Genomic DNA, 55,129 nt, shown 5'->3' on the forward strand with positions numbered 1-55,129 from the left:
CCTCAAAACCCTGGTGTTAACAGCCCAGTGTCCGACACTTTTCGGGATTCGCTGCATGCAATCCGGCGCGTCCGGGTATGTATGCAAACAGGAAGACCTTAGTGAACTGGTGAGCGCAATTAAAGCGGTACTATCAGGTTACAACTATTTCCCCAGCCAGGCCTTGAATCCTGTCCGTGCTGACGATGAGCGATATGCCGACCTCGAACTGTTCAAGTCAGTCAATGACAGAGAGCTGATGGTATTGCAACTTTTTGCCCAAGGCCGCACTAACAAGGAAATTGCCAAGGGCATGTTCTTGAGTAACAAGACTGTCAGCACTTACAAAAAACGCCTCATGCAAAAACTCAAGGCCAAATCACTCGTTGAACTCATTGATATGGCAAAACGCAACGCGTTAGTGTGAGAAACAGGATGCCCAGTCGCTTAATGGATTATCTGATACCGCTGACCGCGGGTTTATGCCTGAGCACCTCAGCGCACGCGGCACCGACGGCGAGCGAGCATTACACCCTGCTCAGTCGCTCAATGACCGGACACATGGAAGTCCAACTGGATAAATCGCAACAACAATGGCTTAACAATAAGCGTGAACTGATTCTGGGCACCTCTGCCCCCGACTACCCTCCTTTCGACCTGACCATCAGCGGCCGCGACTACGAAGGTTTCACTGCTGATTATGCGGGCATCCTGGGCAAGGTCACCGGCCTGCCAGTCAAGGTCCAGCGCTACGTTTCCCGGGGAGACGCGATCGAGGCCCTGGAAAAAGGCGAGGTCGACATGCTCGGCAGCGCCAATGGTTTTGAAGCCCGCAATGCCGACATCGTGCTGTCCTTGCCCTATGCCGTGGATCAACCGGTTCTGGTGACACGGGAAGGCGAAGCCAGATCCCTGAGCGACGGCCTCGCCGGGCTGCGCCTGAGCATGGTGTATCACTACTTGCCGCTGGACGAAGTCAAAGCCCTGTACCCGAAAGCGATCATTACTTCCTACCCCTCCTACCAGAATGCAATCAATGCGGTGGCTTTCGACCAGGCTGATGTTTTTCTGGGCGATACCATTTCAACCCATTACATAATCAACAAGGGGTATCTGAACAACATCCGCATGGCCAACTTCGGTAAACACGAGGCCCACGGTTTCAGCTTTGCCGTACATAAGGGCAACCCGGCTCTACTCGGGATCATCAACGCCATCCTCAAAGCGACCCCTGGCAGCGAGCGAGAAAACATCGCCAAACGCTGGAGTGCGGGCAGTGACATTCTTCTCACCGATCAGAAACTGCAACTCACCGACCGTGAACAACGCTGGCTGGCGCAACATCCTGTCGTGCGCGTCGTGGTCAACGAAGCGTTGGCGCCGCTGACTTTTTTCGACAGCGAAGGTAACTTTCGGGGCGTATCTGCCGACCTGCTCGAGCTGATCAGATTGCGCACCGGTTTGCGCTTCGAGATCCATCGCAGCCGCAACGATGACGAGATGATCGAGCAGGTCAACAGCCATCAGGCCGACCTGATTGCTGCCCTGCTCCCCAGCACCCAACGTGAAACGATGCTGAACTTCAGCCGTCCTTATCTGGAAAACTCCGTTGTCCTGCTCACTCGCAAAGCTGCGGACAGCCCATCAAATCTGACGCAACTCACGGACAAGCGCCTGGCCATCGCCCAAGGTAATCCAATAGCGGATTACCTGCGCCGCGAGTTCCCGCGAGTCCATCTGATCGAAACGCCGGATACCTTCAGTGCCGTGGAATTGCTCGCCGAGGGTCAGGCTGAAGGGGCGGTGAGTTCATTGGTGATTGCCAACTATTTCATCTCATCGCGAATCTTCGAGCACACACTTCAAATAAGCACCACCATCGGCACCCGGCAAGCCGCGTTCTCCCTGGCGACCGGGCGCGACGCCAAAGAGCTGGGTTCGATCCTCGACAAGGCACTGCTGAGCATCGCGCCGGAAGAACTGGGCATTATCAACAGCCGCTGGCGAGGCTACTCGTCGGCCTCGCAAAGTACCTGGCGCAACTATCACCGGGTGTTCTATCAGATCGTTCTGGGGGTTGGCGTGCTGCTGCTGATTTCCATGACCTGGAACGCTTACATGCGTCGCCAGATCAATCAGCGCCTGGCCGCCGAGCTCGCCCTGAACGACCAACTCGAGTTCATGGGATCGCTGGTCAACGGCACGCCTCATCCCATCTACGTGCGTGATCGCCAAGGCTTGCTGCAAAGCTGTAACGACAGTTACCTGGAGGCCTTCTGCGCCAAACGCGAAGACGTCATTGGTAAAAACGTCATGCAGGGCAGCTTGAGTAACTCATTTGAAGCCCAGGAATATCAGGCGGATTACCAACGCGTCGTGGCCGAAGGAACTCCGCTGATTCTCGACAGGCCATTGCATATCGGTGGCCGCACACTGACGATTTATCACTGGATACTTCCCTACCGGGACTCCAGCGGTGAAGTCCAAGGCGTCATTGGCGGCTGGATCGACATCAGCGAGCGCCGACAACTGTTCGATGACCTGCGTGCCGCGAAAGAGCGTGCGGATGAAGCCAACCGTGCCAAAAGCACCTTTCTGGCGACCATGAGCCATGAAATCCGCACGCCGATGAACGCCATCATCGGCATGCTCGAACTGACCCTCAAGCGTATCGATCACAGCCACCCGGATCGCCCGGCCATTGACGTGGCCTACCACTCGGCGAAAGACCTGCTGAACCTGATTGGCGACATTCTTGATATTGCGCGAATTGAATCCGGACGACTGAGCCTAAGCCCGGAGCGGGTCAACCTGAGAGAAACCGTATCGTCGGTGGTACGGATCTTCGACGGACTGGCCCGCCAGAAAAATCTGGGCCTGCGGCTGGACTTCAACCCGGCAGAACCACCCTCCGATGTCCTGCTGGACCCGATGCGCTTCAAGCAGGTGCTGTCCAACCTCGTCAGCAACGCCATCAAGTTTACCGAACAGGGTCAGGTCCGGGTTGTGGTCGAGCTGCATCCAACCGACGAACCCGACCGGGTGCTGTTGCAGTTGCAGGTTCAGGACAGCGGGGTCGGGATCAGCGAACAGGATCAACGGCGTTTGTTCGAGCCTTTCGCCCAGGCCGATCATTCCGGGCAGGCGGCCAGAGGCGGCGCGGGGCTTGGCCTGGTCATCAGCCGCAATCTGTGCGAGATGATGGGCGGCAATCTGCAATTGAGCAGCCAGGCCGGTATCGGCACTCAGGTCCGGATCTCGCTGAACCTTGCAACACTGCCGGCCGAGCGGGTGTCGAAAACCGCTGAACCGTCCCTCCACACGACCTCGGCTGTATTGAACGTCCTGGTGGTCGACGACCATCCCGCCAATCGCTTGCTCATGTGTCAGCAACTGGAGTTCCTGGGACATCGTTCCAGCGCCGCACCGGATGGCGAAGCGGGGTTGAAGGCTTGGAAGGACGAGGTGTTCGATCTGGTGATCGTCGATTGCAACATGCCGATCATGGATGGATACGAACTGGCTCGCTCCATTCGCCAACATGAACAGCAAACGCAGAGCCGGCCTTGTACCGTATTGGGCTTCACCGCCAACGCACAACCGGAAGAAATACAACGTTGCAAACAAGCCGGAATGGACGACTGCCTGTTCAAGCCCCTGAGCCTGACAGCCTTGAGTCAATGGGTTAAAGGCGTTGCGCCGACGGTCCGCGCCCCGGCCTTCAGCCTTGAAGGTCTGCATCTGCTTACGGGTGGCAGCCCGACACTGGACCAGCGCCTGTTGTCCGAACTGCTGAACAGCAACCGTCTGGATCGGCAAGAGTTGCTGACCTTATCTCCCACAGAAGATCGGCAGGCTTTCATCGAGGTGGCCCACAAAATCAAGGGTGCTGCGCGAATCGTCCAGGCTTGCCGATTGATCGACAGCTGCGAGGCGCTGGAAAACGCCTGTCATGAAGTGTTCCACCCTGACGTTGTCGTCAATTGCACCAAGGCCATGGACCGCGCGATGGTCGAACTTGAGCAGGCATTGGAGCAACAGATAGGCCACAACGAGAAAAGCAGAATGATGGAGCCTTAACTATGCTTGGACGCTGAGCAGTGTGTTAAACATCATGGAGTGAACCGCAATGCCCAGCCCACTGCGCCCGGATCAACGCCGGTTTCCCCTGCACATCCATATCAGTGTGATGTTCACCTTCCTGTTATTGCTGACCGGCGTGGTGCTGGGCATATTCAACTACGGGCAAACCACGCAGATCATTCTTTCGAGCAGTGAGAAGCTCTTCAATCGCATCGAGCAAGATGTCCGCCTGGACCTGCAAGGTACGTATGAGCCGATTCGCCATCTGCTGAGCCTGCTGGCGGACTACCCGGCGACCCGGGCACCGAATCTGGAACAGCGAATGGCGTTGCTCCAGCCGTTCAGCCAATCGCTCAAGGACAATCCCAACCTGGCATCGTTGTATCTGGGCTACGGCAACGGTGACTTCTTCATGGTTCGCCCCCTGCGGACCACTGCCCTGAGAACCGAGCTGAAAGCCCCTGACACCGCGGCATTTCAAGTCTGGAGCATCGAGCACAGCAGCAGTGGTCAGATTCGCTCTCAATCGCTGTTTTTTGATCAATCCCTGACACTCATCAACCGTCAGGACAATCCCGACGAAACCTACGATCCCCGCACCCGCGCCTGGTTCTCCAGCGCGCGCGGCGATGTGGATCAGATCACCACCGATCCCTACGTTTTTTTCTCCACCCACAACGTCGGCACCACCCTGGCCCGGCGCAGTGGTGAAAACGCGGTGATGGGTGCCGACCTGACCCTGGCCGAATTGTCGGCCACCCTGGCCAAACACGTGGTGACGCCCCATACCGAAATCGTGCTATTCGATGACCAGGGCAATGCCATCGCCTACCCCGACAGCAACAAGCTGATCATCGATGACCAGACCGCTCGGCTGAACAAGGCTGTCGACCTCAGCCCCGGCCTCGGCGCCCTGCTCTCCAATCCTCCTACCGGCAATCGGCTGGACGCCGCCGGGCGTCAATGGATCGTGGCGCGCAGCAGCATGACGGAGGGAGGCCCCCAGGGACTGCAACTGGCGTTGCTGGTGCCGGAGGACGAATTGCTCGCCGATGCCTACCGCATGCGTTGGCAAGGCGCGCTGATTACCCTGGCGACCTTGCTGCTGTGCCTGCCGGTGGGATGGTTGACCTCCAGAGTTCTGGTCAAGCCCCTGCGCGCGCTGGTGCAGGAAGCCGATGCGGTGCGCAGTTTCAATTTCAACTTTCCGATCGGCCGCAGTTCGCCGGTGCTTGAAATTGACCAACTGAGCGTATCGATGGCGCGGATGAAGGACACCCTCGGCAGTTTTTTCCAGATCACCGACAGCTTGAGCGCCGAGACCCGTTTCGCGCCGTTGCTGCAGCGGGTGCTGTTTGAAACCGTGAAAATCGGGCAAGCCCAGGCCGGTCTGATTTACCTGCGCGAACGTGACAGCGATCGCATGGAGCCCCAGGGCCTGGTCATCAATGGCACCTCACAGGCATTGCCCTCGTTCGGTGTTCAGGGACATGAACTCCAGGATCCGCAGAGTCCACAGTGGCTTCAGCAGTTGTCGAAGGTTGACAATATCGTGACCAATCTGGGTTTCGAACAAGCGGGGGATTTGCAGAAGGTGATGCTCGCGCTGGAATGCCCCCGGGTGCACCTGATCGGCATCCGTTTGCACAATCGGCACAACGAAACCGTGGGCCTGCTGATCCTGCTTTTGACCGACAGCGGCACACAAAGCGACCTGGAAAAACTGCGCCCGGACCGCATCGCGTTTCTCCAGGCTGTGTCCGGCGCCGCGGCCGTGAGCATTGAGAGCCAGCGCCTGCAAGCCAAACAGAAACAACTGCTGGACGCCTTCATTCAACTGCTGGCCGGCGCGATCGATGCCAAGAGCCCTTATACTGGAGGCCACTGCCAGCGAGTGCCGGAGCTGACCCTGATGCTTGCCCATGCGGCTGCCGCCAGTCAGGCCCCGGCCTTCAGCGACTACCAACCCACCGAAGATGAGTGGGAAGCCCTGCACATTGCGGCCTGGCTGCACGACTGCGGAAAGGTCACGACGCCTGAATACGTGGTCGACAAAGCCACCAAGCTGGAGACCCTGAACGACCGCATCCATGAAATTCGCACCCGTTTCGAAGTCCTCAAGCGCGATGCCTGGATCAACTATTGGCAGGCTATTGCCTTGGGCGGTGACGAGCAGCACCTGGCCGAATTGCGCAATGCCAACCTGGCCGGGCTGGATGATGATTTCGCCTTCGTCGCCCACTGCAATCTGGGTGCAGAGGCCATGGCCGAGGCCGATCTGCAGCGGCTGCGCAGCATTGCCCAGCGCAACTGGACCCGAACCCTGGACGATCGAATCGGCGTGTCCTGGGAAGAAAACCGCCGCCAGGCACGAACCCCGGCACCGACCTTGCCGGTCAGCGAGCCGCTGTTGGCGGATAAACCCGAGCACGTGTTCGAGCGCGCCGAAAGCGAGCTGATTCCGGAAGACAACCCTTGGGGTTTCAAGCTCGATGTGCCGCGCTACAAATACAACCGGGGTGAGCTCTACAACCTGAGCATCGCCCGAGGCACGCTGACCCGCGAGGAGCGTTACATCATCAATCACCACATGGTGCAGACGATCCTGATGCTCAGCCACTTGCCCTTCCCCGGCCACCTCAACAACGTCGCGGAAATTGCCGGCGGCCACCACGAGAAAATGGACGGCACCGGTTACCCCAAACAGTTGAAGCGCGAAGAAATGAGCCTGCCGGCACGGATGATGGCGATTGCCGATATTTTCGAGGCGCTGACCGCCGCCGATCGCCCTTACAAGAAGGCCAAAACCTTGAGCGAGGCGCTGGGCATCATGGCCACCATGTGCCGTGACGCCCATATCGATCCGGAGTTGTTCGGCTTGTTCATCAACGCCGGCGTCTATCTGCAATACGCCGACCGATTCCTCGACCCACGACAGATCGATGCGGTCGACCCGTCAAGCCTGCTGGTCAAGGCCGGCTTGGGGGCGTGATCAGCAATCGGTCAGACGCAGGAAAATCGCCGCCAGTTGCTCGATACCTGCCTGGTCGTCAGCGGTAAACCGCGCCAGGCTCGGGCTGTCGAGGTCCAGCACGCCGATCAGGCGACCGTCCTTGACCAGCGGCACGACCAGCTCGCTGTTCGAGGCACTGTCGCAGGCAATGTGCCCGGGGAACGCGTGAACATCTTCAACCAGTTGGGTCTGCAAGGTCGCCGCCGCTGTCCCGCACACGCCGCGACCGAACGGAATCCGCACACAGGCGATCTGCCCCTGAAACGGGCCAAGCACCAATTCTTCGTTGCGATTGAGGTAGAAACCGGCCCAGTTCAAGTCGTCGAGCTGGCTGTACAGGAACGCCGAAAACTGCGCGGCGTTGGCGATAAAGTCACGCTCGTCCGCCAGTAACGACTCCAGCTGCGCCCATAACATGCCGTAACCGTCCAGGCCTTGGCCGCTCTTCTGTAAATCGATCATGCTTTGTGCTCCAACAGCTTAAGCCCCACCCAATAGCGGGCAAATTGATACGCGCAACGTCCATTGCGGTTGCCTCGGCCCGTAGCCCAGCGCACGGCGAGGATGTCCAGCTCTTCGTTACGCTGCCACTCAAGGCCGGATTTTCCGGCCAATTGCCCGATCCAGTGCTCGACGACGTCAAGGAAGTGCTCTTGAGTAAACGGATAGAACGACAGCCACAATCCAAAACGGTCCGACAGCGCGATCTTGTCTTCCACCGCCTCGCTGGGATGCAGTTCGCCATCAACCCGTTTCCAGTTTTCGTTATCGCTTTCCTTCTCCGGCACCAAGTGGCGACGGTTGGAGGTGGCGTACAGCAAAACGTTATCCGGCGCCTGTTCGAGCGAGCCGTCGAGCACGCTCTTGAGCACGCGGTAGTCGCCTTCGCCCGACTCAAACGACAGGTCATCGCAGAACAGCACGAAACGCTGAGGCAGCCTGGCGATCTGTTCGACCACGCGCGGCAGGTCTGCAAGGTGATCGCGCTCGATCTCGATCAACCGCAGGCCGGCCTTGGCGTGCTCGGCCAGCAAGGCGCGCACCAGCGACGATTTGCCGGTGCCGCGCGAGCCCCAGAGCAGTGCGTGGTTGGCGGGCATGCCGTCGAGGAACTGCTGGGTGTTGCGCCCCAGTTGCTCCACTTGGCGGTCGACACCGATCAGGTCGGACAACCGTGTGTCGAGGCTGACATGCAGCGGCAGCAGAAACCCGCTGCGGCCCTCGCGTTGCCAGCGCGCGGCCAGGCATTGCGTCCAGTCGATGGCTTGCCGAGGTGCAGGCAAGAGGGGTTCGATACGGGCCAGAACAGCATCGGCGCGTTCAAGAAAAGCATTCAATCGGGAATCCACGTCTTCTCCTCGGGCACGTTCACAGTGATGATGGCACTACAGCGACGCAACACGGCATTCGGCACCCGGTTCATCCCTTGTTGCACAAGGGCTCGCGAGAACATCGGTATCCATGCATGATCGACTATGCTTGAGCAGCGAAGGGAAACGGAAGTGGTTCAACACCCCATGGATATCAAGTTCACCCACCGGCTGTCATACAAACAAGCCAGGCTTACCGTGCTTGTCGGTTTCATTCTGGGCACGCTGCTCAGTTTGCTGCAAATAGGCATCGATTATGCCAGCGAAGACGCCTCCATCAACCGCGAAATACTGTCTTTGCTGGAAATCAGCCATAACCCCGCGTCCCGTATCGCCTACAACATCGACGCCGAACTCTCCCAGGAACTGACCATGGGCCTGTTGCGCTCACCGGCGATCGTCGGTGCGCAATTGACTGACAACAACGGCACCGTCCTGGCCAGCGTCAAACGCCCGACCCTGCAAAGCAACTATCGGATGATCAGCGACTTCCTGTTCGGCGCCAGCCGCCAGTTTGAAGACCGCCTCTACCTCGACCACTTGCCGAACGAATCCCTCGGCACCTTGCGACTGGATGTCGATACCTACGCCTTCGGCAGTCGTTTCCTGCGCCGGGCCGAGGTGACGCTGCTCAACGGCTTCGCCCGCAGCCTGATCCTGACCGGCATCCTGTTGGCGCTGTTCTACGTGATGCTGACCAAACCGCTGGTGCGGGTCATCCGCGAACTCAGCGGGCGCGATCCGCGTAGTGCGGAACCGACCTGGCTGGAATACCCGAGCGGGCATAAAAACGATGAAATCGGTGTGCTGGTCAAAGTGGCCAACCAGCAGTTCGAAAACATCGCTACCGAAATCCAGCAGCGGCGCAACGCCGAAAACCGCCTGACCGACTACCTTGGGCAACTGGAAAACATCGTCTCGGCCCGCACCGCGGAGCTCAAGGCGATCAATGCCCGGCTCAGCCAATCCAATCAGGAGCTGGAAGTCGCACGAAGTACCGCCCTCGATATGGCCGAAGCACGTTCGGTGTTTCTCGCCAATATGAGCCATGAAATCCGCACACCGCTCAACGGCCTGCTGGGCATGATCGCGCTCTCGCTGGATGGCCCACTCAATGCCGAACAACAGCAACAGCTGTCCATCGCCCATGACTCGGGCAAAGTGCTGGTGGAACTGCTCAACGATATTCTCGACCTGTCGAAATTCGATGCCGGCCAGCTCGAACTCGAACACATTCCGTTCGACCTCGGGTCGCTGATCGAAGACACCGCGAACCTGCTGTCGCAGAACGCCGCGCCCAGCGTCGAGTTGACCTGCCTGATCGATCCGCACTTTCCGGCGTTGGTCCTGGGGGATCCGACCCGCGTCCGGCAGATCGTCAGCAACCTGTTGTCCAACGCCCTCAAATTCACCCGTTTCGGTCGGGTCGACGTGCGCCTTTCAACCTTTGAAGACGGCGTCAGAATCGAAGTCTGCGACACCGGAATCGGGATTGCCCAGGATGCTCAGGTCAAAATCTTCCAGCCTTTCACGCAGGCCGGCGCCGGCATTACCCGCCAATTTGGCGGCACCGGACTGGGCCTGGCGCTGACCTATAACCTCTGCGAAGCCATGCAGGGGCGGCTGACCATTAGCTCGGAAGCGGGTTTCGGCAGCCAGTTCTGCGCCGACCTGCCGTTGCCCTGCCACACCCGGGCCATCCCCCCGCAGCCGCTACCGGGCAAGGTCATTGCCATCACCGCGGCCAACAGCGGCCTGGCGGAACTGTTGAAAAACCTGTTGCCCGGCTGGGGGCTCGACTATCAGCAACGGTCCATCGATGACTCGTTCATCGGCCTCGACCCGGACGTGCTGATCACCGACTGCCCCGAATGCCTGTTTGGCCTGCGCCCGACCCTCGACGCGCCTATCTTGCTGGTGACCGCCTATGGCAGCTTCATGCCGAGCGAAGAAGCGAGCGCCCTGGCGCCCCTGCAACAACAGGCACGTCCTTTGGCGCGCAATGCGCTTTACCAGACATTGCGCCGGGTGCTGCTACCTGAAAGCAACCTGATCAACGGTGCCCGGGTCGAAGCCCTTACCCCCCAACGGCGCGGACGTGTCCTGCTGGTCGAGGACAACCCGGTCAATCAACTGGTGGCCAAGGGCATGCTCGGCAAACTCGGTTGCGAGGTGATCGTCGCCGCTCACGGTGCCGAAGCCCTGGATCAGCTTGAGCACAGCGAATTCGATCTGGTGCTGATGGACTGCAACATGCCGGTGATGGATGGCTATGAAGCCAGCCGACAAATCCGTCGCAGCGGGCGCTGGCCACAATTGCCCATCGTGGCCTTGACTGCCAACGCCATGTCCGAGGAACGCGAACGCTGCCGTGTGGCGGGCATGAGCGATTACCTGGCCAAGCCCTTTCGCCGAGAAGAACTGGCCGCCCTGCTCGACCTGTGGATACCGACTACGACAGCGCTTTGATTTGCCCCAGCAGGTGATCGAGACCGTCGCGCAGATCATGCAGGCGATCCAGATCGACGCCGCTGTCGCACAACAACCGGGCCTTGAGCGGCCCGACCTGATCACGCAAGGCCTTGCCGGTTGGCGAAAGACTCAGGTGCACTTCTCGCTCATCGCGCGCCGAACGCTGGCGCTGCACCAGTTGCAGCTGCTCAAGGCGCTTGAGCAAGGGCGTCAGGGTGCCGGAATCCAGCGCCAGGCGTTCGCCCAGCGCCTTGACCGTCGGCTGCTCTGGCGCCGTCTCCTGCCATTCCCACAACACCAGCATCGCCAGGTATTGCGGATAGGTCAGGCCCAGTTGATCAAGCATCGGCTTGTAGGCGCGGATCACCGCCCGAGAAGCGGCGTACAGCTTGAAGCAGAGCTGGTTATCGAGCTGCAGCGAATCGACGGACAGCGTGTTCATTTGAGCAGGGCTTCGATCTCGCGGCTCAGGTCCTGCGGCTTGGTCGCCGGAGCGAAGCGCTTGACCAACTGGCCGTCCTTGCCGATCAGGAACTTGGTGAAGTTCCATTTGATGCCCTGAGAGCCCAACACGCCCGGTGCGCGCTTCTTCAACTGCACAAACAGCGGATGAGCGCCGGCACCATTGACGTCAATCTTCTTGAACAGCGGGAAGCTGACACCGAAGTTCAATTCGCAGAACTCGGAAATCGCCCCTTCGTTACCCGGTTCCTGCTTGCCGAACTGATTGCAGGGAAAGCCGAGCACCACCAGGCCTTGATCCTTGTAGGTCTGCCACAACGCTTCGAGGCCTTTGTATTGCGGGGTGAAACCGCATTTACTGGCGGTGTTCACCACCAGGACGGCTTTGCCGGCGAAATCGGCCAGGGTTTTTTGTTCACCTTTGATGGTGGTCACCGGGATGGTCAGCAGATTGTCGCTCATGGATTTGGCTCGAATTGAAGGAACAAGCCATGAACATAGCGAGCAATTGAATTGTGTGCAATTTAAATTGTGGGACGCCGGATATCTGTAGGAGCGAAGCTTGCTCGATAAGGCGTCAGGTCAGTCAACATCGGTGTTGAATGTTGAGACGCCTTCTCGAGCAAGCTTCGCTCCTACACGGCTCGCATTACTCGCGCGGTACCAGGTTCAGGCACACCGAATTGATGCAATAACGCAGACCGGTCGGTGGCGGGCCATCCGGAAACACGTGCCCCAGGTGCGCGTCGCACTTGGCGCAGACCACTTCAGTGCGAATCATGCCGTGGCTGACATCACGGATCTCGACCATGGCGCTGTCGCCGATCGGCGCATAGAAGCTCGGCCAACCGCAGCCGGAATCGAATTTGGTTTTGGAGTCGAACAGCGGCTCGTTGCAGCAGATGCAGTGGTAGACGCCGTCAGTTTTGGTGTCGTTGTATTTGCCGGAGAACGGCCGTTCGGTGCCCTTGAGACGGCAAACGTTGTACTGCTCTGGATCGAGCATCGCCTTCCATTCTTCCAGGGTTTTATCCAACTTTTCCATCGTCACACCTCAGCAGCTGAAAAAGCCCGATCTGTACCTTTTCCACGGATCGGGCGGCACGTATGATTGCGCCTCGTCAAACGCCAGTCTGGCAGCCAGACCACGCGCATTCAAACGGATTTATGGGTGCTGCATCTCAAGGCGTCAGGCCTGTGTGAATACGCAGGATTCCCAGTACGGTAGTTCATACGCCGCCTGGATCGTTCATTTTCGGGAACACATCGCCATGCAGGTCAGCAAATCGAACAAGCTCGCCAACGTCTGCTACGACATTCGCGGCCCAGTGCTCAAGCACGCCAAACGCCTGGAAGAGGAAGGTCATCGCATCCTCAAGCTGAACATCGGCAACCCGGCACCCTTTGGTTTCGAAGCACCGGACGAAATCCTCCAGGACGTGATCCGCAACCTGCCGACCGCTCAGGGCTACAGCGACTCCAAAGGCCTGTTCAGCGCGCGCAAGGCCGTCATGCAGTACTACCAGCAAAAGCAGGTGGAAGGCGTCGGCATTGAAGACATCTACCTGGGCAACGGCGTTTCCGAGTTGATCGTGATGTCGATGCAGGCTCTGCTGAACAATGGCGACGAAGTGCTGGTGCCAGCGCCGGACTATCCGCTGTGGACGGCTGCCGTGAGCCTGTCCGGCGGCAACCCGGTGCATTACCTGTGCGACGAGCAGGCCAACTGGTGGCCGGACCTGGCCGACATCAAGGCCAAGATCACCCCGAACACCAAGGCCCTGGTGATCATCAACCCGAACAACCCGACCGGCGCCGTGTACTCCAGGGAAGTGCTGCTGGGCATGCTGGAACTGGCTCGCCAGCACAACCTGGTGGTGTTCTCCGACGAGATCTACGACAAGATCCTGTACGACGATGCCGTGCACATCTGCACCGCGTCCCTGGCGCCAGACTTGCTGTGCCTGACCTTCAACGGTCTGTCCAAGTCCTATCGCGTTGCCGGTTTCCGTTCCGGCTGGATCGCCATTTCCGGCCCGAAACACCACGCCCAGAGCTACATCGAAGGCATCGACATGCTGGCCAACATGCGCCTGTGTGCCAACGTGCCGAGCCAGCACGCGATCCAGACTGCACTCGGCGGTTATCAGAGCATCAATGACCTGGTGTTGCCGCAAGGTCGCTTGCTGGAACAGCGCAATCGCACCTGGGAACTGCTCAACGATATTCCGGGCGTGAGCTGCGTCAAGCCGATGGGGGCGTTGTATGCGTTCCCGCGGATCGATCCGAAAGTCTGCCCGATCCACAACGACGAGAAGTTCGTGCTCGACCTGCTGCTCTCCGAGAAGCTGCTGGTGGTGCAAGGCACGGCCTTCAACTGGCCTTGGCCGGATCACTTCCGTGTCGTGACCCTGCCACGGGTGGACGACCTGGACATGGCCATCGGCCGGATCGGCAACTTCCTCAAATCCTACCGCCAGTAAACTAAACTTCACCGTGCGACGCGTGCGTCTGTCGCACGGTGATCAATTCAGCAACATATCTTTGCGCCCCGCCAGACCTCACCGCCCTTATCGCTGACTGATGCCACGTTTCGTGGCCGCGTCTAACAAAGACGGGGCCTGAGACGCGAATTGGCTGTCAAACACGTCCGGCATCGCCGTCGGAATTGCCCTGCAAGCAGCTAGACTGTTGCCGTAGGACACAGTTTGAAATAGTCACTCGGTTGAATAGCCCGGTGCAGCACCTTATATACCCCGCAGTACGCTACATCTTTAGCATGAGGAGATTTCTACAACCATGATGCGCATCCTGCTGTTTTTGGCCACTAACCTGGCGGTCGTGCTGATTGCCAGCATCACCCTGAGCCTTTTCGGCTTCAACGGGTTCATGGCGGCCAACGGGGTTGATCTCAACCTCAATCAGCTGCTGATTTTCTGTGCGGTCTTTGGTTTCGCCGGTTCCCTGTTCTCGCTGTTCATCTCCAAGTGGATGGCGAAGATGAGCACCAGCACCCAAATCATCAGCCAGCCGCGCACACGTCACGAGCAATGGCTGCTGCAAACCGTCGAGCAACTGTCCCGTGAAGCCGGGATCAAGATGCCCGAAGTCGGGATTTTCCCCGCCTACGAGGCCAACGCGTTCGCCACGGGCTGGAACAAGAACGACGCACTGGTCGCGGTCAGCCAGGGTCTGCTCGAACGTTTCTCGCCGGATGAAGTGAAGGCCGTCCTGGCCCACGAAATCGGCCACGTGGCCAATGGCGACATGGTCACCCTGGCGTTGATCCAGGGCGTGGTGAACACCTTTGTGATGTTCTTCGCACGGATCATCGGCAACTTTGTCGACAAGGTGATCTTCAAGAACGAAGAAGGCCAGGGCATCGCCTACTACATAGCGACGATCTTCGCCGAACTGGTCCTGGGCATTCTGGCCAGCTCCATCGTCATGTGGTTCTCGCGCAAACGTGAGTTCCGTGCCGACGAAGCCGGCGCACGCCTGGCCGGCACCAGTGCAATGATTGGCGCCTTGCAACGCCTTCGTGCGGAACAGGGCCTGCCGGTGCACATGCCGGATACGCTGAATGCCTTTGGCATCAACGGTGGCATCAAACAAGGGTTCGCTCGCATGTTCATGAGCCACCCGCCGCTGGAAGAGCGTATTGACGCGTTGCGTCGTCGGGGCTGAAAGGCTCCGCACTAAAGAAAAGGCCCGCAGTGAATGCGGGCCTTTTTTTGTCTGCTGGTTTATGTGGTGTTCTTACGGCCCTCTTCGCGAGCAAGCCCGCTCCCACATGGGATCTTTGTCGATCACAAAACTGTGATTCAACTCTCGGCCACCTGTGGGAGCGGGCTTGCTCGCGAAGGGGCCAGCAAACTCAACACACCTTAACGGGTGGAAACCCGATAAACCCGCTCTTCAAGCCGAGTAACACCGCTCTCGATAAACTTCCAGCTCTCGCCCAGCACGTCCTGGTCTTCCAGAATCTTCAGCTCCCAGGTTGCCCCGAACAACCGTTGCACTTCGTCATCCAGCACGGCAAACGGCGGGCCTTCCTTCTGCGCCTGGTCGTAATCCAGGGTAATCAAAAGCCCCAGCGAATCTTTCGGCAGTATCCGCTTCAAATGCTCGGCGTACTGTTCACGCATGGTCGGCGGCAAGGCGATCAGCGCCGCGCGGTCGTACAGTGCGCTGCAATCGGCGACATCGCCGGCCGTCAACGCGAAGAAGTCGCCGCACCAGACCTCGATCGAACCCGCCCGATAGACCGTAAAAGGACCCTGGTCACTGACGTCCGGATCAAATTGATGCTCGTGAAAAAAGTCTTCCACCGCCTTTTCCGACAATTCGATGCCCAACACTTCGTGACCGCATTTAGCCAGCCACAGCAGATCCAGGCTTTTCCCACATAGCGGCACCAGTACGCGCGCGCCCTCCTCCAGGCCCAGCTGCGGCCAGTACCGTTGCAGATATGGATTCACTTCCGGCAGGTGAAAGCCGATCTGATTCGACGTCCACCGCTTGTGCCAAAACTCCGGCTGCATAATTAATCCCGAAAATTCGATCAAAAGACCCTAAAACTTATATTAGATTTAGATCAATGATCTGACTGAAGATGCTGCCATCTTACCCCCCAGGAGCTCTTTCATGTTCCCCAGCCTCTACATATCCCATGGCTCGCCCATGTTGGCACTGGAACCGGGTGCCAGCGGGCCCGCCCTCGCTCGCCTGGCCGCCGAATTGCCGAAACCGCAAGCCATCGTGATTGTGTCGGCGCACTGGGAAAGCAACGAACTGCTGGTCAGCGGCAATCCCCGGCCTGAAACCTGGCATGATTTCGGCGGCTTCCCAAAAGCACTGTTCGAAGTGCAATACCCGGCGCCCGGCAATCCTCAACTGGCTGACGAGGTGGTCGAGCTGCTGAAAGCCGGCAACCTGCCGGCACGGATCGATACCAAACGGCCCTTCGACCACGGCGTCTGGGTGCCTTTGTCGTTGATGTATCCGCAGTTCGACATCCCGGTGGTGCAAGTCTCGCTGCCCACCCGTGGCGGCCCTGCCCTGCAAACCCTAGTCGGCCATGCCCTGGCCAACCTGCGCGAACACGGCGTGTTGTTGATCGGCTCCGGCAGCATCACCCATAACCTGCGCGAACTGGACTGGCACGCCGGCCCGGAAAGCGTTGAACCGTGGGCCAAGGTGTTCCGCGACTGGATGATTGAAAAACTCGCCGCCAACGATGAAGCCGCGCTGCACGATTATCGCGAGCAGGCGCCGAACGCAGTGCGCAACCATCCCACCGATGAGCATTTGCTGCCGCTGTACTTTGCTCGCGGGGCTGGGGGGAAGTTCAGCATCGCCCATCAAGGTTTTACGATGGGCGCGCTGGGAATGGATATTTATCGCTTTGGCTGATCGGTAAACCGAGTCGCCCAGGCCAGGCACAAACAGCAGGCCAAAAAAAATCCCCGAACCAGTCGGGGATTTTTTATGTTCGATCAATCAGCCCGGGAGCGGATCAATCTTCGCGATAGCGACGCAGCTTCAACTGCTTACCGGCAACGCGAGTGTCCTTCAGCTTGGTCAGCAGTTTCTCCAGACCATCTTCCGGCAGCTCGACGAGGCTGAAGCTGTCACGTACCTGAATGCGACCGATTGCTTCGCGAGCCAGGCCACCTTCGTTGAGGATAGCGCCCAGCAGGTTCTTGGCAGCGATACCATCACGCGCACCCAGCGCGGTACGGCAACGAGCACGACCTTCGGCCAATGCAACCGGAGCACGACGCTCACGATCACCACGGTCCGGACGATCACCAGTGCGCTCTGGACGATCGCCACGCGGAGCGTTGTTCGGCACCAGTGGACGTTCTTTCTCGATCGCGGCCAGGGTCAGCGCCTGAGCGTTGGTTGCCTTGCGCAACAGAGCAGCGGCCAGTGCACGCGGGGTGCAACCGATGTCGGCAGTCAGGCGATCCAGCAGATCACCGTGGGTCGATTCGGCATCAGCAACCAGTGGCGACAGGCTGTTGGTCAGTTTCTTGATGCGGGCATCGAGAACGGCCTGAGCATCCGGCAGGCGGACTTCGGCAACTTTCTGACCGGTTACACGCTCGATCACTTGCAGCATGCGGCGCTCACGCGGCGTCACCAGCAACAGTGCACGACCTTCGCGACCGGCACGGCCAGTACGGCCGATACGGTGAACGTAGGACTCTGGATCGTATGGCATGTCAACGTTGAACACGTGAGTGATGCGCGGAACGTCCAGGCCACGAGCAGCAACGTCGGTCGCTACAACGATGTCCAGACGGCCATCCTTGAGGGATTCGATCACGCGCTCACGCTGGTTCTGAGCAATGTCACCGTTCAGCGCAGCGGCTTTGTAGCCTTTGGCTTCCAGGGCACTGGCCAGGTCCAGGGTCGCTTGCTTGGTGCGCACGAACATGATCAGGGCGTCGAAGTCTTCCACTTCCAGCAGGCTCAATACAGCCGAGGTCTTCTGGTCAGCGTGAACCAACAGGTGAGCCTGTTCGATCGCGGTAACGGTCTGAGTCTTGGTCTGGATCTTCACGTGTTGCGGATCGCGCAGATGGCGTTCGGCAATGGCACGGATCGACTGCGGCAGGGTGGCCGAGAACAATACGGTCTGACGGGTTGGTGGCAAAGCCTTGAAGATAACTTCGAGGTCGTCCATGAAACCCAGCTTGAGCATTTCGTCCGCTTCGTCCAGAACCAGGTGGTTCACGGTCGACAGGACTTTTTCGTCACGACGCAGGTGGTCGCACAGACGGCCCGGCGTGGCTACAACGATCTGCGCGCCATTACGGATTGCTTTCAGTTGTGGGCCCATCGGGGCGCCGCCGTAAACGGCCACAACGGTAACGCCCGGCATTTGCTTGGCGTAGGTTTCGAAAGCGGTTGCTACTTGCAGCGCCAACTCACGGGTTGGCGCCAGGATCAGGGCTTGCGGCTCGCGCTTGGCAGGATCGATGCGGTGCAGGATCGGCAGGGCGAACGCGGCGGTTTTACCGGTACCGGTTTGCGCTTGGCCAATCATGTCGTGGCCGGCCATGATGATCGGGATCGATTGCTGCTGAATAGCCGAAGGCTCTTCGTAGCCAGTCGCGATGACGGCTGCAAGAATATTCGGATTAAGATTAAAAGCGGCGAAGCCGCCGGTTTCCTGGGTCATGGGTCTGCCTCTAAGTGCATCCGCAAAGACCCATGCTCCAAAGCTGCGCATGCCGTGTAAGACTCAAGAGTCGCCCTGGCTGCTTTGTCGGCGGGGATTTGCGAAAACGAATGAATGAAAAAGATTCGTCAAGGGAGAGTCCGCTGTGCGGACGTGCAGCCGAAGCTGACTTCGGGAAATTGCGCTACCTAAACGCGGCCCGGTTAAAGGCCGGCGCGCACTATACCGGAAATCGCCCAAAAAGGGAGCATTATTTGTCGGAAAACTGACGTATACGCCGTTGTGTCACACGCTTTGCGGATAATCGTGCAACGGTCTATTTTTCAAAGGCCCGGCCCTGCTGGCGATGGCGCTAAAACGGTTCATCCTTGTGACCCAGACCCGCGGTCTTGACCAGCGGTCTGGCACACCCTTCCCGCCCGAGGAAATGCTCCATGAATCAGCCCGGCTCCAGTCGTGTCACCCGCGAACGACACGGTCATGTCCTGATGATCGGCCTGGATCGAGTGGCCAAGCGCAACGCCTTCGACCTCGATCTGCTCAACGCACTGAGTTTGGCCTACGGCGAGTTCGAGGCCGACAGCGATGCGCGCGTGGCGGTGGTGTTCGCTCACGGTGAGCATTTCACTGCCGGGCTCGACCTGATCAATGCCAGCGCTGCCCTGGCCGAAGGCTGGCAAGCACCGCCCGGCGGTTGCGATCCGTGGGGCGTGTTTGCCGGCCCCCGGGTGAGCAAACCGGTGATTGTCGCCGCGCAAGGCTACTGCCTGACCATCGGCATCGAGCTGATGCTGGCCGCCGACATCAACCTCTGCGCGAGCAACACCCGTTTTGCGCAGAAGGAAGTGCAGCGCGGGATCTTCCCCTTCGGTGGCGCCACGTTGCGCCTGCATCAAGTCGCCGGCTGGGGCAATGCCATGCGCTGGCTGCTGACTGGCGATGAATTCGATGCGCATGACGCGTTGCACCTGGGGTTGGTGCAGGAAGTCATGGCCAGCGAGGATCTGCTGCCGCGTGCCATTGAATTGGCTGAGCGGATAGCCCGGCAGGCGCCGCTGGGGGTTCAGGCGACGTTGATGTCTGCGCGGCAGGCGCGTTATGAAGGGGAAACGGCGGCAGCGAAGGGATTGCCGCCGTTGGTGAAGAAGTTGCTAGCGAGTGAGGATGCCCGGGAAGGTGTGCGGTCGATGGTCGAGAAGCGGCCGGGCATCTTCAAAGGCTGCTAACAAGCCGGCTGTTGTGGCGAGGGAGCTTGCTCCCGCTGGGCAGCGAAGCGGCCCCAAAAATCTTCGCGATCAATGCTGATTTTGTGAGCGCTGCGCACTCAAGCGGGAGCAAGCTCCCTCGCCACAGGGCCTCATCGCCTCATGTTGCCGGGCGAATCGCCTTGATCAACGACTGCAACGAATACCCCAACCGCGGCGCCAGCCCCTCGGCCCGGGCAAGCAGTCCATCCATGTCCAGTTCCTGATCCAGTTCCGAAGGCACGATCAGAATCACGTTGCCCTCCTTCACCGGCAGCTCCCAGTAATGCCGGTGATAGAGCCCGCGCAACAATGCAGCGCCCAAGGGCTTGCCGTCGTCGGTGGCCCATTGATTGATCACCAGCCAGCCGCCCGGATTCAAGCGTTTCTGACAGTTTTCCAGAAAGCTCCAGGCCAGATGCCCGACACCCGGACCGACATCGGTATAAAGGTCGACGAAGATCAGGTCCGCCGGTTCAGCGGTATCGAGCAATTCCAGCGCATCGCCGACGCGGATGTACAACCGCGGATCGTCATCCAGGCCAAGATACTCAATGGCCAGACGCGGTACGTCGGGGCGCAACTCGATGGCTTCGACATCTTCAAGCGGCAGAAACTTGAGGCACGCCTGGGTCAGCGTGCCGGCGCCGAGACCAAGAAACAGCGCGCTTTCCGGCTGTTCGTGGCACAGCGCGCCAATCAGCATCGCCCGGGTGTAATCGTACTCGAGCCAGCTCGGGTCAGCCGTGAACACGCAGCTCTGCTCAATGGCATCACCGAACTCGAGAAAACGGTAATCGGCCACTTCCAGCACGCGAATCACGCCGAACTCATCCTGTACCTCGGCGAGCAGATGCTCGACGCGCTCCTCAGTCATTTCGTCTCCTGATCGTCACCTGGCCCGGCAACGCGATAAACCGCAACATGAAGCGGCAAAGGCGCGATTGTCCGCGAAGCAAGCGGAACAGGTCACGCACTAATTTGCTGATAACATGAACGCCCGAGCGTAAAACAACCGAGACCGTGATGAGCCAACCCTGGAGCCCTGACAGCTGGCGTGCCCTGCCGATCCAGCAACAACCCCACTACCCCGACGCGGCGCACTTGCTGCAGGTCGAGCAAACCCTGGCGAGCTATCCGCCGCTGGTGTTTGCCGGTGAGGCCCGGGAGTTGCGCCGTCAGTTTGCCCAGGTCACCCAGGGCCGCGCGTTTCTGTTGCAAGGAGGCGACTGCGCCGAAAGCTTCGCCGAGTTCTCGGCCGCGAAAATTCGCGACACCTTTAAAGTCTTGCTGCAGATGGCGATCGTCATGACCTTCGCCGCGGGTTGCCCGGTGGTCAAGGTCGGGCGCATGGCCGGCCAGTTCGCCAAACCCCGCTCGGCCAACGACGAGACCATCGACGGCGTGACCCTGCCCGCCTACCGTGGCGACATCGTCAACGGCATTGGTTTCGACGAAAAAAGCCGCGTGCCGGACCCGGAGCGCCTGCTGCAGTCCTATCACCAGTCCACCGCCACCCTGAACCTGCTGCGCGCTTTCGCCCAGGGCGGTTTCGCCGACCTGCATCAAGTGCACAAATGGAACCTGGATTTCATCGCCAACTCCGCACTGGCCGAGAAATACAGCCATTTGGCCGATCGCATCGATGAAACCCTGGCCTTCATGCGCGCTTGCGGCATGGACAGTTCGCCACAACTGCGCGAAACCAGTTTCTTCACGGCCCACGAAGCGCTGCTGCTGAATTACGAAGAAGCCTTCGTGCGCCGCGACAGCCTGACCAACGATTACTACGATTGCTCGGCGCACATGCTGTGGATCGGCGACCGCACCCGTCAGCTCGACGGCGCCCACGTCGAATTCCTGCGCGGCGTGAACAATCCGATCGGGGTCAAGGTCGGCCCGAGCATGAACCCCGAAGACTTGATTCGCCTGATTGACGTGCTTAACCCGGACAACGATCCGGGCCGCTTGAACCTGATCGCACGCATGGGCGCGAACAAGGTTGGCGATCACTTGCCAGCGTTGATCCGCGCGGTGCAGCGTGAAGGCAAGCAGGTGCTCTGGAGCTCGGACCCGATGCACGGCAACACCATCAAGGCCAGCAGCGGCTACAAGACCCGCGACTTCGCGCAGATCCTCGGTGAAGTGAAGCAGTTCTTCCAGGTTCACGAAGCGGAAGGCAGCTACGCCGGCGGTATCCACATCGAGATGACCGGGCAGAACGTGACCGAGTGCATTGGTGGCGCGCGGCCGATTACTGAAGACGGGTTGTCGGACCGTTACCACACCCATTGCGATCCGCGGATGAATGCCGATCAGTCACTGGAATTGGCGTTCCTGATTGCCGAGACGCTGAAGCAGGTTCGACGCTAAACCGCGTCGCCCCCATCGCGAGCATGCTCGCTCCCACAGGATTCGCGCCGTACACATAATTCATGATCGGCGCGGTCACTGTGGGAGCGGGCTTGCCCGCGAAAGCGTCAGGTCAGTCACCACCAATCTGTGCCAACGCTACCCGCAACCGCGCCGCACTCACCCGCGGGCAATTGAGCTGAACCTGCGCAAGCCCCAGCCAATTGGCCATCTGCTGTAGATTGAGCGCCAACGCCAGCATCCCCGCCTCGTCCAGCCCTGGCTCCTCTTCATGCACGGCATGCACCGCCAGCCGGCCCAACGCTCGTTCGGCACGCAGATCAACCCGCGCGGCAATCCGTTCATTGTGCAAAAACGGCAGTACGTAATAGCCGTAGACCCGTTTGTCCTGCGGCGTGTAAATCTCCAGTCGATAACGGAAATCGAACAATCGCTCGGTGCGGCTGCGCTCCCAGATCAACGAGTCGAAAGGTGATAGCAAGGCACTGGACTCGACCTTGCGCGGCACTTTCGGCTCGGGCAAGCAGTAGGCCGGTTGACGCCAGCCCTGAACCTCGCAGGCCAGCAATTCACCCGCTTCCACCAATTCCGCCAGACGCGGCCGGCTGTCTGCCGGGTTCAGGCGAAAATAATCGCGCAGGTCCTTTTCCGTGCCAACCCCCAGTGCCGTCGCGGCATGCAGCAACAGCCCCCGCTGAGCCTCGGCTTCACTGAGCAACGGCTGTTGCAGAACCGCCGAAGGAATCACCCGCTCCGGCAGGTCATACAGCCGCTCGAATCCACGGCGGCCGGCAACCGTGACTTCACCAGCGGCGAACAACCATTCCAGCGCATGCTTTTCAGCGCTCCAGTCCCACCAGGGCCCAGCCCGCTCCTGACGGGTCGACAAGCTTCCGGCCCCCAGTGCGCCGATTTCCTGAACCGAGGCCAGCACCCGGCGAATCGTGTCCTGCTGCTCGCGACCGAAACGTGCCAGTTGCTGATAGATGTCTTCGCCGCGCGTCGCACGCCGCATGCGCCAACGCATCAAGGGGTACATCGACATAGGCAGCAACGAAGCTTCATGGCCCCAATATTCGAACAACGTGCGACGTCGGCCCTGACTCCAGGCAGCCTGATCGAGCAAATCGGGGGAGTAATTTCCGAGGCGGGAAAACAAGGGAAGGTAGTGCGAACGCACCAACGCATTGACCGAATCGATCTGCAGAATGCCCAGCCGTTCAATCAGCCGGTTGAGCTGAACCGATTTGATCGCCGCTGGCGGTTGCCGCCCGTTGAACCCTTGGGCGGCCAGCGCCAGACGTCGAGCCTGTTTGTTGGAAAAGGACAGCGTTGCGGGCATGAATACCTCCGTGTCTGCTCGCAACCTACCTCACCAGAGAGGGGTTTGTGTAGCGATCGCCTCATCATTTATGCATCGGATCGTCCCAGAACGGCCTGACCGACTCATGCTCTACATCCGCACGACTGACGCCAATATCTTTCAGTGCTTCGTCGCTCAAGCTTGCCAGCAGTTCACGTTCACGGTGAAGTTCGTACCAGCGACTAAACTTGTGCAGCAGATCGGATACCGCGTGGATTGAGAATTTTTCTTCCGTTACATGCTCGTTATGACCTTTCATCTTGCTGCCCTCCTTTAGGGATGGCTCAAGTCTCGCCTCAGCGCTAAGATCAATCCAACGAATGTTTCTGATGGTAACCATCTCGGAGATTGATGGATGTCGGCGTACCCAAGTATCGATACTGACGTGCTGCGCACCTTTGTCGCCATTGCCGACCAGGGGGGGTTTACCCGTGCCGGTGAAATGGTCAACCGCACGCAGTCAGCGGTGAGCATGCAGATGAAGCGTCTGGAAGAAGACGTGTTGCAGCGCCAGCTGTTCGAACGTGATGGACGCCAGGTCAAGCTGACCGCCGAGGGCCAGGTATTGCTGGGTTACGCGCGGCGCATCCTCAAACTCCACAGCGAAGTCTTCAATACCCTGCGCGAACCGCACATGGTCGGCACCGTGCGCATCGGCACGCCCGACGATTACGTCATGCGTTTCCTGCCGGGGATCCTGTCGCGCTTCGCCAAGATTTACCCGCTGATCCAGATCGAGGTTCACTGCGAATCAACCAAACAACTGTTGCAACGCCAGGACCTGGACTTGTCGATCGTCACCCGCGAGCCCGGTACTGAAATCGGCCAGTTGCTGCGCAAGGAGCGTTTCGTCTGGGCCGAAGCACAATGCTTCAACGCCCACGAGCAGACGCCGTTGCCCTTGGCGATGTTCAACAGTGATTGTTTCTGCCGGCTGTGGGCGTGCAATGCGCTGGACGCCATGGGTCGCGACTACCGCATTGCCTACAATAGTTCGAGCCTGTCGGCGTTGATGGCTGTGGTCAGTGCGGGCCTCGCGGTGACCGCGCAACTGGAAAGCCTGATCACACCGGACATGCGCATCCTGGGAGAAGCCGAAGACCTGCCGCTGTTGCCGGAAGCCTGCATCATGCTGGTGCGCAACCTGCACAACCCGTCACCGATCACCGAGTGCCTGGCCGAGCACATCGTCGAAGGCTTCAAACTTTAAACGCGAGCATCACCGCACACAGCACCAGGAAACCGCAGAACAGCCCGCGCAATAGCCGCTCCGGCATGGCGTGGGCGATCTTCACGCCCCAGCTGATGCTCATCAACCCGCCGACGGCCAACGGCAAACCGATCATCCAGTCCACTTGATGATGCACCGCGTACGTCACCAGTGTGACGCCGGTGCTGGGCAGCGCCAGGGCCAGCGACAAGCCTTGAGCCACCACCTGGGTGGTGCCGAACAGGCTGGTCAACACCGGCGTCGCCACCACCGCCCCGCCCACTCCGAACAATCCGCCCATGGTGCCGGATGCCGCACCAAGCACGCCCAACCATGGCCAGGAATAACGCATCTGGGCAGACGCCGGTGCGTTAGCGGTAAACATGCGCACCAGGTTATAGGCCGACAGGGCAATCAGGAACGCGACAAAGCCTACGCGCATGGTTTGCGCGTCAATGCCCACCGCCCAGATCGACCCGATCCAGGCGAAGCAAAAGCCCATCGTCGCCAATGGCAGCGCGTGGCGCATTTCGATGCGGTTGCGCTGGTGATAGCGCCACAGCGCCAGCATCACGTTGGGCACTACCATAACCAGCGCCGTGCCTTGGGCAATTTGCTGATCGAGACCGAACAGCACGCCCAGCAATGGAATTGCGATCAAGCCACCGCCAATGCCGAATAGCCCGCCGAGGGTTCCCAGGGCTGCGCCGAAGGCCAGATACATCACGAACTCAATCACAGGCGATTTTCCTTTTGTCAGGGCATTCATCCTACGCAGTCGACGCTGGCAGGGAAACGCACAGCAACGCACAATGGCTGTGCCAACTTTGCATAAGCGCTGATACACCATGAACCCGAATCAATTGACCGAACAGCTTGGCCTTTTCCTTGATGTGCTGGAAACCGGGAGCTTTTCCGCGGCCTCCCGCCGACATCCGCTGACGCCTTCGGCGGTGGCGCGGCGTATCGACAGCCTGGAAAACGCAGTCGGCAGCCAGCTGTTCATTCGCAGCACCCACGCGGTGCGCGCCACTCCTGCAGGCCTGGCGTTCGCCGAACGGGCGCGACGGATTGTGGCGGAATTGCGCCTGGCCCGCGCCGAAGCCGTATCACTGAGCAGCGCGCCCGAAGGCTTGATCCGGATTGATGCGCCAGCGGCGTTCGGCCGACGGCACCTGGCGCCAGTGATTGCCGACTTTCTGATGCTGTACCCCGGCCTCGACGTGCAATTGCATTTGATCGACAGTTTTGTAGACATGCAGGGGCTGAACCTGGGCAAGGTGGACCTGGTGCTGCGCGCCGGGCAAATGGCCGACACCCGGCTGGTGGCCACGCCGCTGGCAAGTATGGTGCGCATTGCCTGCGCCAGCCCCGAGTACCTGAAACGTCGCGGCGTCCCGACCGAGCCGACGCAGTTGATCGATCATGACGGCCTCGACTGGGACGGCCTGGCCCCACCCTTCGCTTGGCGTTTCGAACGCGACGGGCACCTGCACCTGCATCGCCCGGCGCGCATCCGCATGAGTGCCAACAATGCCGAGGCACTGGTTTGCGGTGCATTGGCCGGACTGGGCATCGCGCATTTGCCGTCCTGGCTGGCCAGCGAATACCTGTTGCGCGGCGAGTTAATGCCGCTGTTTTGTGAAAACGGCCTGCCCCCCGCGGAATCCACCGGCATCTATGCGTTGCGACTGTCGCAACAACCCAATTCGCGCAGCCGCCTGCTTCTGGAATACCTGAAAACCCGCTTCAGCCCGATTCCACCGTGGGACCTGGCACTGCAAAACACCCTGGACCGGCACTAGTCTAGAATTGTCTGGTGCATTAAAGATTCGTCCGCTAGATTCATGACGATCACTGATCAAGGCTTTGAAATGACCACCGAACGCAACACCCCGGATAACTGCGACCCGCTGCTGCTGGATAACCAGGCTTGCTTCGCCCTGCATTCCACCTCGCTGCTGATGACCAAGGTGTACAAGCCGCTGTTGCAAGCGCTGGGCCTGACCTATCCGCAGTATCTGGCGATGATGGTGTTATGGGAGCGGGACGGGTTGACCGTAGGCGAAATCAGCACGCGATTGCTGACAGACCCGGGCTCACTGACCCCCTTGCTCAAACGCCTGGAAGTCGAGGGATTGCTCAGTCGCACCCGCAGCCGTGAGGATGAACGGGTGGTAATCGTCGAGCTGACCGAACAGGGCCGTGCGTTGCGCGACAAGGCACGCAGCATTCCCCAGTGCATCCTCGGTGCAAGCGGAATGACGCTTGAGAGACTGCAAAAACTTCAAGCGGAGCTACAAGAGCTGCGTAGCAATCTGCAAGACAGTCTCTAATCTAAAAATTCATGTACATCCCTGTGGGAGCGGGCTTGCTCGCGGTGTGTCAGTCGACAAAAATGTTGCCTGATACGCCGCCTTCGCGAGCAAGCCCGCTCCCACATTTGCTATGCGGTGTCCCTGCCGACTCGTTACATCCCTGAAAAAAATTCGCTGAAAAACCCTTCCGCAACCGCTCTAACTCAACACATCCAATCCGCGCCCTCCTCTAACCCAAAACTTTTTAAAAATTTTATCTTGCGCGCAAGATATTGGCGCGATACATTCACTTCGCACTTACTTAGCGCGCAAACATTTATCGCAAATAACTAAAATCCGAACGAGGCTCACACCATGCAAACTCTCTACACCGCAATCGCAACCTCCACTGGCGGCCGTGACGGTCGTGCGGTTTCCAGTGACAACATCCTCGACGTCAAACTCGCTACCCCGAAAGAACTCGGTGGTGCCGGCGGCGCAGCGACCAACCCTGAGCAACTGTTTGCAGCCGGCTACTCCGCCTGCTTCATCGGCGCGCTGAAATTCGTCGCCAGCCAGACCAAACGCAGCATCCCGAACGACTCCTCGATCACCGCCCATGTCGGCATCGGCCAGATCCCTGGCGGCTTCGGCCTGGACATCGACCTGCACATCAGCCTGCCGGGTCTTGAACAAGCCGACGCGCAAAGCCTGGTCGAGGCTGCCCACCAAGTCTGCCCGTACTCGAACGCAACCCGTGGCAACGTCGATGTGCGCCTGCACGTGACCGTCTAACCGCCGACTACCAGGCCCGAACAGGAAATGAACATGAACACTTTCAGCAAAGTCTTGACCGGCACCCTTCTCGCTATGTCCATCAGCAACGCATTCGCGGGCGATGGGGTTGAACACAACACCCAGGCGTTCCTCGATGTCCTGAATGCCGGCACCGGCAAACCGATGGAACAACTCACCCCCAAAGAAGCCCGCGCGGTGCTGGTGGGTGCGCAAGCCTCGGTGAAACTGACATTGCCAAAAGCCGATGTCAGCGAGAAGACCATTCAAGTCGACGGCCAACCGCTCAGCCTGACCATCGTCCGGCCGGCCGGAGTCAAGGGCGAGCTGCCGGTGTTCATGTTCTTCCACGGCGGTGGCTGGGTGCTGGGGGATTTCCCGACCCACGAACGTCTGGTTCGCGACCTGGTGACGGGGTCGGGTGCAGCGGCGGTGTTCGTCAATTACACCCCGTCACCGGAAGCGCATTATCCGGTGGCGATCAACCAGGCTTACGCCGCGACCAAATGGGTGGCCGAGCACGGTAAAGAGATCAACGTCGACGGCAAGCGCCTGGCCGTGGCCGGCAACAGTGTCGGTGGCAACATGGCGGCCGTGGTTGCACTGATGGCCAAAGACAAGGGCACACCGGCGATCAAGTTCCAGGTGCTGCTGTGGCCGGTGACCGATGCCAGCTTCGAAACCGCGTCCTACAACCAGTTTGCCGAGGGGCACTTCCTCACCAAAAACATGATGAAGTGGTTCTGGGACAACTACACCACCGACGCCAAACAACGTAACGAAATCTATGCCTCGCCGCTGCGGGCGACCACTGCGCAACTAAAAGGCCTGCCACCTGCCCTGGTGCAAACAGCCGGTGCCGACGTTTTGCGCGATGAAGGTGAAGCCTATGCCCGCAAACTGGACGAGGCTGGTGTACCGGTTACCGCAGTTCGTTACAACGGGATGATTCACGACTACGGTTTGCTCAACGTGGTGAGCCAGGTTCCGGCGGTGCGCTCGGCGATGCTGCAAGCCTCTGAAGAGCTCAAGCAACACCTGAAATAACACTGCCCCCTGTAGGCGCGAGGCTTGCCCGCACCTACAGGGGCAGTGTGTTTCATACAGGCACAAAAAAGCCCGACTCAATGGTCGGGCTTTTTCATTCCTGAAGCGGTGCTTATTTAGCACGGCCTTTGTAGGAACCGCCTTCGCGGGTATCGATCTCGATCATGTCGCCGATTTCGATGAAGTCAGCAACCGACAGCTCGGTACCGTTCTTCAGTTTGGCAGGCTTCATCACCTTGCCGGAAGTGTCGCCGCGAGCGGAACCTTCGGTGTAGTCAACCTGACGCACGATGGTGGTCGGCAGCTCTACGGAAACCAGGCGTTCTTCGAAGAAGATCGCTTCGCAAACATCGGTCATGCCTTCTTCAACGAAAGGCAGAACGGCTTCGATGTCTTCAGCGTTCAGCTCGTACATGGTGTAGTCGGTGGTGTCCATGAACGTGTAGGTGTCGCCGCTGATGAAGGACAGGGTCGCTTCTTTGCGGTCGAGGATTACGTCGTCCAGTTTGTCGTCGGCGCTGTAAACGATCTCGGTCTTGTAACCGGTCAGCAGGTTTTTCAGCTTGGTCTTCATGATCGCGCTGTTACGACCCGACTTGGTGAATTCAGCTTTCTGAACCAGCCAAGGATCGTTTTCGAGACGGATCACGGTACCGGGTTTCAGTTCTTTACCAGTTTTCATTGCGAATATCCGAATTTGGATGGGATTTACAAAAATCTAGGCCGCGTATCATATCCAATTTAGGTAAAACTGTACCAGCGCTGCGGCAAGATCGGCCTGCAAGGCCTGTTCCAGACACCACGCCTCGGCGTGTTTTTGCAGCTCCGGCCAGTGTTTACGGGTGGTCAGCCAGTGGTCGGACATATCAAGGCCTGCATTCCACGCACGCCAAAGACCGCTGATCGCCTCGCGGGCAGGCTCGGACAGGCCTTGGGTGTACAGCGTGAGGAAGGCGTCGAGCTTGTCCAAGTGGATGTCTTCGTCCTGCTGATAGATGTGCCAGAGCAGCGGCCGCCCTGCCCATTGCGCGCGGACAAAGGAATCTTCGCCACGCACGGCGTTGAAATCGCAACACCAGAGCAAGTGATCGTATTGATCCTGTCGGACGAACGGCAAGACTTGCACGGTTAACTCTCCGCGCACATGCAACGCGCCGGCAACCAGCTGATCGACACCAAGCCAGCGTTCTACATCCCCTAGAATCCGGCCTTCGGGCACCAGCAGATGCGTGGGGATTGAATCAGCGGCCATCGTGTCCAGCCAACTGGCCAATCCGCTATTTTCATACGCGAACAGTGAGATCAGATGGGCGTTCGGTGCGCGATCAATCCCCAAGCCCTTCAGGAATGCTCGCTCTGCCTCGGGGTTTTGCTGAAACTGCCTGCGCCGTTCAAGCAGACCGCTTTCACGCAGCAAGCCGCCCGTGCCTTTTTGGAACCCCGGAAAGAAGAAGTACTTCTGCACATTCTTGTACTTCACAGACGGCAAACCGTGACAACCGACCACCCAGTCTTCGGCGCTCAGATAGTCGAGGTTCATCCACAGCGGCGGCTTTTCCCGCGAAGCCATGGCGTCCATGTAAGGACTCGGCAACTGGCAGGCGAACGCGGCGATCACCACATCAGCGGCTTCGGCGGGTTGCCATTCGGTGGGCCACTGGCGTACCTCGACACCCTGATGCCATTGCTGCGAAGCGTGTATGTCGATTTCAGGACAGATGCGTTCGAAGGCCCGCAGGTCATCGACCCACAAGCGCACCGCCACGGCCTGTTCGGCCACCAGCTGTCGGGCCAGGCGCCAGGTCACGCCGATGTCGCCAAAGTTGTCGACCACGGTGCAAAAAACATCCCAGCGCCAGCGGTTTTTCACTTGAGGCATTTCAGGCATTCCAGGCTCCCGTTGGCAAAGGCGCCGATTGTCCGCATAAATTACCTCGCGCAGAAGAGCCGACGACGATTAATCTTCGTGCGACAATCGCCATTCGCCCGCGACCACCCGCCAGGAGGCAGCCATGCCCTACCGTCCCGCCCCACGCCGCCCGTTGCCGATTCAGCTCAATGCGCTGCAATTGACCGGCAGCATTGCCCTCGGTCTGTGGCTTGGATTTCTCGCAATCGCGCTGACCTGCTGGCTCGCCTCGCGCCTGCTGTTCAGCGAGCAACTCGCGCCAGTCGCCGCCGCTGTAGAGCAACTGGCCAAGCCGCCAGTGGTGGTGCAACCGGTGCCGGACATCCCGGCGCAAAGCCCGCTGTTCGAACAGTATGAAGAGAACCTGCGCAAGAACGAACAGCAGCAACGAATGGATCAGGCCCGCAGCACCCGCCGCAACCTGTCCAATCCGAAATGCCAGTTCTGGCTGCAACAGGACCAGACCGCGCCGAGCGAAAAAAGCCGCGCCAACGTCCTGCAATTCTGCGACTGACCATGAATAAACAAGCCGTCCATCGATTGATTATCGACAAGCTTCGGATCGATCTCGACATCGCCGAGCGTGCCGCGCAAACCGCCTACGAAACTGCGACCCACGAAGAAAACATCGCCGAAAACAAGTACGACACCTTGGGCCTGGAGGCGTCGTATCTGGCGGCCGGACAAGCCAAACGTGTGGAAGAGATCAGGCAGTCACTCACACTTTGCCACAACCTGACCTTGCGTCCTTATGACGAAGAACGCGGGATCGAAGTGGGTGCCCTGCTCGGCCTGGAAGACGAAAAGGGTCGTGAGCAGTGGCTGTTTCTGGCGCCTGACGCGGCGGGTCTGAAAGTCGATATGGTCGGGCAGATGATCACCGTCATCACCCCTCGTTCACCGCTGGGCAAAAGCCTGCTGGGCAAGTTCGAAGGGGACGAGGTGGAGATTCTGGTGGCGGGCGCTCGGCAACAGTTTGCTGTCACCGAGGTCATCTGAAAGGGATCAGTGGACCGGCAGTTCGACTCCGTCGAACAGCTCTTCCAGTTCCTGCTTGTTGTGGCACTGAATGGCCTTGGCCATGACTTCGCGGGTCAGGTGCGGCGCGAACTTCTCGATGAAGTCGCACATGAAACCACGCAGGAAGGTGCCACGACGGAAACCGATTTTGGTGATGCTGGATTCGAACAAGTCGCTGGCATCGAGCATGACCAGGTCGCTGTCGAGTTTGGCATCGACTGCCATTTTCGCCACGATGCCCACGCCCAGGCCCAGACGAACATAAGTCTTGATCACGTCGGCGTCGGCGGCGGTGAACACCACTTTCGGCGTCAGGCCGCGATGGCTGAAGGCTTCGTCGAGTTTCGAACGGCCTGTAAAACCGAACACGTAAGTCACGATCGGGTATTCGGCCAGGGCTTCCAGGGTCAGCTTCGACAGCTTGGTCAGCGGGTGGCCCTGAGGCACGACCACGCAGCGGTTCCAGCGGTAGCACGGCATCATCACCAAGTCACCGAACAGTTCCAGGGCTTCGGTGGCAATGGCGAAATCCACAGTGCCGTCAGCGGCCATTTCGGCGATTTGCATCGGCGAACCCTGGTGCATGTGCAGGGCAACGTCCGGGTACTGCTTGATGAAATTGCTGATCACCGGCGGCAAGGCATAACGTGCCTGAGTGTGCGTGGTGGCGATCGACAGGGTGCCTTTCTTCTCGTTGGAGAATTCCTGGGCGATCTGCTTGATGCTTTCAACCTTGCGCAGGATCTCGCCGGCGGTGGTGATGATGCGCTCGCCGGCTGGAGTGACGCGGGTCAAGTGCTTGCCGCTGCGGGCAAAAACCTCGACGCCCAATTCGTCTTCCAGCAGACGGATCTGCTTGCTGATGCCCGGTTGAGAGGTGTAAAGGCTTTGGGCTGTAGCGGAAACGTTGAGGTCGTGGTGCGCCACTTCCCAGATGTAGCGCAATTGTTGAAGCTTCATATGAATCCCTCAAAGCAAGGTAGACGCCACGGGCATCAGCGACGGTATATAACTATATTAATGGTTCGAAGAATAAATCTAGAACTTTTTTGTCAAATTGCCACTATTCTTGCCCTAACGATCCCCTTGGCGACGACGTTCCACCAGCGGCACCAGGTAAACCGGCACCCGAGACAGTTGCAACACCCGCGCAGCGGTGCGCCCCAAGGGTGTTTCCGCACCTGCGCCATGGCTATGACTACCTACGATCAACAAATCCACGGAGAGTTTCTGCGCCTGGTCAAGAATCACCTGCGACGGGTCACCCTGCAGCACCCGCACCGCTTTGATCCGCTCCAGATCCTGCTCCCCTTCATCCCCCAACTCTTCACGAAAGCTGTCGAGCACCCGCTGCTCGATATTGGCGATCACCGTGCTCAGACCCTGACTGTGAAACTCGTTCAAGGCCTGCTCATCGAGGTAACTCTGCAGCACTGATTCGGCAAACAACCCCATGGGCTCAACGGCGTGCACGACATACAAGTCGGCATTGAATGTCCGCGCCAGCGCCAAGGCATGCTGCATCACCAACGGTGCATACAGCCCGAGGTCCGTGGCATACAGCATCGAATGAATCATATGACCTCCTCGAGTACCAACATGGCGGAGATTTGATTCAGCTTAGCAGTGCCTTGGCGAGTACGACGTTCGGCGTAACGCGTTGAACGGCGGGCTTAAACTTTTTGCTCGTTGCTTATGCCATGGGGCACGTGGCCGGTGGCGACCACTTCGCGAGCCAGTTCACAGTGGCCGGCCTGATCGTCGAAAAACACGTCGGCGGCGAACGCTTCGAGAAACGCCGATTTGGTCAGGCCGCCGAGAAACAGCGACTCGTCCAGACGAATATCCCACTCGCGCAAGGTGCGGATCACCCGCTCATGGGCTGGCGCCGACCGCGCCGTCACCAGGGCGGTGCGGATCGGACAGGCGTCATCGGGAAACTCGCGTTGCAACAGATTGAGGGCGGCGAGGAAGCCTTTGAACGGACCTCCGCGCAAAGGCTCGCGGGCCGATTCGCGCTCGCTGGCCTGAAATGCTTCCAGGCCACCGGATTGATAGATCCGCTCAGACTCGTCGGAAAACAGCACGGCATCTCCGTCGAAGGCGATGCGCAGTTCATCGCTGGCCGCACGGCTGGCACCACCCGACAAAATGGTCGCCGCAGCGAACCCGGCGTCCAGCGCGCTGCGCACGTCTTCGGCATGGGTGGAGAGAAACAGGTCGCAGCCAAAGGCCTTGAGGTACGGATAAGGACTGCGCCCGCCAACGAACGCCGCGCGGGAAATCGCCAGGCCATAATGATCAATCGAGTTGAATACCCGCAGGCCGGTGTCGGCGCTGTTGCGCGACACCAGGATCACCTCGACCCGGGCCCGACCGAGGCTGGCGTTCAGATTGAGCAGTTTTTCTACCAACGGAAACGCATCACCGGGCGCGAGTATTTCGTCTTCGTGCTCAATCTGATATTGCCGGTAGGCCTCGACGCCGCTCGACAGATAGACCTTGTGACTTTCGCTCAGGTCGAACAGCGCCCGCGACGAGATCGCCAGCACCAGTTTGTCGTCGATAGTCTTTGCCATGCCCTTCCCCCTCAGGTTGATTGGCTCACGTGTTGCGCCGATCGATAAAACTCAAGCTGCGATACAAGGATTCGATACGCGGCAATTCGCACCCCGCCGCCTTGGCCACCGCCAGAGGACGCGCGTAAATTGCCTGCAGTTCCAGCGGTCGTTGGTGCAGAAAATCGTGGTACATACTCGGCCAATAGTCGGGCATTTTCTCGGTCACCTTGAACAAATACTCGGCATAGCCGGCCGCTATGTCGTGACCGCAGGCGATGGCTCCCTGAACCACTTCGGCCATCAGCGCCTGGATCAGTTCCCGGCTGTCGGCATCGGCCATCAACGGCGTGGTGCTGGCCCCAAGCAGAACCGACAGGCCGTTGTAAGGGATATTCCAGACCAGTTTTTGCCAGCGTGCCTGGTGCAGATTCGGCATGGCCTGAGAGTCGATGCCGGCCGCGCGGAACAGTCCGGCGCCCTCCTCGACAATCGTCATTCGCGCCTGCTCATCGGCTGCGGGACCGCTGTGGTAGCCGACGTTTACCGCGCCGAGTGCTTGATGGGTTATGACACCAGGCCCTTCGCGATGGACGCAGATAAAACACAGTCCGCCGAGCAGGTGCAGGGAATCGGGAAGTAACTCACGCAAGCTGTCTTCGACGTCCAGGCCATTTTGCAACAGCAGGACCTTGGCATTCGGTGCAGCGGCCTGGATGATGGCGGGCGCGAGGTCCGCGTTGCTGGTGGTTTTGGCGCCGACCAGCAACCAGTCACAGGCGGGCATGTCCTCAGCGCACGAATAGGCCTGGACCGGGTTCAGCGTCAACGCGCCATGCACCGCACTGTCGACTTGCAGCCCGCGTTCGGCGACCGCTGCGAACTCACTGCGTAACAAGAAGTGCACATCGAACCCGGCACGCGCCAGCATCACCCCGTAGAACCCGCCGATCGCGCCGGTTCCGATAATACCGATGGTCGGTTTGGCAACTGCCCCCATCATGGCAACTCCTCTGGATGTCGACTGAGCGCCTGGCACACGGCTTCATTGAGCCCGGTGCTGGTCAGGCGCGACTGTACTGCCCCGAAAAACTCGCCGTCGCGCACCACAAACAGCGCCGGCAAATGAAAAACCTGATAACGCTCGACCAGCCCGCCATTGTCCCCGGCATCGATCCAGCACAGCCGGTTGATCGCCAGATCGAGTCCCGGCAGTTGCTCGCGGGCAAAACGGCAACTGGCGCAGCCGACACTGGTGAAAATCACCAGCGATACACCGCTCATCGCCAGCAGCCGTTGGTCGGCGTCGAAATCGGTCAGTTCCAATTCGACCACTATACTGGGGGAAACAATGTCAAATGGCCGACACATGGAGTTTGTGTTCATGGGACGTTTTTTACCTCACCCTGACGATGTGCCCGTCGAGTTAACGTTGCTCAAGCATGAGTGCATTTCGCGGCAACGGCTGCACACTATCAGCCTCGGCGGCATGGCTTGCAATTACCACCGCGCCTGGCGCCACGGTACGGCGCTGGAAGTGCGCATGCCAACCTTGAATCCCGATTTGCGCTATCTGGGCTATGTGGCCTGGTGCCTGCGACGCAAGCGCGGTTACCTGGTGGGCATTGCCTTCGTCGACGAACAAATGCTGTTCAGTGCGCGAATGGGCGAGCAGGTTTGCCAGATCGAACGTTATTGCCGCCTGCGTGACGCACACGAAGACCTGCAAGATATTCAGGCCTTGGCCCTCGACTGGGTCCAACAGCATGCCGACGAGTTCTCTCACGACACGGTTAGCAAGGCATTTGCACAGCCTGCGCTGGGTTAGGCGACGTTCTCAATTAGTGAGAAAGCCCCCAAAACCGGTGTCTGCCCATTGTCGAGCAGGCGCTTAACGCGCTAAGGTTCGGCTCCCCGACGCGCTTAATTTGCTGTGCTCCGCCGCGCGGGTTCGCTGGCGGCCGGCACCCGTGACCTGACGAGTAAACGATGGCTGATTTACCGATCAACGACCTAAACGTCGCCTCCAACGAGACCCTGATCACTCCCGATCAGCTCAAGCGTGATATTCCTCTGAGCGACGCTGCCCTGCGCACCGTCACCAAGGGCCGCGAAGTCATTCGCAACATTCTTGATGGCACCGACCACCGCCTGTTCGTCGTGATCGGGCCTTGCTCGATCCACGACATCAAGGCGGCCCACGAATATGCCGAGCGCCTGAAAGTGCTCGCTGCAGAAGTGTCCGATACCCTGTATCTGGTCATGCGCGTGTATTTCGAGAAGCCACGCACCACCGTCGGCTGGAAAGGCTTGATCAACGACCCGTACCTGGACGACTCGTTCAAGATTCAGGACGGTCTGCACATCGGTCGTCAGTTGCTGCTGGACCTGGCCGAAATGGGCCTGCCGACCGCTACCGAAGCCCTCGACCCGATCTCCCCGCAATACTTGCAGGACCTGATCAGTTGGTCGGCCATCGGCGCTCGCACCACCGAATCCCAGACTCACCGTGAAATGGCTTCCGGCCTGTCTTCGGCTGTCGGCTTCAAGAATGGCACCGATGGCGGCCTGACCGTGGCGATCAACGCCCTGCAGTCCGTTTCCAGCCCGCACCGCTTCCTCGGCATCAACCAGGAAGGTGGCGTGTCGATCGTCACCACCAAGGGCAACGCCTACGGTCACGTGGTCCTGCGCGGTGGCAACGGCAAGCCGAACTATGATTCGGTCAGCGTCGCGCTCTGCGAGCAAGCGCTGAACAAGGCGAAGATCAAGCCGAACATCATGGTCGATTGCAGCCACGCCAACTCCAACAAGGACCCCGCCCTGCAACCGCTGGTGATGGAGAACGTCGCCAACCAGATCCTCGAAGGCAACCAGTCGATCATCGGCCTGATGGTCGAAAGTCACCTGAACTGGGGTTGCCAGGCCATCCCGAAAGACCTCGCCGACCTGCAATACGGCGTGTCGATCACCGATGCCTGCATCGATTGGTCCGCTACCGAAAACACCTTGCGCAGCATGCACGCCAAGCTCAAGGATGTGCTGCCTAAACGCGCTCGCAACTGATCACGTTTCGCCGCACACAAAAACGCCGGGCTAAACCCGGCGTTTTTTTGTGTTCGTATTTTGAGGTTACTGGCTCAGCTTGGCGGCATGCCGCTGGTGGCGCTCCATGTAGCGCTCGACGTATGAGCACGATGGAATGACGGTGTAACCCATTTCTTCAGCGTACTGCAGCGCCTGTTCGGTCAATGCGGCCGCGATGCCGCGACCCCGCAATGCGTTGGGCACGAAGGTGCGATAGATATCCAGGGTCTGTTTCCCCAGATCCATATAGGTCAGGTAGGCACGATGACCGTCCACACTGGTCTCGAACTGATGACCAGCCTGGTCATGGTGGATGGACAACGCCTCGCTCATCACTACTCCTCGCGGGTCTTGAATTCTGACCCCTACCTTACCGATGTTTGTCCGGCGAAGGAACATCTACGCCACCCCGTGCCTGAATGGACGCCGAGAAGAGCTGCACCGATCTCGCGCAACCGAGCACGTATCAAATAGTAGGCACCATTGGCAGAAATGCTCAAGGTACGCTCGTCATCGCGCTCAGTGGCGGGTGCTGCTCCGGGTGACGCAGGGACAGCTCGACCGGAGATATCCGCGGGTCGATAGCCTGAACATTGCCGGATGTTGAGACTTAAGACGAACGCGCGCTCTTAAAGTCACCATCAAGATGGATAAAGATTATGAGAGCCACGGCGCAAAATCCGAACAAAAGTATGGACGAATCCATATAGACAGACTTTAGCCAAGAATGAGAAAAACAGCGCTGAGTGCACGGAACTTTTTTTCGGCGGCTCGCTCATTTCGGGCCTCCCAGCTGGATATTTTTTAAACAATGCAGTTAAAAGTTGCTCGAAAAAGAATCAACGCCTACAATTTTTTTTGCTTCTTGCTACACGTCAGTTTACTTACTAGAAGTAATGGGTAGTATGTACGCCGGCTATTTCCTCACTCTGAGGAGACAGCTACTTAATAGAAAGTCCTTGAAGGGGAACACGATGAACAACGTTCTGAAATTCTCTGCTCTGGCTCTGGCCGCAGTTCTGGCTACCGGTTGCAGCAGCGTATCGAAAGAAACCGAAGCACGTCTGACTGCTACTGAAGACGCAGCAGCTCGCTCCCAGGCTCGTGCAGACGAAGCTTACCGTAAAGCTGATGAAGCTCTGGCTGCTGCTCAAAAAGCACAACAGACTGCTGACGAAGCTAACGAGCGTGCTCTGCGCATGCTGGAAAAAGCTAGCCGCAAGTAATAGTCCTTCGGGATTGTTATCAAGCCGACCCATTTATGGGTCGGCTTTTTTTTGCCCGGTGTTTCCTTTCGGCAATAAAAAACCCGCCGAGGCAACCTGCTTCGGCGGGTTCTTTTCAGGCTTTACTGCAGCGGGTCGATCGGTGCACTCGTCACCATCGGCGCGGAAGTGTTCGGCACTCCGATTTCCACCGGCAGGCCATCTTCAGCGGCCACCACGTCGCGGACCACATCCCAGTTCATGCGCAGGTTATTGGTGATGTCCTCACGCTTGAGCATCGCGTTGATCACCGCCGTGTGTTTGTCGACCACAGAAGGGTTGCCCTTGTCGTCCAGCGGCGTGTGCGCTTCCAGATACACCTTGCCACCGCTGACACCGAACTTGTACGGATCGCTGAGGATGCGTACCGACGTACCGACCGGCACCATGCCCGCCATTTCCAGCACGTTGTTGTTGAACATGCGGAAGCAGCCGTGGCTGGTGCGCATGCCGATGCCGAACTTCTTGTTCGAACCGTGGATCAGGTAGCCCGGCGTACCAAGGGTGAACTTGAACGGCCCCAGCGGGTTATCCGGGCCTGCCGGCACGACGTTCGGCAGCGGATCGCCGTCAGCGGCGTGCTCGGCCTTGATCGACGCTGGAGGGGTCCAGGTCGGGTTCGGCGTCTTGGCGATGATGCTGGTGTGGGCAATCGGCGAGCCCCAGCCTTCACGGCCGATGCCCAGCGGGAAGGTGTACACCACGTTCCGGCCTTTCGGGTAGTAGTAGAGGCGGTATTCAGCCAGGTTGATGACGATGCCTTCACGCGGGCCCGGCGGCAGGATGAAGCGCGTCGGCAGGACGATCTCGGTGCCGGCGCCCGGCAACCATGGATCGACGCCAGGGTTGGCTGCAACCATCTCCGAATAGCCCAGATCGTAGGTGGTACCAAGGTCGGCGAAGGTGTCTTCGTACTTGGCCTTGATCACTTGCACCTGGCCGACGATGTCTTCACCGGGCGGTGGCAGGGGCAGCTCCAAAGCGGCTACGGGGCCCGCCACACAAAGGGCGGCGAGAGACAGGCAGCGGGTGACGGCAGGAAAACGCGGCAACATCCGGAAAATCCTTCGCATGATCGACAAGGGTATAAAAACGCGATTGTACACCGGCATCTGGAAAATCGGGGAGTTGACCGATAGCAAGCAATCTATCGGCTTCTAAAGCTCGAAACGCAGTTCCGGCCAGATCGGCGAGGTGCCGCGTTTCTGCGATTCGAGGATGGCCCGGCACAGCGAGCACAGGCGCTGGTCCTGGAACACCCGACGGTCGACACTCGACCAGCGCGGTTGCGCGGGCAGCAGACTGCCGCACAAGGTTCGATCGGCCGAGCCGCCCAGCTCCAGCTGACGGGTCACCAGATGCACCCGCACTTCCTGGCAGGCGAACAGATCCAGCTGTTCGTCAGGCTCGATCAGTTGGTAGGCAAAAAGGGACCAGGCAGGACGCGGCATCGGGGGCTCCAAATCGGGGGCGCCACCTTAGCCGAAACACCGCCACTAGAAAAGCGTCAAAGCAGCGGTTTCAGTGTCGGCCAGACATTTTCCAGCAACTTGTCCTGAGCGCCCGCAGCCGGGTGCAATCCGTCGGCTTGCATCAAGTCCGGATGACCGCCCACGCCGTCGAGAAAAAACGGCACCAGCGGGATTTTTTTCTCTTCGGCCAGCGCGCTGTAGACCTTCGCAAAAGCCTCGGTATAACGAACGCCGTAGTTGGGTGGCAGCTGCATGCCGAGCAAAAGCACCTTGGCGCCACTGTCCCTGGAGCTGTCGATCATAGACGCAAGGTTTTGTTGCAAATTAGCTGGGGGCATTCCGCGCAGCCCGTCGTTACCGCCCAACTCGAGGATCACCAGCTCAGGCTTATGCTCTGCAAGCAGCGCAGGCAGGCGCGCCTGGCCTCCGGCACTGGTGTCGCCGCTGATGGAGGCATTGACCACCTTATCGTCGAAACCTTCGCGCTTGAGCCGCTGCTCAAGCAGCGACACCCACCCCAAACGGGTATCCAGGCCGAAACCGGCGCTGATACTATCGCCAACGATCAGGACAGTACCCGCCGCTGCGTTCTGGGCCATGCACATCAAGGCCAGGCCAGCACTCAAAAACCACACACGCATCGGATTCTCCATGGGCGCAAGCATTCTCACCGCGAAGAACCTCAGCAAAGTGGTTCCCAGCGCGGAAGGTGAACTGACTATCCTGCACGAACTCAGCCTGGAACTGAACAAGGGCGACAGCCTGGCCATCGTTGGCGCCTCCGGTTCCGGCAAATCCACCCTCCTGGGCCTGCTCGCCGGCCTCGACCTGCCGAGCAGCGGTGAAGTCACCCTCGCCGGCCAGGGCCTGAGCAGTCTCGACGAAGACCAGCGCGCGCGCATTCGGGCCGAGCATGTGGGTTTTGTGCTTCAGTCGTTTCAACTGCTGGATAGCCTCAACGCGCTGGAAAACGTCATGCTGCCGCTGGAGCTCGACGGCCGCAAAGATGCCCGCGAACTTGCTACTCAATTGCTCCAGCGGGTGGGCCTGGGCCAGCGCCTGACCCATTCGCCACGCCAGCTCTCTGGTGGCGAACAGCAGCGCGTAGCGATTGCCCGCGCGTTTGCCGCCGAACCCGATGTGCTGTTTGCGGACGAACCCACCGGCAACCTCGACAGCCATACCGGCGAGCGCATCAGCGACCTGTTGTTCGAACTCAACCAGGAACGCGGCACGACCCTGGTGCTGGTGACCCACGACGAACGCCTGGCACATCGCTGCCGGCGCCTGATCCGCCTTGAAGCCGGCCTCCTGGTCGCCCCTCTGGAGCCTTGATGGCACGCCTGCCGCTATTGCGCCTGTTCAGCCTTGCCATCCGCCAACTCCTGCGCGACGCCCGCGCCGGTGAGTTGCGCGTGTTGTTCTTCGCCCTGGTGGTTGCCGTGGCGGCGAGTACCGCCATCGGTTACTTCGGTGCCCGCCTGAATGGCGCCATGATGTTGCGCGCTACCGAATTTCTCGGCGCCGACCTGCTGCTTGAAGGCAGCTCGCCCGCGCGTCCGGAACAGATCAAAAGTGGCACGGAACTGGGACTCGAACACGCTCAAGTGGTGGAGTTCTCCAGTGTGATCGCCACCGACAACGGCATTCAGCTGTCCAGCATCAAGGCCGCCGACGACATTTATCCACTGCGGGGCGAACTGAAAAGCGCCCCGGCGCCCTTCGCCCCGGAAGAACCCGGTGGCGGACCGAAACCCGGCGAGGCATGGGTCGAAGCGCGACTGCTGACCGCGCTCGATCTGAAGATCGGCGACAGCATCGATGTCGGCCTGCGCACCCTGAAACTGGCGCGGGTCCTGACCTACGAACCGGACCGTGCCGGCAATTTCTACAGCCTCACGCCGCGGGTGCTGATCAACCTAAGCGACCTCGCCGCAACCGGCGTGGTGCAACCCGGCAGCCGGGTCAGTTACCGGGAGCTCTGGCGCGGCAAAGCCGAAGCGCTGGAAACCTATCGTCAACTGGTCAAACCCGGCCTGGCCGCCAACCAGCGCATCCAGGATGCCCGTGACGGCAATCGACAGATTGGCGGCGCCCTGGGCAAGGCCGAGCGTTACCTGAACATGGCCAGCCTGGTCGCCGTTCTGCTGTCCGGCGTGGCCGTGGCGCTGTCGGCAACACGCTTCGCCACTCGCCGATTCGACGCCAGTGCGTTGCTACGTTGCCTGGGTCTGTCGCGTCGGGAAACCATGGTGCTGTTCAGTTTGCAGCTGACGGTACTTGGCCTGCTCGCCAGCCTCAGTGGCGCCCTCCTCGGCTGGCTCGCACAACTTGGATTGTTCGCGTTGCTGCATGATTTGTTGCCGACCGACGTTCCACCGGGCGGTCTGTTTCCAGCCATTGCCGGGATCGGCACCGGGCTGGTGGCCTTGGCCGGTTTTGCCCTGCCACCCCTGGCTGCACTCGGTCGAGTGCCGCCGCTGCGGGTGCTGCGTCGAGACATGCTGCCGATTCCTTCCAGCACGTGGATGGTCTATGGCGCCGCCCTGGGTGCCCTTGGCCTAATCATGTGGCGTCTGAGCCTTGATTTGGTGCTGACCTTCGCCCTGCTCGGCGGAGGCGTGATCGCGGCTGTGATACTCGGCGGCCTGCTGTTGCTGCTGCTCAAAAGCCTGCGTCGGATGCTGGCGCGCGCCTCGTTGCCCTGGCGCCTCGGGCTGGGCCAATTGCTGCGCCATCCTCTGGCGGCAGCGGGACAAGCCCTGGCCTTCGGTCTGATCCTGTTGTCCATGGCGTTGATCGCGTTGTTGCGCGGCGAGTTGCTGGACACCTGGCAGAACCAGTTGCCGAAAAACGCGCCGAACTATTTCGCCCTGAACATCCTGCCCGCCGACAAACAGGCCTTCACTGATCGACTGATCGAACTGTCAGCCCAATCGGCGCCGCTGTACCCGGTGGTGCCGGGACGACTGATCAGCATAAACGGCGAGCCGGTGCAGGAAATCGTCAGCAAGGATTCGGCGGGTGACCGGGCTATCCAGCGCGACCTGAGCCTGACCTGGGCTGCAGACCTGCCGGCGGGCAACAAACTCACGGCGGGCAACTGGTGGAACGAACAGCCAGCCGATGACATCCCCGGCGTGTCGGTGGAAGGCAAGGTTGCCGAAAGCCTGAAGCTCAAGCTGGGCGATCACATGGTCTTTACCGTCGGCGGGGTCAATCGCGAAGCGAAGGTCACCAGCTTGCGGGAGATCAACTGGGACAACTTCCAGCCGAACTTCTTCATGATCTTCCAGCCAGGCACATTGAAGGATTTGCCCGCGACCTACCTGACCAGTTTCTATCTGGCGGCGGGTCACGATCAGCAGATTGTCGACCTGTCCCGGGCCTTCCCGGCGGTGACCATTCTGCAAGTCGAAGCCTTGCTGGAGCAGCTGCGCAGCATCCTCGCCCAGGTCACTCTGGCCGTGGAATACGTGCTGCTGTTTGTATTGGCGGCGGGGATGGCGGTGTTGTTCTCGGGCTTGCAGGCGACCCTCGATGAGCGCATTCGCCAAGGCGCGCTGCTTCGTGCACTGGGGGCCGAACGGCAGCTGCTGGTCAAGGCGCGGCGGATCGAGTTCGGTTTGCTCGGTGCGGTCAGTGGGTTGTTGGCGGCGTTGGGTTCGGAACTGGTGAGCCTGGTGCTTTACCGCTACGCCTTCGACCTGCCGTGGCATCCGCATCCGTGGCTGTTGGTGTTGCCGTTGATTGGCGCGGTGCTGATCGGCGGCGCCGGCGTGTTCGGCACCCGTCGCGCGTTGAACGCCAGCCCCCTGACAGTGTTGCGCGAGGGTTGATAGACTCAAGGCCTTTCCCTGACAAGAAGTTGCCATGAGCCGTTATCGCCCTCCCCGCACCGCTGGCACCGCGCTGATCACCCCCGAAGGTGAAGCGCGGATGCGGGCCGAGTTCCATGAGCTCTGGCATGTCCGTCGGCCTCAGGTGACGCAATCGGTCAGCGAGGCGGCGGCACAGGGCGATCGCTCGGAAAACGCCGAGTACACCTACGGCAAAAAGATGCTGCGCGAAATCGACAGTCGCGTGCGCTTTCTCACCAAGCGTCTCGAAGCACTGAAGGTTGTCAGCGAGAAGCCCAGCGACCCGAATAAGGTCTACTTCGGCGCCTGGGTCACCATCGAAGATGAAGACGGCAAAGAGTCACGCTACCGCATTGTCGGGCCGGATGAACTGGACTTGAAACTGGGCCTGATCAGCATCGATTCGCCGCTCGCTCGTGCGCTCATTGGCAAGGCGCTGGACGCCGAGGTTCGGGTCCAGACACCGACCGGTGAGCAGTGCGTGTATATCGTGGCGATCGAGTATCTCTAAAGCCTCAGCGGCGCGTGATCAAACCTTGCCGGGCAACCCGGGTCAGCTGCCTGATCACCTCTGGCGCCTCTTCGACACTGGGCGATTGAATCACCGCCAGATCAAAACTGTCGCTGGCAAATCGCGCCAGTGATTCACCGTCTTCGACAAACTGGATGAGGAACGCTGCGGGGCCGCCGGTACGACGTGGCCAGCCATCGAGATAACGCAGGAGCGTCGGCTGATGTTTCCCGCCAAGCAGGATTTTTGGATTGCGCTGGGTGAGGTGTGCCGTGATCGGCGCGGGGCGTACAACGGGGCTTAGTGCATTCATGGGGTCGTGTCTCTGCCTCAAAAGTCTGCATGGCAGGTGAGAGGCAACACCGAACCAGCGCTTTAGCGGTATTTCGAAGCCTGTTTCAAGCTTCTATCGGCAACTGGATGAGTCACCTGGCGCCCCGCAAGTAGCTGTTTAAATCGGCGCATGAGCAGCATCCTAGAGAAGCTGACCGGACAGTGTCAAGAATGACGCACAACAAAAAAGGCCCGCGCAATGCGGGCCTTTTCCTTGAGCCAGAGCGGTCAGTCAGCGATCGCGCGGTCTACCGACAGTTTGCCGGCACCCTCGATCAGTACAGCGATGCTGCCGCCGAGCAGGGCCAGGGCGAATTCATAACCGTTGTTGGACATGAACAGGCCGTGGCTGAAGTGCACGGTGAAAATGGCGACCAGCGAAAGAAAGGTCAGCCCCAGTGCTGCCGGGCGTACCAGCAGACCGATGATCAGGGCCAGACCGCCGAAGAACTCGGTACCACCGGACAGGATCGCCATCAGGTGACCCGGTGCCAGACCCAGGCTTTCCATATACTGCGCGGTGCCGGCAATGCCGTAACCACCGAACATGCCGAAGAGTTTCTGCGCGCCGTGAGCGGCAAAGATGATACCGACGAAGATCCGCAGAACGGTCAAGCCGTAGCCAGCGCGGGTAAACAGTACCTTGTTGATCAGTGTGCTCATGCTGTGTCATCCATTGTGATTGAGTGTTGGTTGGCCGCTATACTAATCGATAAACCAAATGTTAAAAGCGCGATTTTTGCGACATAAAAATCAGTTTAGTCGATCATTTCCGTGAGGCAACTTTCTGCCCCTGGGGCTCCAACGATTCCCTCTCACGATCGAACGCCAGGTAATACTTGTTCACGCTATTAACATAGCTGACGGCACCCATTCCCACTTGCTCCATGGCAATGCGCTCGACCTGGAAGAACCACTGATTGGGATTCAGGCCTCGGCGCCTGGCTTCGGCGCGCATGCCCTGCACCCGTTCCGGCCCCATGTTATAGGCCGCCAGCACAAACGCCATGCGCTCGCGCTCGTTGAGTTTGGGACTTGCGAAGAACTTGCGTCGGATCATCGCCAGGTACTTGGCCCCGGCCTGCACATTGGCGTCGAGGTTCTGGATGTTGTTGACCCCGACGCGCTGGGCGGCCGACGGAGTAATCTGCATCAGGCCAGTGGGGCCGCTGCCGCTGCGGGCGTTGGGTTGCAGCGCGGACTCCTTGAAGGCCAGCGCTGCCAGGTTCAGCCAGTCCATGCCCTGGGCATCCGCGTGCTTTTGCAGCACCGGGCGAAGTTTTTCCAGACGCTGGCGATCAGCCTTGGCCAATGGATAGTGCACTTGATACAGACGTCGATAAATGCGCAGGAACGCCGCATCCTGGTCCGACGGTTTCTTGTAGGTGGTCAGGAAGCGATCGATGCTCGCGCGCAGCATCGAGGCGTCGCGGCGCACGAACCAGAACTCTTCGCCCGGGTCGCTGATCGACACCTGCTTATCGAAGCGTAATTTGGGCAGGATCTTGCCCCAGCGCTCGGCAATCGGTTGCTCGACGATGGTCAGGTGAAAGATCCCGCCCTGGACCATTTCCAGAACGTCCTCGACCGCCAGACTGGGGTCGACCCATTCGATTTTCACCGGTGCCAGCTTGTGCAGTGCAAGCTTTGAATTGATCTGACTGACCGCATCCCCGGCCGCGCTGCCGGTGGGCAGCGCCAGGGTTTTACCCGAGAGTTGTTCGACGCGGGTGTAACGGCGTTCCCCCTTGATGCCCACCAGCACCAATGGGATGTTGCTGGCAATCGGTTCGCTGCTGCTGACCGCATGACCCGGTTGCAAATCGAGCAGTTCCCCCGGCGCCACCAGGTCGCCCTCTCCGCGCTGCAAGGCACCGAGCAGTTGGTCCTTGCTTTTGGGAATGATCTTGAGGGTGACTTCCTGACCGTCACGGGCGTGACCGTTGAGGTATTGCTCGAAGGCGCGTAGGCGGTGGTATTCGACGCCGATGGCCTGTCCCTGGACTTCGCCGGAACTGTTGCGGCTCTGGTTGACCAGCACCCGCAATACACGACTGCTGCGAATTTCCGCCAGGTCACGGACCTTGGCCGCCGGCACGGCTTGCAGCGGGCCGGCCAGACGCGCGACCGCCGGCATCGGCAGCAGCAACGAACAGCACAGCAGTAGCAACATCGAGGGACGTGTCATCCACTCTCCGGAAAGAATACTGGGCCGACCTCATGAGTTTTCATGAAATCGAACGACAGAAACAGAGCGCCTTGAGCGCTGACAAAGTGCGAAAGACTGGCACAGTGATGGCACTTTGGCCACCCCAGCGTGTCTCGCGGCATCAAGAGACAGCTTTAACTCGTTGTAGTTCTTGGCTTTTCTTATAAATCTACAGCTCTGATATGCTTTCCGGCCTTTGGTCCGAGGTAGCACCATGCAACTCATCGATATCGGCGTCAACCTGACCAACCCCAGTTTTGGTGATAAACACCAGGCCGTACTTGATCGCGCGTATGCCGCGGGGGTCTGCCAATTGGTGCTGACCGGCACCAGTGTCGAAGGCAGCGAGCAGGCGCTGGAGCTGTGCCAGGAGCTGGACGAAACGGCCCAGCGGCTGTTCGCCACCGCAGGCATTCACCCTCACTCGGCCAGCGACTGGAACGCCGACAGCGACCAGCGTCTGCGCAGTTTGCTCAAGGAACCCAACGTGGTGGCCGTGGGTGAATGCGGGCTGGATTTCAATCGCGATTTCTCGCCGCGCCCCCAGCAGGAAAAAGTCCTCGAAGAGCACCTGGCGATGGCGGTCGAACTGCAATTGCCGGTGTTCCTCCATGAGCGCGATGCCAGTCAGCGGCTGCTGGAAATCCTTCGTGATTACCGTGACCAGCTGCCAGCAGCGGTGGTGCATTGCTTCACCGGGGAAAAAAAGGCGCTGTTCAGCTACCTCGATCTGGATTTGCACATCGGCATCACCGGTTGGATCTGCGACGAGCGCCGGGGCACGCATTTGCATCCGTTGGTGAAAGAGATCAAGCGCGGGCGTTTGATGCTGGAGAGCGATGCGCCGTATCTGTTGCCACGCAGCTTGCGACCCAAGCCGAAGAACGGTCGCAATGAACCGGCGTACTTGACGGAAGTGTTGCGGGAGGTGGCGTTGCATCGGGGGGAAACGGAAGAGGATCTGGCGGCCCACACAACCGCCTGTGCCCGCGCGTTCTACGGCCTGCCCTCAATCCCCCAGTAACCACAAATCCCCTTGTGGGAGTGAGCCTGCTCGCGATTGCGGTCTGAAAGTCACCTCAATGTTGAATTTTCCACCGCTATCGCGAGCAGGCTCGCTCCCACAATTGATCCAAATCAAGTTCAGAATCGCTGCATAGCGGCACAATGCTGGCACCTTGCCAATGCTGTTTCCGCTATCAGAGAAGACCTCCATGGGTGCCTGGCTTAGCAACATCTCGCTGAAATACAAATTCTGGGCGGTCAATGCGGTCGCCTTCTTCACCACGCTCTTGCTGGTGTTGTACGCCGTGCAGCTCGAACAACAGGCCCGCAGCCACGCCTCTCAAGTGTCGGCTCAGGCTCAGGCGCGCTTGCTCAATGCCTGGCCTGCCGGACAACCGCTGCCCAAGACCGATAACCTGCTGACCTTCAGTCGCGGGCAGGCGCCGTTGCTCAACGAGCAGCCGGTGCTGGAACTGGCCGATGCCCATGGCTGGGTCGAAATCAACGTCATGCCGCTGTTCGGCGACAACCCGCTGATGGGTGCCGAGGTGTTCTCCCGCCCCGATGGTCAGCAGGTCGCGGTGGTCGCCCATGGCCCGAGCCTGAGCCAGGTGTTCGGCGAACGCTTCGCCCACTACGCAGTGGCGGTGTTCATTCTGATGCTGGCGATGCTTGGCGCTTCGCAGTTGTTGATCCGGTTCTTGCTGAGCCAACTCAACACCTTGAAAGATGTGATGCTCCACGTCGAGAAAACCGGCGACCTGTCAGCCCGTGTGCCACTGGCCTGCAAGGACGAGGTCGGGCAGATGGCCAATGCCTTCAACGCGATGCAGGCCGGTTATCAGCGAGTGGTTAACACCGTCGCCAGCACCGCCCGGCAACTGGATGTCGGCGCGGCACGACTGGCTTCGAGCATGAACGAGGTGCGTCACGGCATGCTCGGCCAGCAAAGCGAAACCGATCAGGCTGCCACGGCGATCAACGAAATGACCGCCACTGTCTATCACATCGCCCAGCACGCCGGCGCAACCCGCGACCTCTCGCAAACTGCTGACACCTTGGCTGGCAGCGGGCAGGAAGTGGTCAGTCGGGTGCAGAAATCCATCGCCGGGTTGTCCGGCGGCGTGCAGCAGACGGCCGAGATGATCCAGCGCCTGGCCGAGGACAGTCAGAAAATCAACGGCGTGGTCGGTGTGATTCACAGCATTGCCGAGCAGACCAATCTGCTGGCCCTGAATGCTGCGATTGAAGCGGCCCGGGCCGGCGAAATGGGCCGCGGCTTTGCGGTGGTCGCCGATGAAGTGCGCAACCTGGCCAAGCGCGTGCAAACCTCGACCGACGAAATCACGATCATGGTCTCCGCGTTGCAGGCCGGGACTCGGGACGCGGTGGACTTCATGCAGGAAAGCTCATTCAAGGCCGACGATTGCGTGCAACAGGCCCAAGAGGCTGGCGTCGCGCTGGCACAAATCACCAGCGCGGTGGCGCAGATGCGCGAAAGCAATACGCAGATTGCGGTGGCGGCCGAGCAGCAGAGCCAGGTCGCGGAAGAAATGAACCGGGCGGTGGTGAGTATTCGGGATGTGACCGAGAACACGGTGCAGCAAACGGTGGATTCGGCGACTACCAGCAACGAGCTGGCGGCGTTGGCCGGGGAATTGAACAAGGCGATCGGGCAGCTCAAGCTTTGAAGGCCCCTTCGCGGGCAAGCCTCGCACCTACAGGGATTGCGCGCTCTTGATGTTGTAGGAGCGAGGCTTGCCCGCGAAGGCGTCAGACCCGCCAACATCAATATCACGCATGACCGCTATCACTCCGATAGCCAACCTCGATTCGCCGCCCGCAATGGCCACACCTATTCTTCAATCATGTGTTCAACATGGATCGAGGATTAGCATCATGGGCAAACGTCACCCCAACCTACCCGCCTGGCAATGGCGCGCCTACCCGGGCAATCACCAGCACCCGACCAATCTGGTATTGCACCTGATTGCCGTGCCGCTCTTCATCGTGGCGTTTTTGCTGATCGTTTCCGGGGTGTTCGGCCTGAACTTCGTGAACTTCGCCATCGGTGTCATTGGCGTGATCGCCGCGTTGGGCTTGCAGCGCCACGGCCACAGCCTGGAGGCGCAAGCCTCCGAGCCGTTCAGTGATCGTAAAGATGCGCTGTCGCGCTTGCTGGTCGAGCAGTTCCTGACCTTCCCACGGTTTTTCCTCAGCGGCGGCTGGTGGCGCGCCTGGCGTGAGCGCCACCGTCGTCACTGATCAGGCGAAAATCGTCACCGTCTGCCGGCTCATGGCGATCAACTGACCGTCCGCGCTCCACAGTTTCGCGGCCGCGTGACCGTAACCGTCAGCGCCATGCTCGATTTCCACCAGGTATTTGCACCAGTCCAGCGTGCTCAACTCGAGCAACGGCTGGACGAATTCGATGGTCCAGGTCAGCGTACTGCCCATCGCGGGTTTGCTCAGGTGCGGCAACAGAGCCGGTGGCCAGGCGTCCACCAGTGCCAGAATGTGCGACTCGCCGAGCGCCTCTTCCTTCACATCCCCACGCAAACGCACCCAGCCACCCATTTCGCGGGATTTGTTGCCGGTGAACGGCAGACCGCCGACACTCCAGCGCATCGCCAGATGCTGCATGAATGCCGGGAGTACGCCTTTGATATACGGCAGTTCCTGGCAATCGTCCCAGTGCTTCATTTCAGGTGCCGGCTCGGCCGCGACCGCCACTTCGGAAGGTCGCGATGCACCGAAGCTGCCCTGGATCAGCGTCACCACTTGCCCCTTCTGCATCGCCCGGCCAAGCACCTGGCTGACGGCTTTGCCTTCGCGCAACACATCGACCTCAAAACTGACCGGCACCTCGGGTTCGACCGGTCCGACAAAGGTGATCGCCAGCGAACGCACCGGCCGATCCGCCGGGACTTTTGCGCGCATGGCTTCGTATTGCAATGCGGCCACCAGGCCACCGAAACTGGCACGCCCCTGAGCCCATTCGGCCGGGATAGACAACGCCAGCGGCTGGCTGCGGACGGCGTCGAGCAGATCGGAAAAGCGCATGGAAACCTCGGAGAGCGAAAAAGGATGGAGGGATCTTAACCAGCCCGCGGAGGCGGCACAGCGCTTATTCCGGCCAAAAGCACTGACAGATGAGCCGCACTGGGCTCAGTGCTCAGCACAAAACCACTGTGGGAGCGAGTTTGCTCGCGATAGCGGTCTGTCAGCCAGCCCTGATGCCGACTGATACACCGCTTTCGCGAGCAGGTTCGCTCCCACATTTGATCGGGGTGGTTTCAGGATCTGAAGCAGGCGTCGCTGAGTTTGTCGAGGACACGGTCGGCGCGGCCTTCGGCCTTGGCCATGGTGGTTTTCCAGACGGCGACACAAGGCTGCAGATCGGGTTCCTGTTCAGCCTTGGCCAGCCATTGAAAACAGTCATGCCAGTCGCCCAGGGCACTTTGCGCCGACATTAAGCGTGGCATCGCCGCGTCGGGCAAACGATCAAGTTCGGGGTAGGCGTCGATGCCATAGCGCACGCGCTTGATCAACAGGCGCAAGCGATGACGATCGTGGGCAGGATCGTGCAGGGCCTGATCGAGTTTCTTCCATTGTTGGGCGAGGCGTTTTTCGATGCGTTTGCGCAGCCCCTTGAGCAAGCCCTGACGCTGGGAGGCGCGGAGAAAACGCGGAAAGGCGTCGAGGATCATCAGTAACTGCATGACCTCGGGGCTCGTCGCCACCGCCGGATAAGCCTTGGCCATCTGCGCCATGCGTCGTTGCGCTGCTTCGGGTTGATCGTGCTTGAGCAAGTAAGCCGCCAGCACTTCGCGATCACGCAACGGCGTGGTCAGCTCGCCCACTCGGGACGCCGCCACTTCTAGCTGCTCGACGCCGGGCAGCCCGCGCAACGGTCGCAACAGACTGCGCAAACGGCGAACCGTGGTGCGCAGGTCGTGCAACGCTTCCGAGTCGGTGCGCGCACTCAGGCGCGCCTGGCAAGCCAGCAGACGAACTTCCAGACCCAGTACTTGAGCCACCAACCGATCAACCAAGGCAGACATCGTTTGCTCCCTGAATCGAATTTCCCCTGTTCCCTACATCATGCCTCAACGGCCGGCACGTGACTCACGAATATAGAAGCGTGCCTTCTCGGCCTTCTTGGTGCAGCCCTCGAAGCCTTCGAACTGCTGCTGAGTCTTGGCCGCCGTCAACAGCGACAAGGCCTTGGAATAGCTGACGGTGCCGGCGAAACCCTCTGCCTTGGCCAGGTCCAGTTCATGCCACGCGGCGTCAAGCCCGCTACCGCAGCTGTCACGATAAGCGGTTTTACCGGCACAACCGGCGAGTGCCAGGGCAATCAATGGCACACAGATCCAGGCTTTCATCACTCACACCTCAACATTAGGTAAACAGTCGTGCTGGTAAGACGGTCTGGCACGTGAAAAGTGCCTTGGCCCCGCCACGCAAACTTCAAGCGTGCGTGAGAATACCCATGCGCCGCCATGGAGTGTCGAAAAAACGACGCTCTGGGCCCGACGAGCGACCTTAGCGATTGAAGCGCGCCCCGTGATGGGTGCATTGTTGAACCTTGTCAGACGAGGGCCGTTCATGAAAAAGCGTGTCGCACTGGTGCTGGGCTCAGGCGGGGCCCGGGGCTATGCCCATATCGGTGTCATTGAAGAAATCGAACGACGCGGCTACGACATCGCCTGCATTGCGGGATGCTCGATGGGCGCCGTGGTCGGCGGGATCTACGCCGCCGGCAAACTTGACGATTATCGCGACTGGATCGAAAGCCTGGACTACCTCGACGTCTTGCGCCTGGTGGACGTCAGTTTTCGCCTGGGCGCGATTCGCGGGGAGAAAGTGTTCGGGCAGATCCGCAAGATTGTCGGCGAGATCAACATCGAAGACCTGCGCATCCCTTACACCGCAGTGGCCACCGACCTGACCAACCAGCAGGAAATCTGGTTCCAGGAAGGTTGCCTGCACCAGGCCATGCGAGCCTCGGCAGCGATTCCGAGCCTGTTCACACCCGTGATGCAGGGCAATCGCATGCTGGTGGACGGCGGCATTCTCAACCCTTTACCGATCGTGCCCGTGGTGTCGAGCCATTGCGACCTGATTATTGCGGTCAACCTCAACTCCACCAACCAGCGCCACTATCAACTGCCGGTGATTCAGCGTCCGCCCGCGTTCAAGACCCGGTTCGACAGCCTGATCAACTCCCTGGGTTCAAAAATGCCGTTCCGCCGCAAACAGGCAGAACAATTGCTGCTGCTGGAAAAGGAAGCGTTGATGGCCGAAGCGGCCGACATTAACCCCTGGATCGAGTCCGCCGAACCCGAAGCCCAGCAACCGGCGGCCGCCCCCGAACGCGAAGGCGCACCGAAGTCGGCCACTGGATCTTTCATCATCGACAACGTGGGGCCGGCGTCCTTGCTGGACCTGATCAACCAGAGTTTTGAAGTGATGCAGACGTCGTTGGCGCAGTACAAGATCGCCGGGTATCCGCCGGATATCTTGATCAACGTGCCGAAACGGGTGTGCCGGTTTTTCGAGTTTTACAAGGCGCCGGAGTTGATCGCGCTCGGGCGGGAGATTGCGCGGGATACGTTGGATCGGTATGAGAATGAGCGGGATTCCTGACGTTTTCGGGTGAATATCCGGCCTCTTCGCGGGCAAGCTTCGCTCCTACAGGACTTGAGTCGTTCGCGAGCGTTGTGAACGACTCAAATCCTGTAGGAGCGAGGCTTGCCCGCGAAGACAATAGACCGGACACCAAAAAGCTAAAGACTACCCTCACTCAACAACCGATACCCAACCCCTGCCTCGGTAACGATAAAGCGCGGCTGAGTCGGATCATCCGCCAGCTTCTGGCGCAAGTGCCCCACCACAATCCGCAAATAATGGCTGTCTTCGGTATGGGTCGGCCCCCAGATATCTTTCAGCAGTTGCTGTTGGGTGATCACCCGCCCGGGGTGCCGGGCCAGTTGCGCCAACACCGCATACTCTTTGCGGGTCAGGGCGACCTCGGTGCTATCGAGCAGCACCCGGCGATAGGCCAGGTCAACGGTCAACGGGCCGAACGTCAGCGCCGCTTGCTGAGCCTCACCAACGGGCGCCTGGCGCAACAAGGCGCGCACCCGGGCCAGGAACTCCTGAATACCGAACGGCTTGGTCACGTAATCGTTGGCACCGCCATCGAGTGCTTCCACCTTCTGCCCTTCGCCGGCACGCACCGAGAGCACCAGCACCGGCACTGTCGACCATTCGCGAAACTCGCGCAGCACTTGCTGGCCATCCATGTCCGGTAAACCGAGGTCGAGCACCAGCAGGTCAGGTTTGTTCAGCGCCGCTTGCGCCAGGCCTTCGGTGCCAGTGCCAGCTTCCAGTACTTTGTAGCCTTGGGAGGCGAGGCTGATGCGCAGAAATTTGCGGATCTGCGGTTCGTCGTCGATGACCAAAATGGTCGCGGTCTGGCTCATGAATTCACATCAAAAAAAAGAAGTAGCAAGAGAGTAGCGCAAGCGCGTTCAGGCTTCACTTTCGTATCCCGGTTGTTCCTGCAAAGGCAAGTGAAGCGTGATGCAGGTGCCGCGCCCCTCAATACCATCGGCGACACTTATCCGCCCGCCATGCGCACCGACCATTCCCTGACAGATAGCCAGCCCCAGCCCCGTGCCCTGCCCGCCCCGATCACCGCGCGCAGCGGTGTAAAACATGTCGAAAATCTTCGCCCGCTCCTCCTCCGGAATCCCCGGCCCCTCGTCGCTGACCGAGAAAAACAGCTCGCTGTCATTGGCGCCGGCGCGTAATTGCAGACGGCCGTGAGGCGGAGAAAAACGCGCGGCGTTTTCCAGCACGTTGACCAGCGCCTGCTCGATCAGCGCGGCATGCACGTAAAGCAGCGGCAATTCAGCCGGCACTTCGGTGCTGACCTGCAACGGCGCCAGCACCGCGCGCAGGCGATTGAGTGAACTGCCGACAATGTCGG

The 55,129-nt window shown here is 59.8% G+C and carries 56 protein-coding genes (2 of these 56 running past the window's edge); 26 read left to right on the top strand and 30 right to left on the bottom strand.

Annotated features, from left to right (window positions below; translation table 11 throughout):
* The 3 genes in view from ACA075_RS21190 to ACA075_RS21200 are tightly spaced (at most 49 nt apart) and all read left to right on the top strand, a layout consistent with a single transcriptional unit that may run on beyond the window.
* Positions 1–406, top strand: the 3' portion of a protein-coding gene (locus tag ACA075_RS21190) for a response regulator transcription factor (protein ID WP_094468347.1). The gene continues 221 nt to the left of window position 1, outside the view; the window shows 406 of its 627 coding nt (coding positions 222–627); its start codon lies off the left edge, out of view; its stop codon occupies positions 404–406.
* An 8-nt stretch (positions 407–414) separates the two neighbouring features.
* Positions 415–4,059, top strand: coding sequence for a transporter substrate-binding domain-containing protein (locus tag ACA075_RS21195; RefSeq protein ID WP_497295156.1), 3,645 nt, complete (start codon positions 415–417; stop codon positions 4,057–4,059).
* A 49-nt stretch (positions 4,060–4,108) separates the two neighbouring features.
* The gene (locus ACA075_RS21200) at positions 4,109–7,054 is read left to right on the top strand and encodes an HD domain-containing phosphohydrolase (protein WP_497295157.1); all 2,946 of its coding nucleotides are present in this window, start codon (positions 4,109–4,111) and stop codon (positions 7,052–7,054) included.
* On the opposite strand, the gene ACA075_RS21205 is transcribed toward ACA075_RS21200, so the two are convergent.
* Positions 7,055–7,537 (bottom strand): GAF domain-containing protein, encoded by a 483-nt coding sequence (locus ACA075_RS21205; RefSeq protein WP_094468350.1) that lies wholly within the window; start codon positions 7,535–7,537, stop codon positions 7,055–7,057.
* Positions 7,534–8,424: an ATP-binding protein gene (locus ACA075_RS21210; RefSeq protein WP_010461274.1), complete on the bottom strand. Its 891-nt coding sequence runs from the start codon at positions 8,422–8,424 to the stop codon at positions 7,534–7,536. The genes ACA075_RS21205 and ACA075_RS21210 overlap by 4 nt, the downstream gene beginning before the upstream one ends.
* Positions 8,425–8,592: 168 nt before the next feature.
* On the opposite strand from ACA075_RS21210, the gene ACA075_RS21215 reads away from it, so the two are divergent.
* Positions 8,593–10,914, top strand: coding sequence for a hybrid sensor histidine kinase/response regulator (locus ACA075_RS21215; RefSeq protein ID WP_497295160.1), 2,322 nt, complete (start codon positions 8,593–8,595; stop codon positions 10,912–10,914).
* Here the strand turns inward: ACA075_RS21215 and ACA075_RS21220 are convergent.
* From ACA075_RS21220 to msrB, 3 genes are all read right to left on the bottom strand, one after another.
* Entirely contained in the window at positions 10,898–11,359 is a 462-nt protein-coding gene (locus tag ACA075_RS21220; RefSeq protein WP_497295162.1) for a MarR family winged helix-turn-helix transcriptional regulator, read from the bottom strand. The two genes, ACA075_RS21215 and ACA075_RS21220, sit on opposite strands and share 17 nt — an antisense overlap.
* Positions 11,356–11,841, bottom strand: a complete 486-nt coding sequence (locus ACA075_RS21225) for a glutathione peroxidase (RefSeq protein WP_131060052.1) — start codon at positions 11,839–11,841, stop codon at positions 11,356–11,358. Before ACA075_RS21225 ends, ACA075_RS21220 begins: the two co-directional genes overlap by 4 nt.
* Before the next feature lie 187 nt (positions 11,842–12,028).
* Positions 12,029–12,424, bottom strand: a complete 396-nt coding sequence (msrB, locus tag ACA075_RS21230) for a peptide-methionine (R)-S-oxide reductase MsrB (RefSeq protein ID WP_497295163.1) — start codon at positions 12,422–12,424, stop codon at positions 12,029–12,031.
* A gap of 226 nt (positions 12,425–12,650) precedes the next feature.
* Between msrB and ACA075_RS21235 the strand changes: the two genes are divergently transcribed.
* A complete protein-coding gene (locus tag ACA075_RS21235) occupies positions 12,651–13,862 on the top strand; it encodes a pyridoxal phosphate-dependent aminotransferase (protein WP_090188845.1) in 1,212 nt (403 codons plus the stop codon).
* Positions 13,863–14,178: 316 nt separating this feature from the next.
* Positions 14,179–15,066: a protease HtpX gene (gene htpX, locus ACA075_RS21240; RefSeq protein WP_010461286.1), complete on the top strand. Its 888-nt coding sequence runs from the start codon at positions 14,179–14,181 to the stop codon at positions 15,064–15,066.
* Between the two features lie 200 nt (positions 15,067–15,266).
* On the opposite strand, the gene ACA075_RS21245 is transcribed toward htpX, so the two are convergent.
* Entirely contained in the window at positions 15,267–15,923 is a 657-nt protein-coding gene (locus tag ACA075_RS21245; RefSeq protein ID WP_497295165.1) for a thiopurine S-methyltransferase, read from the bottom strand.
* 103 nt (positions 15,924–16,026) lie between these two features.
* On the opposite strand from ACA075_RS21245, the gene ACA075_RS21250 reads away from it, so the two are divergent.
* Entirely contained in the window at positions 16,027–16,794 is a 768-nt protein-coding gene (locus ACA075_RS21250) for a DODA-type extradiol aromatic ring-opening family dioxygenase (RefSeq protein ID WP_497295166.1), read from the top strand.
* Between the two features lie 103 nt (positions 16,795–16,897).
* On the opposite strand, the gene ACA075_RS21255 is transcribed toward ACA075_RS21250, so the two are convergent.
* A complete protein-coding gene (locus ACA075_RS21255; protein WP_123510266.1) occupies positions 16,898–18,571 on the bottom strand; it encodes a DEAD/DEAH box helicase in 1,674 nt (557 codons plus the stop codon).
* Positions 18,572–19,005: 434 nt separating this feature from the next.
* Between ACA075_RS21255 and ACA075_RS21260 the strand changes: the two genes are divergently transcribed.
* Positions 19,006–19,797 (top strand): crotonase/enoyl-CoA hydratase family protein, encoded by a 792-nt coding sequence (locus ACA075_RS21260; protein ID WP_497295167.1) that lies wholly within the window; start codon positions 19,006–19,008, stop codon positions 19,795–19,797.
* A gap of 139 nt (positions 19,798–19,936) precedes the next feature.
* Here the strand turns inward: ACA075_RS21260 and ACA075_RS21265 are convergent, their stop codons facing one another.
* On the bottom strand, positions 19,937–20,692 hold the full coding sequence (locus ACA075_RS21265) for a spermidine synthase (RefSeq protein ID WP_027925725.1): 756 nt from the start codon (positions 20,690–20,692) through the stop codon (positions 19,937–19,939).
* A gap of 149 nt (positions 20,693–20,841) precedes the next feature.
* Between ACA075_RS21265 and ACA075_RS21270 the strand changes: the two genes are divergently transcribed.
* Positions 20,842–22,188 carry a class II 3-deoxy-7-phosphoheptulonate synthase gene (locus ACA075_RS21270; protein WP_109633622.1) on the top strand — a complete coding sequence of 449 codons (1,347 nt, stop codon included), beginning with the start codon at positions 20,842–20,844 and terminating at the stop codon, positions 22,186–22,188.
* 112 nt (positions 22,189–22,300) lie between these two features.
* Here ACA075_RS21270 and ACA075_RS21275 read toward each other — a convergent pair whose 3' ends face one another.
* Both ACA075_RS21275 and ACA075_RS21280 read right to left on the bottom strand, forming a co-directional pair.
* Positions 22,301–23,530 (bottom strand): winged helix-turn-helix domain-containing protein, encoded by a 1,230-nt coding sequence (locus ACA075_RS21275; protein WP_497295169.1) that lies wholly within the window; start codon positions 23,528–23,530, stop codon positions 22,301–22,303.
* Between the two features lie 64 nt (positions 23,531–23,594).
* Positions 23,595–23,810 carry a DUF1127 domain-containing protein gene (locus tag ACA075_RS21280; RefSeq protein ID WP_010461302.1) on the bottom strand — a complete coding sequence of 72 codons (216 nt, stop codon included), beginning with the start codon at positions 23,808–23,810 and terminating at the stop codon, positions 23,595–23,597.
* Between the two features lie 96 nt (positions 23,811–23,906).
* Here ACA075_RS21280 and ACA075_RS21285 point away from each other — a divergent pair, with 96 nt between their 5' ends.
* Positions 23,907–24,761 (top strand): LysR family transcriptional regulator, encoded by an 855-nt coding sequence (locus ACA075_RS21285; RefSeq protein ID WP_497295171.1) that lies wholly within the window; start codon positions 23,907–23,909, stop codon positions 24,759–24,761.
* On the opposite strand, the gene ACA075_RS21290 is transcribed toward ACA075_RS21285, so the two are convergent.
* Positions 24,751–25,485, bottom strand: coding sequence for a sulfite exporter TauE/SafE family protein (locus ACA075_RS21290; protein ID WP_497299307.1), 735 nt, complete (start codon positions 25,483–25,485; stop codon positions 24,751–24,753). The genes ACA075_RS21285 and ACA075_RS21290 overlap by 11 nt on opposite strands.
* Before the next feature lie 124 nt (positions 25,486–25,609).
* On the opposite strand from ACA075_RS21290, the gene ACA075_RS21295 reads away from it, so the two are divergent.
* The 4 genes from ACA075_RS21295 (at position 25,610) to ACA075_RS21310 (ending at position 28,900) form a co-directional block, all read left to right on the top strand.
* On the top strand, positions 25,610–26,566 hold the full coding sequence (locus ACA075_RS21295; RefSeq protein ID WP_497295173.1) for a LysR family transcriptional regulator: 957 nt from the start codon (positions 25,610–25,612) through the stop codon (positions 26,564–26,566).
* A gap of 69 nt (positions 26,567–26,635) precedes the next feature.
* Complete coding sequence (locus ACA075_RS21300; protein ID WP_497299308.1) at positions 26,636–27,097, top strand: MarR family winged helix-turn-helix transcriptional regulator; 462 nt, start codon at positions 26,636–26,638, stop codon at positions 27,095–27,097.
* Between the two features lie 336 nt (positions 27,098–27,433).
* A complete protein-coding gene (locus ACA075_RS21305) occupies positions 27,434–27,853 on the top strand; it encodes an organic hydroperoxide resistance protein (protein WP_497295174.1) in 420 nt (139 codons plus the stop codon).
* A gap of 33 nt (positions 27,854–27,886) precedes the next feature.
* On the top strand, positions 27,887–28,900 hold the full coding sequence (locus tag ACA075_RS21310; protein WP_497295176.1) for an alpha/beta hydrolase: 1,014 nt from the start codon (positions 27,887–27,889) through the stop codon (positions 28,898–28,900).
* Between the two features lie 112 nt (positions 28,901–29,012).
* Here the strand turns inward: ACA075_RS21310 and ACA075_RS21315 are convergent, their stop codons facing one another.
* Positions 29,013–29,582: an elongation factor P gene (locus ACA075_RS21315; protein WP_007943632.1), complete on the bottom strand. Its 570-nt coding sequence runs from the start codon at positions 29,580–29,582 to the stop codon at positions 29,013–29,015.
* 48 nt (positions 29,583–29,630) lie between these two features.
* Positions 29,631–30,788 carry an elongation factor P maturation arginine rhamnosyltransferase EarP gene (gene earP, locus ACA075_RS21320; RefSeq protein ID WP_497295178.1) on the bottom strand — a complete coding sequence of 386 codons (1,158 nt, stop codon included), beginning with the start codon at positions 30,786–30,788 and terminating at the stop codon, positions 29,631–29,633.
* A gap of 124 nt (positions 30,789–30,912) precedes the next feature.
* Between earP and ACA075_RS21325 the strand changes: the two genes are divergently transcribed.
* Positions 30,913–31,323 (top strand): hypothetical protein, encoded by a 411-nt coding sequence (locus ACA075_RS21325; RefSeq protein WP_497295180.1) that lies wholly within the window; start codon positions 30,913–30,915, stop codon positions 31,321–31,323.
* Between the two features lie 2 nt (positions 31,324–31,325).
* Positions 31,326–31,808, top strand: coding sequence for a GreA/GreB family elongation factor (locus tag ACA075_RS21330; RefSeq protein WP_497295182.1), 483 nt, complete (start codon positions 31,326–31,328; stop codon positions 31,806–31,808).
* 6 nt (positions 31,809–31,814) lie between these two features.
* Here ACA075_RS21330 and cysB read toward each other — a convergent pair whose 3' ends face one another.
* The 5 genes from cysB to ACA075_RS21355 all read right to left on the bottom strand — a co-directional run bounded on the left by cysB (position 31,815) and on the right by ACA075_RS21355 (position 35,773).
* The gene (gene cysB / locus ACA075_RS21335) at positions 31,815–32,789 is read right to left on the bottom strand and encodes an HTH-type transcriptional regulator CysB (protein ID WP_008148549.1); all 975 of its coding nucleotides are present in this window, start codon (positions 32,787–32,789) and stop codon (positions 31,815–31,817) included.
* A gap of 114 nt (positions 32,790–32,903) precedes the next feature.
* On the bottom strand, positions 32,904–33,407 hold the full coding sequence (locus tag ACA075_RS21340) for a universal stress protein (protein ID WP_094468374.1): 504 nt from the start codon (positions 33,405–33,407) through the stop codon (positions 32,904–32,906).
* Positions 33,408–33,502: 95 nt separating this feature from the next.
* Positions 33,503–34,408, bottom strand: a complete 906-nt coding sequence (locus ACA075_RS21345; protein ID WP_497295183.1) for a 5'-nucleotidase — start codon at positions 34,406–34,408, stop codon at positions 33,503–33,505.
* Positions 34,409–34,433: 25 nt separating this feature from the next.
* Positions 34,434–35,390, bottom strand: a complete 957-nt coding sequence (locus ACA075_RS21350; RefSeq protein WP_497295185.1) for a putative 2-dehydropantoate 2-reductase — start codon at positions 35,388–35,390, stop codon at positions 34,434–34,436.
* Positions 35,387–35,773 (bottom strand): thioredoxin family protein, encoded by a 387-nt coding sequence (locus ACA075_RS21355; RefSeq protein ID WP_497295187.1) that lies wholly within the window; start codon positions 35,771–35,773, stop codon positions 35,387–35,389. Before ACA075_RS21355 ends, ACA075_RS21350 begins: the two co-directional genes overlap by 4 nt.
* Between ACA075_RS21355 and ACA075_RS21360 the strand changes: the two genes are divergently transcribed.
* Both ACA075_RS21360 and ACA075_RS21365 read left to right on the top strand, forming a co-directional pair.
* The gene (locus ACA075_RS21360; protein WP_094468378.1) at positions 35,772–36,215 is read left to right on the top strand and encodes a PilZ domain-containing protein; all 444 of its coding nucleotides are present in this window, start codon (positions 35,772–35,774) and stop codon (positions 36,213–36,215) included. The two genes, ACA075_RS21355 and ACA075_RS21360, sit on opposite strands and share 2 nt — an antisense overlap.
* 161 nt (positions 36,216–36,376) lie before the next feature.
* A complete protein-coding gene (locus ACA075_RS21365; RefSeq protein ID WP_497295189.1) occupies positions 36,377–37,453 on the top strand; it encodes a 3-deoxy-7-phosphoheptulonate synthase in 1,077 nt (358 codons plus the stop codon).
* A 66-nt stretch (positions 37,454–37,519) separates the two neighbouring features.
* Here ACA075_RS21365 and ACA075_RS21370 read toward each other — a convergent pair whose 3' ends face one another.
* The gene (locus tag ACA075_RS21370) at positions 37,520–37,807 is read right to left on the bottom strand and encodes a GNAT family N-acetyltransferase (protein ID WP_109633645.1); all 288 of its coding nucleotides are present in this window, start codon (positions 37,805–37,807) and stop codon (positions 37,520–37,522) included.
* Between the two features lie 641 nt (positions 37,808–38,448).
* On the opposite strand from ACA075_RS21370, the gene oprI reads away from it, so the two are divergent.
* Positions 38,449–38,700 carry an outer membrane lipoprotei OprI gene (oprI, locus tag ACA075_RS21375; RefSeq protein WP_003172710.1) on the top strand — a complete coding sequence of 84 codons (252 nt, stop codon included), beginning with the start codon at positions 38,449–38,451 and terminating at the stop codon, positions 38,698–38,700.
* Positions 38,701–38,822: 122 nt separating this feature from the next.
* Here the strand turns inward: oprI and ACA075_RS21380 are convergent, their stop codons facing one another.
* From ACA075_RS21380 to ACA075_RS21390, 3 genes are all read right to left on the bottom strand, one after another.
* Positions 38,823–39,794 (bottom strand): L,D-transpeptidase family protein, encoded by a 972-nt coding sequence (locus ACA075_RS21380; protein WP_219095320.1) that lies wholly within the window; start codon positions 39,792–39,794, stop codon positions 38,823–38,825.
* Between the two features lie 102 nt (positions 39,795–39,896).
* On the bottom strand, positions 39,897–40,190 hold the full coding sequence (locus ACA075_RS21385; protein ID WP_003226812.1) for a hypothetical protein: 294 nt from the start codon (positions 40,188–40,190) through the stop codon (positions 39,897–39,899).
* Positions 40,191–40,246: 56 nt separating this feature from the next.
* Positions 40,247–40,852: an arylesterase gene (locus ACA075_RS21390; RefSeq protein WP_219095325.1), complete on the bottom strand. Its 606-nt coding sequence runs from the start codon at positions 40,850–40,852 to the stop codon at positions 40,247–40,249.
* 10 nt (positions 40,853–40,862) lie between these two features.
* Here ACA075_RS21390 and ACA075_RS21395 point away from each other — a divergent pair, with 10 nt between their 5' ends.
* Genes ACA075_RS21395 through greB form a run of 3 tightly spaced genes read left to right on the top strand, consistent with a single transcriptional unit; the run spans position 40,863 to position 44,582 of the window.
* Complete coding sequence (locus tag ACA075_RS21395; RefSeq protein ID WP_497295192.1) at positions 40,863–41,546, top strand: ABC transporter ATP-binding protein; 684 nt, start codon at positions 40,863–40,865, stop codon at positions 41,544–41,546.
* On the top strand, positions 41,546–44,050 hold the full coding sequence (locus ACA075_RS21400; protein WP_497295194.1) for an ABC transporter permease: 2,505 nt from the start codon (positions 41,546–41,548) through the stop codon (positions 44,048–44,050). The genes ACA075_RS21395 and ACA075_RS21400 overlap by 1 nt, the downstream gene beginning before the upstream one ends.
* A gap of 34 nt (positions 44,051–44,084) precedes the next feature.
* Positions 44,085–44,582 (top strand): transcription elongation factor GreB, encoded by a 498-nt coding sequence (greB, locus tag ACA075_RS21405; protein ID WP_033057207.1) that lies wholly within the window; start codon positions 44,085–44,087, stop codon positions 44,580–44,582.
* A 4-nt stretch (positions 44,583–44,586) separates the two neighbouring features.
* Here the strand turns inward: greB and ACA075_RS21410 are convergent, their stop codons facing one another.
* The 3 genes from ACA075_RS21410 to ACA075_RS21420 all read right to left on the bottom strand — a co-directional run bounded on the left by ACA075_RS21410 (position 44,587) and on the right by ACA075_RS21420 (position 47,103).
* Positions 44,587–44,895 carry a hypothetical protein gene (locus ACA075_RS21410; protein ID WP_010461613.1) on the bottom strand — a complete coding sequence of 103 codons (309 nt, stop codon included), beginning with the start codon at positions 44,893–44,895 and terminating at the stop codon, positions 44,587–44,589.
* Positions 44,896–45,143: 248 nt separating this feature from the next.
* Positions 45,144–45,578, bottom strand: coding sequence for a DoxX family protein (locus tag ACA075_RS21415; protein WP_497295197.1), 435 nt, complete (start codon positions 45,576–45,578; stop codon positions 45,144–45,146).
* 103 nt (positions 45,579–45,681) lie between these two features.
* Positions 45,682–47,103: an MltF family protein gene (locus ACA075_RS21420; protein WP_497295199.1), complete on the bottom strand. Its 1,422-nt coding sequence runs from the start codon at positions 47,101–47,103 to the stop codon at positions 45,682–45,684.
* A gap of 235 nt (positions 47,104–47,338) precedes the next feature.
* Between ACA075_RS21420 and ACA075_RS21425 the strand changes: the two genes are divergently transcribed.
* From ACA075_RS21425 to ACA075_RS21435, 3 genes are all read left to right on the top strand, one after another.
* Positions 47,339–48,148 (top strand): TatD family hydrolase, encoded by an 810-nt coding sequence (locus ACA075_RS21425; protein WP_497295201.1) that lies wholly within the window; start codon positions 47,339–47,341, stop codon positions 48,146–48,148.
* 190 nt (positions 48,149–48,338) lie between these two features.
* Entirely contained in the window at positions 48,339–49,820 is a 1,482-nt protein-coding gene (locus ACA075_RS21430; RefSeq protein WP_497295202.1) for a methyl-accepting chemotaxis protein, read from the top strand.
* A gap of 208 nt (positions 49,821–50,028) precedes the next feature.
* Complete coding sequence (locus ACA075_RS21435) at positions 50,029–50,394, top strand: terminase (protein WP_497295204.1); 366 nt, start codon at positions 50,029–50,031, stop codon at positions 50,392–50,394.
* On the opposite strand, the gene ACA075_RS21440 is transcribed toward ACA075_RS21435, so the two are convergent.
* The 3 genes from ACA075_RS21440 to ACA075_RS21450 all read right to left on the bottom strand — a co-directional run bounded on the left by ACA075_RS21440 (position 50,395) and on the right by ACA075_RS21450 (position 52,517).
* On the bottom strand, positions 50,395–51,192 hold the full coding sequence (locus ACA075_RS21440; protein WP_497295205.1) for an acyl-CoA thioesterase: 798 nt from the start codon (positions 51,190–51,192) through the stop codon (positions 50,395–50,397). It lies immediately after the preceding gene.
* A 233-nt stretch (positions 51,193–51,425) separates the two neighbouring features.
* On the bottom strand, positions 51,426–52,193 hold the full coding sequence (locus tag ACA075_RS21445) for a CHAD domain-containing protein (protein ID WP_497295207.1): 768 nt from the start codon (positions 52,191–52,193) through the stop codon (positions 51,426–51,428).
* 45 nt (positions 52,194–52,238) lie between these two features.
* Entirely contained in the window at positions 52,239–52,517 is a 279-nt protein-coding gene (locus tag ACA075_RS21450; protein ID WP_010461623.1) for a hypothetical protein, read from the bottom strand.
* A 223-nt stretch (positions 52,518–52,740) separates the two neighbouring features.
* On the opposite strand from ACA075_RS21450, the gene ACA075_RS21455 reads away from it, so the two are divergent.
* Positions 52,741–53,781 carry a patatin-like phospholipase family protein gene (locus ACA075_RS21455; protein WP_219095331.1) on the top strand — a complete coding sequence of 347 codons (1,041 nt, stop codon included), beginning with the start codon at positions 52,741–52,743 and terminating at the stop codon, positions 53,779–53,781.
* Between the two features lie 140 nt (positions 53,782–53,921).
* On the opposite strand, the gene ACA075_RS21460 is transcribed toward ACA075_RS21455, so the two are convergent.
* The gene (locus tag ACA075_RS21460; RefSeq protein ID WP_497295209.1) at positions 53,922–54,620 is read right to left on the bottom strand and encodes a response regulator; all 699 of its coding nucleotides are present in this window, start codon (positions 54,618–54,620) and stop codon (positions 53,922–53,924) included.
* A gap of 48 nt (positions 54,621–54,668) precedes the next feature.
* Positions 54,669–55,129 carry the 3' end of a DUF4118 domain-containing protein gene (locus ACA075_RS21465; RefSeq protein ID WP_497295210.1) on the bottom strand. 2,191 nt of this gene lie beyond the right edge of the window, so the window shows 461 of its 2,652 coding nt (coding positions 2,192–2,652); its start codon lies off the right edge, out of view — the gene reads right to left on this strand; it ends in the stop codon at positions 54,669–54,671.

It is taken from the genome of Pseudomonas sp. LBUM1663, from assembly GCF_059695905.1.

What these genes read in the sequence shown, in the direction of transcription:
- ACA075_RS21355 (WP_497295187.1), bottom strand. Translation starts at nt 35,773, where the DNA reads ATGAACACAAACTCCATGTGTCGGCCATTTGACATTGTTTCCCCCAGT.
- msrB (WP_497295163.1), bottom strand. Translation starts at nt 12,424, where the DNA reads ATGGAAAAGTTGGATAAAACCCTGGAAGAATGGAAGGCGATGCTCGAT.
- ACA075_RS21385 (WP_003226812.1), bottom strand. Translation starts at nt 40,190, where the DNA reads ATGCCGCGTCCTGCCTGGTCCCTTTTTGCCTACCAACTGATCGAGCCT.
- ACA075_RS21220 (WP_497295162.1), bottom strand. Translation starts at nt 11,359, where the DNA reads ATGAACACGCTGTCCGTCGATTCGCTGCAGCTCGATAACCAGCTCTGC.
- ACA075_RS21275 (WP_497295169.1), bottom strand. Translation starts at nt 23,530, where the DNA reads ATGCCCGCAACGCTGTCCTTTTCCAACAAACAGGCTCGACGTCTGGCG.
- cysB (WP_008148549.1), bottom strand. Translation starts at nt 32,789, where the DNA reads ATGAAGCTTCAACAATTGCGCTACATCTGGGAAGTGGCGCACCACGAC.
- ACA075_RS21460 (WP_497295209.1), bottom strand. Translation starts at nt 54,620, where the DNA reads ATGAGCCAGACCGCGACCATTTTGGTCATCGACGACGAACCGCAGATC.
- greB (WP_033057207.1), top strand. Translation starts at nt 44,085, where the DNA reads ATGAGCCGTTATCGCCCTCCCCGCACCGCTGGCACCGCGCTGATCACC.
- ACA075_RS21330 (WP_497295182.1), top strand. Translation starts at nt 31,326, where the DNA reads ATGAATAAACAAGCCGTCCATCGATTGATTATCGACAAGCTTCGGATC.
- ACA075_RS21305 (WP_497295174.1), top strand. Translation starts at nt 27,434, where the DNA reads ATGCAAACTCTCTACACCGCAATCGCAACCTCCACTGGCGGCCGTGAC.
- ACA075_RS21430 (WP_497295202.1), top strand. Translation starts at nt 48,339, where the DNA reads ATGGGTGCCTGGCTTAGCAACATCTCGCTGAAATACAAATTCTGGGCG.
- earP (WP_497295178.1), bottom strand. Translation starts at nt 30,788, where the DNA reads ATGCCTGAAATGCCTCAAGTGAAAAACCGCTGGCGCTGGGATGTTTTT.
- ACA075_RS21290 (WP_497299307.1), bottom strand. Translation starts at nt 25,485, where the DNA reads ATGTATCTGGCCTTCGGCGCAGCCCTGGGAACCCTCGGCGGGCTATTC.
- ACA075_RS21395 (WP_497295192.1), top strand. Translation starts at nt 40,863, where the DNA reads ATGGGCGCAAGCATTCTCACCGCGAAGAACCTCAGCAAAGTGGTTCCC.
- ACA075_RS21300 (WP_497299308.1), top strand. Translation starts at nt 26,636, where the DNA reads ATGACCACCGAACGCAACACCCCGGATAACTGCGACCCGCTGCTGCTG.
- ACA075_RS21195 (WP_497295156.1), top strand. Translation starts at nt 415, where the DNA reads ATGCCCAGTCGCTTAATGGATTATCTGATACCGCTGACCGCGGGTTTA.
- ACA075_RS21325 (WP_497295180.1), top strand. Translation starts at nt 30,913, where the DNA reads ATGCCCTACCGTCCCGCCCCACGCCGCCCGTTGCCGATTCAGCTCAAT.
- ACA075_RS21360 (WP_094468378.1), top strand. Translation starts at nt 35,772, where the DNA reads ATGGGACGTTTTTTACCTCACCCTGACGATGTGCCCGTCGAGTTAACG.
- ACA075_RS21400 (WP_497295194.1), top strand. Translation starts at nt 41,546, where the DNA reads ATGGCACGCCTGCCGCTATTGCGCCTGTTCAGCCTTGCCATCCGCCAA.
- ACA075_RS21415 (WP_497295197.1), bottom strand. Translation starts at nt 45,578, where the DNA reads ATGAGCACACTGATCAACAAGGTACTGTTTACCCGCGCTGGCTACGGC.
- ACA075_RS21315 (WP_007943632.1), bottom strand. Translation starts at nt 29,582, where the DNA reads ATGAAAACTGGTAAAGAACTGAAACCCGGTACCGTGATCCGTCTCGAA.
- ACA075_RS21445 (WP_497295207.1), bottom strand. Translation starts at nt 52,193, where the DNA reads ATGTCTGCCTTGGTTGATCGGTTGGTGGCTCAAGTACTGGGTCTGGAA.
- ACA075_RS21225 (WP_131060052.1), bottom strand. Translation starts at nt 11,841, where the DNA reads ATGAGCGACAATCTGCTGACCATCCCGGTGACCACCATCAAAGGTGAA.
- ACA075_RS21425 (WP_497295201.1), top strand. Translation starts at nt 47,339, where the DNA reads ATGCAACTCATCGATATCGGCGTCAACCTGACCAACCCCAGTTTTGGT.
- ACA075_RS21245 (WP_497295165.1), bottom strand. Translation starts at nt 15,923, where the DNA reads ATGCAGCCGGAGTTTTGGCACAAGCGGTGGACGTCGAATCAGATCGGC.
- ACA075_RS21370 (WP_109633645.1), bottom strand. Translation starts at nt 37,807, where the DNA reads ATGAGCGAGGCGTTGTCCATCCACCATGACCAGGCTGGTCATCAGTTC.
- oprI (WP_003172710.1), top strand. Translation starts at nt 38,449, where the DNA reads ATGAACAACGTTCTGAAATTCTCTGCTCTGGCTCTGGCCGCAGTTCTG.
- ACA075_RS21215 (WP_497295160.1), top strand. Translation starts at nt 8,593, where the DNA reads ATGGATATCAAGTTCACCCACCGGCTGTCATACAAACAAGCCAGGCTT.
- ACA075_RS21200 (WP_497295157.1), top strand. Translation starts at nt 4,109, where the DNA reads ATGCCCAGCCCACTGCGCCCGGATCAACGCCGGTTTCCCCTGCACATC.
- ACA075_RS21455 (WP_219095331.1), top strand. Translation starts at nt 52,741, where the DNA reads ATGAAAAAGCGTGTCGCACTGGTGCTGGGCTCAGGCGGGGCCCGGGGC.
- ACA075_RS21345 (WP_497295183.1), bottom strand. Translation starts at nt 34,408, where the DNA reads ATGGCAAAGACTATCGACGACAAACTGGTGCTGGCGATCTCGTCGCGG.
- ACA075_RS21280 (WP_010461302.1), bottom strand. Translation starts at nt 23,810, where the DNA reads ATGAAAGGTCATAACGAGCATGTAACGGAAGAAAAATTCTCAATCCAC.
- ACA075_RS21390 (WP_219095325.1), bottom strand. Translation starts at nt 40,852, where the DNA reads ATGCGTGTGTGGTTTTTGAGTGCTGGCCTGGCCTTGATGTGCATGGCC.
- ACA075_RS21365 (WP_497295189.1), top strand. Translation starts at nt 36,377, where the DNA reads ATGGCTGATTTACCGATCAACGACCTAAACGTCGCCTCCAACGAGACC.
- ACA075_RS21310 (WP_497295176.1), top strand. Translation starts at nt 27,887, where the DNA reads ATGAACACTTTCAGCAAAGTCTTGACCGGCACCCTTCTCGCTATGTCC.
- ACA075_RS21440 (WP_497295205.1), bottom strand. Translation starts at nt 51,192, where the DNA reads ATGCGCTTTTCCGATCTGCTCGACGCCGTCCGCAGCCAGCCGCTGGCG.
- ACA075_RS21235 (WP_090188845.1), top strand. Translation starts at nt 12,651, where the DNA reads ATGCAGGTCAGCAAATCGAACAAGCTCGCCAACGTCTGCTACGACATT.
- ACA075_RS21410 (WP_010461613.1), bottom strand. Translation starts at nt 44,895, where the DNA reads ATGAATGCACTAAGCCCCGTTGTACGCCCCGCGCCGATCACGGCACAC.
- ACA075_RS21260 (WP_497295167.1), top strand. Translation starts at nt 19,006, where the DNA reads ATGAATCAGCCCGGCTCCAGTCGTGTCACCCGCGAACGACACGGTCAT.
- ACA075_RS21350 (WP_497295185.1), bottom strand. Translation starts at nt 35,390, where the DNA reads ATGATGGGGGCAGTTGCCAAACCGACCATCGGTATTATCGGAACCGGC.
- ACA075_RS21420 (WP_497295199.1), bottom strand. Translation starts at nt 47,103, where the DNA reads ATGACACGTCCCTCGATGTTGCTACTGCTGTGCTGTTCGTTGCTGCTG.
- ACA075_RS21265 (WP_027925725.1), bottom strand. Translation starts at nt 20,692, where the DNA reads ATGACTGAGGAGCGCGTCGAGCATCTGCTCGCCGAGGTACAGGATGAG.
- ACA075_RS21205 (WP_094468350.1), bottom strand. Translation starts at nt 7,537, where the DNA reads ATGATCGATTTACAGAAGAGCGGCCAAGGCCTGGACGGTTACGGCATG.
- ACA075_RS21340 (WP_094468374.1), bottom strand. Translation starts at nt 33,407, where the DNA reads ATGATTCATTCGATGCTGTATGCCACGGACCTCGGGCTGTATGCACCG.
- ACA075_RS21285 (WP_497295171.1), top strand. Translation starts at nt 23,907, where the DNA reads ATGTCGGCGTACCCAAGTATCGATACTGACGTGCTGCGCACCTTTGTC.
- htpX (WP_010461286.1), top strand. Translation starts at nt 14,179, where the DNA reads ATGATGCGCATCCTGCTGTTTTTGGCCACTAACCTGGCGGTCGTGCTG.
- ACA075_RS21380 (WP_219095320.1), bottom strand. Translation starts at nt 39,794, where the DNA reads ATGTTGCCGCGTTTTCCTGCCGTCACCCGCTGCCTGTCTCTCGCCGCC.
- ACA075_RS21295 (WP_497295173.1), top strand. Translation starts at nt 25,610, where the DNA reads ATGAACCCGAATCAATTGACCGAACAGCTTGGCCTTTTCCTTGATGTG.
- ACA075_RS21255 (WP_123510266.1), bottom strand. Translation starts at nt 18,571, where the DNA reads ATGACCCAGGAAACCGGCGGCTTCGCCGCTTTTAATCTTAATCCGAAT.
- ACA075_RS21250 (WP_497295166.1), top strand. Translation starts at nt 16,027, where the DNA reads ATGTTCCCCAGCCTCTACATATCCCATGGCTCGCCCATGTTGGCACTG.
- ACA075_RS21450 (WP_010461623.1), bottom strand. Translation starts at nt 52,517, where the DNA reads ATGAAAGCCTGGATCTGTGTGCCATTGATTGCCCTGGCACTCGCCGGT.
- ACA075_RS21435 (WP_497295204.1), top strand. Translation starts at nt 50,029, where the DNA reads ATGGGCAAACGTCACCCCAACCTACCCGCCTGGCAATGGCGCGCCTAC.
- ACA075_RS21270 (WP_109633622.1), top strand. Translation starts at nt 20,842, where the DNA reads ATGAGCCAACCCTGGAGCCCTGACAGCTGGCGTGCCCTGCCGATCCAG.